At 58.5% G+C, this 56,845-nt stretch carries 54 protein-coding genes and 6 pseudogenes (2 of these 60 only partly in view); 40 read left to right on the top strand and 20 right to left on the bottom strand.

Features of this window, described 5'->3' with window-relative positions; translation table 11 throughout:
- Positions 1-1,367, top strand: partial view of an IS21 family transposase gene (gene istA / locus V6582_RS02380; RefSeq protein ID WP_156634631.1) — the 3' portion only. It extends 163 nt beyond the left edge of the window; 1,367 of the gene's 1,530 nt are visible here — the last part of the coding sequence; the start codon falls outside the window, past its left edge; it ends in the stop codon at positions 1,365-1,367.
- Positions 1,357-1,605, top strand: a pseudogene (locus V6582_RS02375) (ATP-binding protein); the annotation flags it as partial. The gene istA and the pseudogene V6582_RS02375, both read left to right, overlap by 11 nt.
- A 186-nt stretch (positions 1,606-1,791) precedes the next feature.
- On the opposite strand, the gene V6582_RS02370 reads toward V6582_RS02375, so the two are convergent.
- The 5 genes from V6582_RS02370 to V6582_RS02350 all read right to left on the bottom strand — a co-directional run bounded on the left by V6582_RS02370 (position 1,792) and on the right by V6582_RS02350 (position 7,601).
- Positions 1,792-4,068, bottom strand: a complete 2,277-nt coding sequence (locus tag V6582_RS02370) for an FdhF/YdeP family oxidoreductase (RefSeq protein ID WP_156634632.1) — start codon at positions 4,066-4,068, stop codon at positions 1,792-1,794.
- A gap of 86 nt (positions 4,069-4,154) precedes the next feature.
- Positions 4,155-5,231, bottom strand: a complete 1,077-nt coding sequence (locus V6582_RS02365) for a catalase family protein (RefSeq protein WP_156634633.1) — start codon at positions 5,229-5,231, stop codon at positions 4,155-4,157.
- A 689-nt stretch (positions 5,232-5,920) separates the two neighbouring features.
- On the bottom strand, positions 5,921-6,625 hold the full coding sequence (locus V6582_RS02360) for an aspartate/glutamate racemase family protein (protein WP_156634634.1): 705 nt from the start codon (positions 6,623-6,625) through the stop codon (positions 5,921-5,923).
- 98 nt (positions 6,626-6,723) lie between these two features.
- On the bottom strand, positions 6,724-7,278 hold the full coding sequence (locus tag V6582_RS02355) for a LysR substrate-binding domain-containing protein (protein WP_432706304.1): 555 nt from the start codon (positions 7,276-7,278) through the stop codon (positions 6,724-6,726).
- Positions 7,242-7,601 carry a LysR family transcriptional regulator gene (locus V6582_RS02350; protein WP_349508855.1) on the bottom strand — a complete coding sequence of 120 codons (360 nt, stop codon included), beginning with the start codon at positions 7,599-7,601 and terminating at the stop codon, positions 7,242-7,244. The genes V6582_RS02355 and V6582_RS02350 overlap by 37 nt, the downstream gene beginning before the upstream one ends.
- Positions 7,602-7,821: 220 nt before the next feature.
- Here V6582_RS02350 and V6582_RS02345 point away from each other — a divergent pair.
- From V6582_RS02345 to V6582_RS02335, 3 genes and pseudogenes are all read left to right on the top strand, one after another.
- A pseudogene (locus V6582_RS02345) lies at positions 7,822-8,187 on the top strand (lyase family protein); the annotation flags it as partial.
- Between the two features lie 70 nt (positions 8,188-8,257).
- Positions 8,258-9,349 carry an IS5 family transposase gene (locus V6582_RS02340; RefSeq protein ID WP_349508847.1) on the top strand — a complete coding sequence of 364 codons (1,092 nt, stop codon included), beginning with the start codon at positions 8,258-8,260 and terminating at the stop codon, positions 9,347-9,349.
- A gap of 143 nt (positions 9,350-9,492) precedes the next feature.
- Positions 9,493-10,551, top strand: a pseudogene (locus V6582_RS02335) (aspartate ammonia-lyase); the annotation flags it as partial.
- A 79-nt stretch (positions 10,552-10,630) separates the two neighbouring features.
- On the opposite strand, the gene V6582_RS02330 reads toward V6582_RS02335, so the two are convergent.
- The 6 genes and pseudogenes from V6582_RS02330 to argH form a co-directional block, all read right to left on the bottom strand.
- Positions 10,631-12,274, bottom strand: coding sequence for an ABC transporter ATP-binding protein (locus V6582_RS02330; protein WP_156634879.1), 1,644 nt, complete (start codon positions 12,272-12,274; stop codon positions 10,631-10,633).
- Positions 12,275-12,428: 154 nt separating this feature from the next.
- Positions 12,429-13,993 (bottom strand): annotated as a pseudogene (locus V6582_RS02325) (ABC transporter substrate-binding protein).
- A 52-nt stretch (positions 13,994-14,045) separates the two neighbouring features.
- Entirely contained in the window at positions 14,046-14,936 is an 891-nt protein-coding gene (locus V6582_RS02320; RefSeq protein ID WP_197434531.1) for an ABC transporter permease, read from the bottom strand.
- Positions 14,902-15,303 carry an ABC transporter permease gene (locus tag V6582_RS02315; RefSeq protein ID WP_337739418.1) on the bottom strand — a complete coding sequence of 134 codons (402 nt, stop codon included), beginning with the start codon at positions 15,301-15,303 and terminating at the stop codon, positions 14,902-14,904. Before V6582_RS02315 ends, V6582_RS02320 begins: the two co-directional genes overlap by 35 nt.
- A 9-nt stretch (positions 15,304-15,312) precedes the next feature.
- Positions 15,313-15,822 (bottom strand): ABC transporter permease, encoded by a 510-nt coding sequence (locus tag V6582_RS02310; protein WP_197434533.1) that lies wholly within the window; start codon positions 15,820-15,822, stop codon positions 15,313-15,315.
- A gap of 42 nt (positions 15,823-15,864) precedes the next feature.
- Positions 15,865-17,355, bottom strand: coding sequence for an argininosuccinate lyase (gene argH, locus V6582_RS02305; RefSeq protein ID WP_349508854.1), 1,491 nt, complete (start codon positions 17,353-17,355; stop codon positions 15,865-15,867).
- A gap of 321 nt (positions 17,356-17,676) precedes the next feature.
- Here argH and V6582_RS02300 point away from each other — a divergent pair, with 321 nt between their 5' ends.
- A complete protein-coding gene (locus V6582_RS02300; protein WP_197434534.1) occupies positions 17,677-18,303 on the top strand; it encodes a LysR family transcriptional regulator in 627 nt (208 codons plus the stop codon).
- A 176-nt stretch (positions 18,304-18,479) separates the two neighbouring features.
- Here the strand turns inward: V6582_RS02300 and V6582_RS02295 are convergent, their stop codons facing one another.
- Positions 18,480-19,508, bottom strand: coding sequence for an IS110 family transposase (locus tag V6582_RS02295; RefSeq protein ID WP_060718548.1), 1,029 nt, complete (start codon positions 19,506-19,508; stop codon positions 18,480-18,482).
- A gap of 202 nt (positions 19,509-19,710) precedes the next feature.
- On the opposite strand from V6582_RS02295, the gene V6582_RS02290 reads away from it, so the two are divergent.
- The 17 genes from V6582_RS02290 to V6582_RS02210 all read left to right on the top strand — a co-directional run bounded on the left by V6582_RS02290 (position 19,711) and on the right by V6582_RS02210 (position 32,412).
- Complete coding sequence (locus V6582_RS02290; protein ID WP_156634287.1) at positions 19,711-20,022, top strand: DUF736 domain-containing protein; 312 nt, start codon at positions 19,711-19,713, stop codon at positions 20,020-20,022.
- A gap of 372 nt (positions 20,023-20,394) precedes the next feature.
- Positions 20,395-21,237 (top strand): DUF932 domain-containing protein, encoded by an 843-nt coding sequence (locus V6582_RS02285; protein WP_156634193.1) that lies wholly within the window; start codon positions 20,395-20,397, stop codon positions 21,235-21,237.
- A gap of 327 nt (positions 21,238-21,564) precedes the next feature.
- Positions 21,565-21,825: a hypothetical protein gene (locus tag V6582_RS02280; RefSeq protein WP_156634288.1), complete on the top strand. Its 261-nt coding sequence runs from the start codon at positions 21,565-21,567 to the stop codon at positions 21,823-21,825.
- 156 nt (positions 21,826-21,981) lie between these two features.
- Complete coding sequence (locus tag V6582_RS02275; RefSeq protein ID WP_156634195.1) at positions 21,982-22,242, top strand: DNA -binding domain-containing protein; 261 nt, start codon at positions 21,982-21,984, stop codon at positions 22,240-22,242.
- 108 nt (positions 22,243-22,350) lie between these two features.
- Entirely contained in the window at positions 22,351-22,767 is a 417-nt protein-coding gene (locus tag V6582_RS02270) for a transcriptional regulator domain-containing protein (RefSeq protein ID WP_234889834.1), read from the top strand.
- On the top strand, positions 22,658-23,113 hold the full coding sequence (locus V6582_RS02265; RefSeq protein ID WP_234889838.1) for a DUF2285 domain-containing protein: 456 nt from the start codon (positions 22,658-22,660) through the stop codon (positions 23,111-23,113). Before V6582_RS02270 ends, V6582_RS02265 begins: the two co-directional genes overlap by 110 nt.
- Before the next feature lie 132 nt (positions 23,114-23,245).
- A complete protein-coding gene (locus tag V6582_RS02260) occupies positions 23,246-23,533 on the top strand; it encodes a helix-turn-helix transcriptional regulator (protein ID WP_156634197.1) in 288 nt (95 codons plus the stop codon).
- Positions 23,534-23,545: 12 nt separating this feature from the next.
- Positions 23,546-24,730, top strand: coding sequence for a replication initiator protein A (locus V6582_RS02255; RefSeq protein ID WP_156634199.1), 1,185 nt, complete (start codon positions 23,546-23,548; stop codon positions 24,728-24,730).
- The gene (parA, locus tag V6582_RS02250; protein WP_156634201.1) at positions 24,727-25,380 is read left to right on the top strand and encodes a ParA family partition ATPase; all 654 of its coding nucleotides are present in this window, start codon (positions 24,727-24,729) and stop codon (positions 25,378-25,380) included. Before V6582_RS02255 ends, parA begins: the two co-directional genes overlap by 4 nt.
- Positions 25,377-25,634, top strand: a complete 258-nt coding sequence (locus tag V6582_RS02245) for a hypothetical protein (RefSeq protein ID WP_156634203.1) — start codon at positions 25,377-25,379, stop codon at positions 25,632-25,634. The genes parA and V6582_RS02245 overlap by 4 nt, the downstream gene beginning before the upstream one ends.
- Positions 25,631-26,149 (top strand): DUF2840 domain-containing protein, encoded by a 519-nt coding sequence (locus tag V6582_RS02240; RefSeq protein ID WP_156634205.1) that lies wholly within the window; start codon positions 25,631-25,633, stop codon positions 26,147-26,149. The genes V6582_RS02245 and V6582_RS02240 overlap by 4 nt, the downstream gene beginning before the upstream one ends.
- Positions 26,146-26,691, top strand: a complete 546-nt coding sequence (locus V6582_RS02235) for a S26 family signal peptidase (RefSeq protein ID WP_156634207.1) — start codon at positions 26,146-26,148, stop codon at positions 26,689-26,691. The genes V6582_RS02240 and V6582_RS02235 overlap by 4 nt, the downstream gene beginning before the upstream one ends.
- A 47-nt stretch (positions 26,692-26,738) precedes the next feature.
- Positions 26,739-27,074 carry a DUF736 domain-containing protein gene (locus V6582_RS02230; protein ID WP_156634209.1) on the top strand — a complete coding sequence of 112 codons (336 nt, stop codon included), beginning with the start codon at positions 26,739-26,741 and terminating at the stop codon, positions 27,072-27,074.
- A 5-nt stretch (positions 27,075-27,079) separates the two neighbouring features.
- On the top strand, positions 27,080-27,994 hold the full coding sequence (locus tag V6582_RS02225) for a lytic transglycosylase domain-containing protein (protein WP_156634292.1): 915 nt from the start codon (positions 27,080-27,082) through the stop codon (positions 27,992-27,994).
- Between the two features lie 243 nt (positions 27,995-28,237).
- A complete protein-coding gene (locus V6582_RS02220; protein ID WP_156634294.1) occupies positions 28,238-29,977 on the top strand; it encodes a relaxase/mobilization nuclease domain-containing protein in 1,740 nt (579 codons plus the stop codon).
- Between the two features lie 24 nt (positions 29,978-30,001).
- Entirely contained in the window at positions 30,002-31,984 is a 1,983-nt protein-coding gene (locus V6582_RS02215) for a conjugal transfer protein TraG (RefSeq protein WP_156634212.1), read from the top strand.
- A gap of 5 nt (positions 31,985-31,989) precedes the next feature.
- Complete coding sequence (locus tag V6582_RS02210; RefSeq protein WP_156634214.1) at positions 31,990-32,412, top strand: CopG family transcriptional regulator; 423 nt, start codon at positions 31,990-31,992, stop codon at positions 32,410-32,412.
- Positions 32,413-32,466: 54 nt separating this feature from the next.
- Here the strand turns inward: V6582_RS02210 and V6582_RS02205 are convergent, their stop codons facing one another.
- On the bottom strand, positions 32,467-33,753 hold the full coding sequence (locus tag V6582_RS02205; protein ID WP_156634216.1) for a hypothetical protein: 1,287 nt from the start codon (positions 33,751-33,753) through the stop codon (positions 32,467-32,469).
- A 318-nt stretch (positions 33,754-34,071) separates the two neighbouring features.
- On the opposite strand from V6582_RS02205, the gene trbB reads away from it, so the two are divergent.
- The 11 genes from trbB to V6582_RS02150 are packed head-to-tail and all read left to right on the top strand — an operon-like array spanning position 34,072 to position 43,614.
- The gene (trbB, locus tag V6582_RS02200) at positions 34,072-35,052 is read left to right on the top strand and encodes a P-type conjugative transfer ATPase TrbB (RefSeq protein WP_156634218.1); all 981 of its coding nucleotides are present in this window, start codon (positions 34,072-34,074) and stop codon (positions 35,050-35,052) included.
- Complete coding sequence (locus V6582_RS02195; RefSeq protein ID WP_156634220.1) at positions 35,049-35,381, top strand: TrbC/VirB2 family protein; 333 nt, start codon at positions 35,049-35,051, stop codon at positions 35,379-35,381. Before trbB ends, V6582_RS02195 begins: the two co-directional genes overlap by 4 nt.
- Positions 35,381-35,662: a VirB3 family type IV secretion system protein gene (locus V6582_RS02190; RefSeq protein ID WP_156634222.1), complete on the top strand. Its 282-nt coding sequence runs from the start codon at positions 35,381-35,383 to the stop codon at positions 35,660-35,662. The genes V6582_RS02195 and V6582_RS02190 overlap by 1 nt, the downstream gene beginning before the upstream one ends.
- An 11-nt stretch (positions 35,663-35,673) precedes the next feature.
- The gene (gene trbE / locus V6582_RS02185; RefSeq protein ID WP_156634224.1) at positions 35,674-38,130 is read left to right on the top strand and encodes a conjugal transfer protein TrbE; all 2,457 of its coding nucleotides are present in this window, start codon (positions 35,674-35,676) and stop codon (positions 38,128-38,130) included.
- Positions 38,127-38,891 carry a P-type conjugative transfer protein TrbJ gene (gene trbJ / locus V6582_RS02180; RefSeq protein ID WP_156634226.1) on the top strand — a complete coding sequence of 255 codons (765 nt, stop codon included), beginning with the start codon at positions 38,127-38,129 and terminating at the stop codon, positions 38,889-38,891. Before trbE ends, trbJ begins: the two co-directional genes overlap by 4 nt.
- 21 nt (positions 38,892-38,912) lie before the next feature.
- Positions 38,913-39,200 (top strand): putative entry exclusion protein TrbK-alt, encoded by a 288-nt coding sequence (gene trbK-alt, locus V6582_RS02175; RefSeq protein ID WP_112261074.1) that lies wholly within the window; start codon positions 38,913-38,915, stop codon positions 39,198-39,200.
- A gap of 2 nt (positions 39,201-39,202) precedes the next feature.
- Positions 39,203-40,564 carry a P-type conjugative transfer protein TrbL gene (gene trbL / locus V6582_RS02170; RefSeq protein WP_337739378.1) on the top strand — a complete coding sequence of 454 codons (1,362 nt, stop codon included), beginning with the start codon at positions 39,203-39,205 and terminating at the stop codon, positions 40,562-40,564.
- Positions 40,561-41,250 (top strand): conjugal transfer protein TrbF, encoded by a 690-nt coding sequence (gene trbF, locus V6582_RS02165; RefSeq protein ID WP_156634230.1) that lies wholly within the window; start codon positions 40,561-40,563, stop codon positions 41,248-41,250. The genes trbL and trbF overlap by 4 nt, the downstream gene beginning before the upstream one ends.
- On the top strand, positions 41,247-42,230 hold the full coding sequence (gene trbG, locus V6582_RS02160; RefSeq protein WP_156634232.1) for a P-type conjugative transfer protein TrbG: 984 nt from the start codon (positions 41,247-41,249) through the stop codon (positions 42,228-42,230). The genes trbF and trbG overlap by 4 nt, the downstream gene beginning before the upstream one ends.
- Positions 42,227-43,384: a TrbI/VirB10 family protein gene (locus tag V6582_RS02155; protein WP_156634234.1), complete on the top strand. Its 1,158-nt coding sequence runs from the start codon at positions 42,227-42,229 to the stop codon at positions 43,382-43,384. The genes trbG and V6582_RS02155 overlap by 4 nt, the downstream gene beginning before the upstream one ends.
- Positions 43,385-43,386: 2 nt before the next feature.
- Positions 43,387-43,614 carry a DUF2274 domain-containing protein gene (locus tag V6582_RS02150; protein WP_156634236.1) on the top strand — a complete coding sequence of 76 codons (228 nt, stop codon included), beginning with the start codon at positions 43,387-43,389 and terminating at the stop codon, positions 43,612-43,614.
- Here V6582_RS02150 and V6582_RS02145 read toward each other — a convergent pair.
- The 7 genes and pseudogenes from V6582_RS02145 to V6582_RS02120 form a co-directional block, all read right to left on the bottom strand.
- Positions 43,611-44,318, bottom strand: coding sequence for a LysR family substrate-binding domain-containing protein (locus tag V6582_RS02145; protein WP_234889835.1), 708 nt, complete (start codon positions 44,316-44,318; stop codon positions 43,611-43,613). The two genes, V6582_RS02150 and V6582_RS02145, sit on opposite strands and share 4 nt — an antisense overlap.
- A gap of 21 nt (positions 44,319-44,339) precedes the next feature.
- Positions 44,340-44,525 (bottom strand): annotated as a pseudogene (locus V6582_RS27505) (helix-turn-helix domain-containing protein); the annotation flags it as partial.
- 75 nt (positions 44,526-44,600) lie between these two features.
- Positions 44,601-46,000 (bottom strand): annotated as a pseudogene (locus tag V6582_RS02140) (L-serine ammonia-lyase).
- 9 nt (positions 46,001-46,009) lie between these two features.
- Positions 46,010-47,107 carry an NAD/NADP octopine/nopaline dehydrogenase family protein gene (locus V6582_RS02135; RefSeq protein ID WP_156634241.1) on the bottom strand — a complete coding sequence of 366 codons (1,098 nt, stop codon included), beginning with the start codon at positions 47,105-47,107 and terminating at the stop codon, positions 46,010-46,012.
- 48 nt (positions 47,108-47,155) lie between these two features.
- Positions 47,156-48,526, bottom strand: a complete 1,371-nt coding sequence (locus V6582_RS02130; protein ID WP_156634243.1) for an FAD-dependent oxidoreductase — start codon at positions 48,524-48,526, stop codon at positions 47,156-47,158.
- The gene (locus V6582_RS02125) at positions 48,523-48,822 is read right to left on the bottom strand and encodes a (2Fe-2S)-binding protein (protein WP_156634245.1); all 300 of its coding nucleotides are present in this window, start codon (positions 48,820-48,822) and stop codon (positions 48,523-48,525) included. The genes V6582_RS02130 and V6582_RS02125 overlap by 4 nt, the downstream gene beginning before the upstream one ends.
- Entirely contained in the window at positions 48,803-49,912 is a 1,110-nt protein-coding gene (locus V6582_RS02120; protein WP_337739380.1) for an NAD(P)/FAD-dependent oxidoreductase, read from the bottom strand. The genes V6582_RS02125 and V6582_RS02120 overlap by 20 nt, the downstream gene beginning before the upstream one ends.
- Positions 49,913-50,004: 92 nt before the next feature.
- Between V6582_RS02120 and V6582_RS02115 the strand changes: the two genes are divergently transcribed.
- The 6 genes from V6582_RS02115 to V6582_RS02090 all read left to right on the top strand — a co-directional run.
- On the top strand, positions 50,005-50,910 hold the full coding sequence (locus V6582_RS02115; RefSeq protein WP_156634249.1) for a LysR substrate-binding domain-containing protein: 906 nt from the start codon (positions 50,005-50,007) through the stop codon (positions 50,908-50,910).
- Between the two features lie 711 nt (positions 50,911-51,621).
- Entirely contained in the window at positions 51,622-53,304 is a 1,683-nt protein-coding gene (locus tag V6582_RS02110; RefSeq protein ID WP_156634250.1) for a dipeptide ABC transporter ATP-binding protein, read from the top strand.
- Between the two features lie 71 nt (positions 53,305-53,375).
- Entirely contained in the window at positions 53,376-54,908 is a 1,533-nt protein-coding gene (locus tag V6582_RS02105; protein WP_197434483.1) for an ABC transporter substrate-binding protein, read from the top strand.
- 41 nt (positions 54,909-54,949) lie between these two features.
- Positions 54,950-55,873, top strand: coding sequence for an ABC transporter permease (locus tag V6582_RS02100; RefSeq protein ID WP_156634253.1), 924 nt, complete (start codon positions 54,950-54,952; stop codon positions 55,871-55,873).
- Positions 55,873-56,754, top strand: coding sequence for an ABC transporter permease (locus V6582_RS02095; protein ID WP_156634255.1), 882 nt, complete (start codon positions 55,873-55,875; stop codon positions 56,752-56,754). Before V6582_RS02100 ends, V6582_RS02095 begins: the two co-directional genes overlap by 1 nt.
- Positions 56,755-56,777: 23 nt before the next feature.
- A protein-coding gene (locus V6582_RS02090) for an MmgE/PrpD family protein (RefSeq protein WP_156634257.1) crosses the window boundary here: on the top strand, positions 56,778-56,845 show its beginning. 1,258 nt of this gene lie beyond the right edge of the window; the window shows 68 of its 1,326 coding nt (coding positions 1-68); it begins with the start codon at positions 56,778-56,780; its stop codon lies off the right edge, out of view.

The following is a 56,845-nucleotide window of genomic DNA, read 5'->3' as shown; positions in this document are numbered from 1 at the left end:
ATCCTTTTGCCGACGGGCTGTCAGCGTGGCTGCGGACGGAAGCCAAAAAGAACCGGAAGCAGCGGCGCAACCTGAAGCAATTACATGGCGATCTGATGAGCCTTGGCTACGAGGGATCGTATGGTCGGGTTGCTGCGTTTGCTCGGGAATGGAAAGCTAATCTGCAAAGAGAGCTGCAGACCACGGGGCGTGGGACGTTCGTTCCGCTGGCCTTTGATCCGGGTGAGGCCTTCCAGTTTGACTGGTCGGAAGACTGGGCAATCATCGGCAATGAGCGCACCAAACTGCAGGTGGCCCATACAAAGCTTAGCTATTCCAGGGCGTTCATCGTCCGAGCGTATCTTTTGCAGACGCACGAGATGCTGTTCGATGCCCATAACCACGCGTTCCGTGTCTTCGGCGGGGTGCCACGGCGCGGCATCTACGACAACATGCGCACGGCCATCGACAAGATTGGACGCGGCAAGGAGCGCGACGTCAACATCCGCTTCATGGCAATGGCCAGCCACTACCTCTATGAGCCGGAGTTCTGCAATCCGGCGTCTGGTTGGGAGAAAGGCCAGGTCGAGAAGAACGTTCAGGATTCGCGCCATCGGTTCTTTCAACCGACACCACGCTTTCCATCGTTGGAAGCCCTGAACGACTGGCTGGAGCTTCGATGCAAGGAGGTTTGGCAGCAGACCCCGCACGGAAAGATGCGTGGCACGATCGCTGACCTCCTGGCCGAGGAAACACAAGCTCTGATGCCAACGACGCGTGTCTTCGATGGTTTTGTCGAGCATACCAAACGGGTGTCCCCGACTTGCCTGGTTCACTTCGATCGCAATCGCTACAGCGTTCCGGCATCCTTCGCCAATCGACCCGTCAGCATTCGGGTTTATCCAGACCGTATCGTTGTTGCAGCGGAGGGTCTGATCATATGCGAGCACCCTCGCATCATCAGCCGTTCGTATGACGGGCCTGGGCAGACGGTTTACGATTGGCGGCACTATCTTTCGGTCGTGCAGCGCAAACCCGGCGCTCTTCGCAATGGTGCGCCGTTTGTCGAGCTTCCCGAAGCCTTCAGAACGTTGCAGCAACACCTGCTCAAAAAGCCGGGCGGTGATCGTGAGATGGTCGATATCCTGGCGCTTGTTCTCCAGCACGACGAACAGGCAGTGCTATCGGCAGTCGATATGGCTTTGACGTCCGGAGTTCCGACCAAGACCCATGTGCTGAACCTGCTGCATCGCCTGGTCGATGGCAAATCCTCGACGCCACCGACGATCGACGCGCCGCAAGCTCTTACACTTGCCAACGAGCCCAGGGCCAATGTCGAACGCTACGATTCCCTGAGGAAGACTGCGGAGGTCCGCCATGCGTCATAACCCAGCCAGCGGCGCGATCGTTATCATGCTGCGCCAACTCAAGATGCACGGCATGGCTCAGGCAATCGGTGAGCTCACCGAACAGGGATCACCAGCTTTTGAGGCTGCCATTCCTATTCTGTCGCAACTGCTCAAAGCGGAAACGGCAGAGCGGGAGGTCAGATCAACCGCCTATCAGCTCAAGATCGCTCGCTTCGCGGCCTATCGCGATCTCAACGGCTTCGACTTCTCGAGCAGCGCGTCTATACCAAGCTGGCTTTGTCGAGGAGGGGTTGATGCGCAGCGCGTTGCGCTACCCGGATGGCCGTCGCACCGATTTGCTTTTGATGGCGCTTCTGCGCGACGACTGGCTGGGAGGGGCTTCAGTGCTGGTTCGTTAGAGTTTCCAAGGGAAAAGTGGAACCCGGTTTTCCCCTGACAAACTCTAGGTTTCGATCCGGACTGGAATTGCTTTCGATGCTGGTGTCTTTGACATCTCGTCATGATGGTCAATGGCGTTCAGCACGTTTGCTTCAGGATAATAGGCGCCGATCGTTCCTTTTGGCAGATTATGAGCGGTCACAGTCAAGCCACCAAGCGCTCGGCGAATGCCGTCGCCGAAATCGCTGACGAGCGTGACAACCTGCCCGGGTTTCAGTCCCGATGTCGCGATGTCACTTTCGCACATCAACAGGACATCGCGCGTACCCTCTATGCCGCGAAAGCGGTCGGAGTAACCATAGATTGTCGTGTTGAACTGATCGTTTGATCGCATTGTTACAAGTCTGAACCGGCCGTCGGCATCCTCGAAGGACAGCGCATTCATTTGGCTGGGCGTTGTGAAGACAGCCTTCTTTTCCTCGGTTTTCCAGACGCGCTCATGAGCTGCATTGCCGCGATAAAATCCGCCCGGCTGGAACATGCGCGCATTATAGTCCTTGAAGTCCTCGGGATAGGTCGCTTCGATCAGGTCTCGCACCAGGCTATAGTCACCTTGCCATTCATCCCATTTCAGTTTCGGCCTTACGGCAAGCGTCGCCTTTGCAATGCCGGCGACGATCGCCAGTTCGCTCTTCAAATGTTTGGAGGCAGGAGGTCTTTTGCCGATTGATCCAGAAATATGGGAGAAGCTATCCTCGATGGATACGGATTGATTTCCTGTGGTCTGCTCATCTATCTCTGCACGCGACAGGCAGGGCAGGATATAGGCCTGCTTGCCAGGAAAAAGATGGCTCCGGTTTAGTTTGGTGGAGACCATCACAGTCAGCTCTTGGCGAGCCCAGGCGCGTTCCATCTCCTTTTGATCTGGTACGGCGCGGACAAGATTGCCTCCCAGCGAAATGAAGGCTTTGATCTTGCCAGCCATCAACCCTTTCACGGCATCGACAATGGTCGTGCCGTCCTCGGTCGGAGGATCGAAATCGAAGAGTTCCTTCAACGTGTCCATGGGAATAAGCTTGGTCTTTTCAGCGATTCCGACGGTTCGTTGGCCTTGTACATTCGAATGGCCCCGAACCGGACAGCAGCCAGCCCCTTCGCGCCCTATATTGCCGCGCAGAAGCAGCAGATTGACCAGCATGGCCACATTAATCGCGCCTTGTGAATGCTGCGTCAGGCCCATGCCGTAGACACCGATGACCCTCTCCGCGCTGATATAGATTTCGCCGGCACGCCGGATTGCCGCCTCGGTCAGACCGCTTTCACGCTCGATATCGGCCCAGTTCGACGTTCTGACCAGGGCGATGAACCTATCGAATCCTGTCGTGTGCTCATCGATGAACGCCACATCAAGCACGCGCTTGTGTCCATTGGCCACCGCTGCGTCGTCAGCTTCGATGATAACCTTGCAGAGACCGAGTATTGCAGAAATGTCCCCACCGGCCCGGACTTGAAGATACTCGTCTGAAATCTGCGTTTCGCGCCCCGTCAGCATGTCAACAGGGCTTTGTGGATTGACGAATGATACCAGCCCCTGTTCGACAACCGGGTTGAATGTGACGATGCGCGCACCGCGCTGCTTGGCCTCCTGCAATGGGTGAAGAAAGCGCGGACTGTTCGATCCCGGGTTCTGGCCGAAAAAGAAGAATGCGTCGGCCTTCTCCAGGTCTTCCCAGACGATCGTGCCAACAGGCGAGCCGATAACCTTCTGAAGCCCGACCGACGTCGTCTCGTGGCACATGTTGGAACTCTGGGGCAGGTTGTTGTTGCCGTAGACCCGCGCAAGCAGGGCGTAGAGATAGGATGCTTCAAGACCGGCATGGCCGGAAGAGTAGAAGACGACGCTCTCGCGCGGCAAGGATTTCAACGTCGTGCCGATTGCAGAGAAGACTTCGTCCCACGTCACCTCAACATAACGGTCCGTTCCAGCGTCATAGCGAAGAGGATGCGTCAGCCGTCCGGTCTGTTCGAGGTCATAGTCTTTCCAGTTCCTGAGCTCGGCAACGGTGTGACTGTTCCAGAAATCAGGCGTACAGCACGCGCTGGTCAAATCCGAGATCGTTGCCTTGGCACCGTTTTCGCAGAACTCGAAGGGATGGTAGTTTGCAGGTTTTGGCCACGCGCAGGAAACGCACATAAGCCCGGCTGGCTTATTCTGGCGGAAAAGTGTTTCAAGGATCGCGGGGGAGGGTTTGTTGTCGCCCAGCATACGGGCGATCGACTTTACCGATCCCCAGCCACCAGCGGGACCTTCGGCTTCCGGGTTTTTGATAGGGTCGGCCATGACGGGCCTTTCTTTTAATGTGAGGTTAGGAGAAGAGGCGGCTTTAAAACAGACATGCCTCCAAATGGATCGGGATCGACAGCTGGCTACTGGCGCGGCTCATGGAACGGACAACCATTGAACTTTGCCCTGAACTCTGCCGAGTGCTGATAGGTGTCCTTGCGGACGCGGTTGATGCCGCCGAGAGGCTGATGATCCGCAAGGCCAGTCCAGACGCTAAACCGCATCTCTTCATCGACCTTCTGCACCTTCGTATCGCTCCAGCTGTCTTGCGGTTTGGAGGTCACAGTGGCGACGGTCACGAACGGCGCTTCCTCTTCCATCCACTCCACAGTCGGGTCTTCGATCGGCTGCATTTCGACGTCACGACAGAGTTGCACCTGGAATTCCCATTCCCCATGGGTGTCCTGCATCTCCGCCTGCACGGTCTCACGGATCGCATCGTCGCGAACGCTGACATCGATTTCCGTTCCGGTCCGCTTCGTCAAATCGGGTGAGACAGGTTTCAGTCGAAACTTGGCGACATAGTCACCGTAGCGGAATGGGGTGACGCTGAAATATGTCTCTCCAAGCGGATCGACATTCGGCGCGCCGCCGAGAGACTGAATAGCCGGGCTGGAAACGCCGACAGCCTCGAGACCTTTGTTGACGGTTTGAAGCACGCTCGACAACACAGTCTTGGTACCTTCCATTTTGTCCGTCGTCCGGGCAAGTAGCTTGAGGCTGGAGAGAAATTTCTCGGGATTGGGTGCCTGGAAGACCGGACCATTCACCATCACAAAGTCCTGCGTATCGCCGTTTGCGTCCGGCAAACGGAGGCCCTCGACCCCGACGACCTTGATGGCCAAACCACGCGGAAGAGCGACAGCGTCGGGCAGGATATCGCCAGCGTTTGTTGAGAGACGCATATAGACCGGATATTCACCGGCTTTGGCAAACAGGCCCTGGGCGAGTTCGGGCGGCAAGCCATCCTTGACGATCATCGTGCCTTCAAGAATTCCATGTGCCTTGGCATGCACGGAGCGCACGGCATGGCCGTAGTCTTCGGCGGTCTTTTCGAGGATGATGTCGAATTGGTTGATGAGAGCGGAGACGGTCTCCTGTTCTCCCGGTTTGACAATTTCGAGGTCCGGGGAATAACGGACAGGCGTGACTGCTGTCATATGTCGCTCCTTTAAAAACCAAAGAACGTCACGGACGGGGGATGGTTCCAGCAATCCCGAACCTGAAAGCCCCCGTAAAGGCGACCATATGCCGTTGAAATTTATGCGGTGGACCGCACCTTGGAGGGAGCACTTCCTGCGCTAAAGGCCTGGGCTTGAGGGTGTTTGGAGTGATGTCCTGCGACGGTTCATTGAAAATGACTCTGCGGGTTCTCGCCTCAGTTTGCCGTGCACTATGTCGTGATCGTCTGACCATCCCATGAGATCGATTGCCAAGAAAGAAGACATCCTTTCGCACGGCTGGCTTTCTGCCAGGAAACGAGACTTAAAGGGCGCGATCTGCCACGGCCTGATAATCTTTCCCTGAAATGGCGCCGCTTGAAATCGCTCATTAAAAGTGTCGCTGAAAATTGCCCACGCTCCTTGGTGCATCAACGTGGCAAATTATCGCGTGAATTAAGTTCCATAAGATACCTTATGGAACTCCAACTGTAAGCGCGCGGTCGAGATCAAAAAAATAGAACCGCCTAGTGCACCTCTGAACGGGGGACACATCGTATGGCATCAGATGACGTTAAGCAGCGAGAGTTGGGGGAATCAAATCGCTTCGCCCTGGTTTTTTGTGTGGAGGAAGGCATCATTCGGATGCCCCGCGTCAAACATCGCAGCCGGCCACGGACGTCCCTAATTTACACTGGGCCTGACGGTTCGATCCCTGCCGCTTGAACGCATGCCCGTGCTAATGCGTTCGTGGGATCGACAAGAAATGGAGCAAGGTCGCTCGAAATGTCTGCGAGTGCTAATGGTATTTCCGTGCATGCCATGGCAATGACGGTACAGCCTGCATCTATTAGTAAACGGGCCTGCGCATCAAGGATTTTGGATGCGTAAGCCAACTGGCCTGCCTTAACCAAACGTATGGCGTGCATTACATTTGACTGCGATTGCGGGTCTGGCGCTACATAAGCATAGCCACGGCTCGACAGTCTCTTCTGATAGACTCCCGCTTGTATCGTCCCTGTTGTAGCAAGGAGTCCAACAACGCCTTTGCTACGCCCAGAGGATTCAAATTCGTCCACAACAGCGTCGACGATATGCAGGATTGGAAGCTTAGTTTCTTGTTGCAAGGCGGCATGCCAGTAGTGAGCCGTGTTGCACGGGATTGCGATAAAGTCTGCGCCGCCGCGCTCCAAGCCGACCAAAGCTTTTTTCATGTGAGGATACGGATCTTCGCCGATCCCGATGATAGCAGAAGAGCGGTCAGGTGTACGCGTAGCCGAAGACACGATGGTTTCGATATGATCCTGATCGCACGAGGCGGGCGTATTTTCTATAAGTTTCGTCAGAAAATCCACTGTCGCGAGGGGACCCATGCCGCCAAGAACACCAAGCATTTTATACTCTCCGTTAATTGGAGAATGATGCGATTAGGTCCGAGCAAAATCCAATGCTGTGTGTGCAGCACCCATTCGAGATATGCATAGTTCTGAGACTATTTAGAACTAACGGACTGCGCAGATCCCCATACCTTCTCAACAGCTGCTCGGGTCCGTCGGGCACTACGATACAGGCGGATTTCCAGGGGTATCTCGGCCGGCAGCGACAATAGTTTTTTGGTGGCAAGTTCTTCTTCGGCAAGGCTCCTCGGAAGCCATGCGAGTCCATGTCCCTCAATGGCCATACGCTTAAGTGCGTCAGCCATTGAATTTTCATTGGTATGGGCGACTCGGATCGCTGGGGCGCCACCTTGCGCGTGAGCGAACGAAGAGACACGACCAAGAAACGAGTTTGCAGCGTAGCCGAGCAATGGAAATGTATTGGCGTCACCGCGGCCAAGTGAGGGACTATAGACTGCCGTGAAGTTGTCCTTGCCGACGATGATGTAAGGATATTGATCAGGATCGAGGGGCACCGGAACACAGGGATGGTGGTACGTTAGGAGAAAATCATAGCTACCCTCTACCAGTGCTTGAAGGCAATTGTGATAATCATCCGGCAAAAGCCGACTTTCTACCGGCCCGATCTTTTTTCTATTTGCCGAAACCATGCAGGAAAAAATACAAGTGACAATGTATGAAGGGCTGCTATAGAAACCATCTGCTTGTTTGGCCGTGATATTGCTCCAAGATGATATCGACTTCCGTGCAGCATCCTCACGGTTTCTTCAGCAGTCTCTAGGAACTGAAGCCCCTCGTTGGTGAGGGCCGTTGGATAGGTACTGCGATCGACTAACAATACTCCTAGCCATTGCTCCAAACCTTGAATCCGACGGCTGAACGCCGATTGTGTCACGTTCCGTTCCGCAGATGCTTTTGAGAAGCTGTGAGTTCGAGCCAGACACAAGAAATCCTCCAGCCATTTCAGCTCCATTGACTTTCTCCCACTTGATCAACGACCCCACACATTCGGTTTGAGAGATGATTTTCTACGCACTGAAAGCAACGCAAGCATTCGCTATGCTTCATGCGCATAGCGCATAACCTGTTCCAGTTCAGCATTGGACGGCCCAGCAGTTTAAGGAGACAACCGACGCCGGCCAGACATGACAGAGCTGATGCCACTTGGTTGACGTCAATTTAAGGATCTTCGAATGACCCGAAACCTGAGAACTGAATACGATCTGCTTGGAGCGTGTCAAGTCCCGGCGGCTGCGTACTATGGCATTCATACACATAGAGCGATTGAAAACTTTGCAATAACAGGTCGCAAAATTTCCAGCTTTCCGCATTTCATAGCGGCCCTTGCATCGATCAAGGAAGCCGCCGCAGTTAGCAATCTGAAACTGGGGCTTCTCGATGCAAAACGAGCGCGTGCGATTATGTCCGCCTGCCGTGCTGTCCGCGCAGGGATGCTCGACAGCCATTTTCTGGTCGACGTAATTCAGGGAGGTGCTGGAACCTCCAGTAACATAAATGCCAATGAAGTCATCGCCAACAAAGCTTTGGAGATTGGACACCTCTAAAAACCTCCCCATTTTCCGCGTTTCATGATTCAATCCGGCCAGTGTGATTTTCTGGGAGCGGATGATGCGTGGGCAACCGGGCTTTTGGGATTTGGATGATCGTTACGAACGGCTGAGTGCCGTCGGCGATCCGCTGGAGAAGCTCAACAGCATCATTCCATGGGCGATATTTGAAAAACCTTTAGCGAAGGCGCTGAAGCGGTCCGACGGATCGAAGGGTGGACGTCCACCATTTCCGTCGGTTCTGATGTTTAAAATCCTGGTGCTGCAAGCGCTTTATAATCTCTCCGACGACCAAGCAGAGTTTGTTATCCAGGACCGGCTGTCGTTTATGCGTTTCCTTGGCCTTTCCCTTTCGCAGAAGGTGCCGGATGCCAAGACGATCTGGCTGTTCCGAGAGAGTTTGGTGCGTGCAGGTGCCATTGATAATCTGTTTGCCCGTTTCGACAAGCATCTCTCACGTTCCGGATATCTGGCCAAAGGCGGGCAGATCGTTGACGCCACGATCATCCAGGCTCCCAAGCAACATAACAGCCAGGACGAGAAAGACGCGATCAAGGCCGGCGAAATCCCTGAGGACTGGAAGGATAAACCCGCCAGGCTGGCCCAGAAGGACCGCGACGCGCGATGGACAGTGAAGTATTCCAAGGCGAAACGGCCAACGGAGACGCCGACGTCGACGACGACTGGCCAGCACGATATTGCCATTCCAATGTTTGGTTACAAAAACCATGCAGGCATCGACCGAGCCCATGGCTTTATCCGGGGATGGACGGTGACGAGTGCGAGCGCCCATGACGGAGCCCAGCTTCGAAACGTAGTGACCAAAGACAATACCGCGTCGACGGTCTGGGCCGATACGGCCTATCGCTCCAAGACCAACGAGGAATGGTTGCAGGACAATGGCCTAAAGTCCGACATCCATCAGAAGAAGCCAAAGGGCAAACCCATGCCGGAGGCGATGTCGCGCGCCAACGGCCGTCGTTCGAAGGTCCGCTCCGCCATCGAACATGTCTTTGCGCGGCAGAAGGACAAGATGAAGCTCTTCGTGCGCACCATCGGAATCAGCCGAGCGAGGGTGAAGATCGGCATGGCCAATATCACCTACAACATGCTTCGCTATGTCTGGCTGACTGGAAAACCACGGACCGCATAACGCGCAGCTGGCCGGAAGGCCGAAATGCATGCCGCAGATGCGGCAATCATCACAAAAAATGGGCGATCATCCGCGCGAGTTCATCGCGGAAATACATCCACGGCACCATCTTGCCAACTGCGACCGGTAAATCGAGGTGTCCGATTCTGGGCTACGAAAAAGGCTCGTACTCTAACTTGCATCCGAACGAACACGTTAACATGAGCCAGAGCACCAACGACGTATATCCGACCGCCCTTAAGATCGCCGCCTTCAATAATGTCCTCGGCCTCCTGGAAGCGATGGACATACTGCGGCTTTCCTTCGAACGGAAGGCAGAGGAATTTTCCGATGTAATAAAGATGGGCCGAACCCAGCTTCAGGACGCCGTACCTATGACGCTCGGTCAAGAATTTCTCTCCTACGCTATAATGCTTGGCGAAGATCAAGATCGTCTGCGTGAAGCTGCCTTTCTCCTCCACGAGATCAATATGGGCGGTACCGCCATCGGCACAGGTATAAACTCCCATCCAGATTATGCGCGGCTTGTTTGCTTGAATCTGAGCGAGATTACCGGGTTGCCCTTGAAGACCGCGCCAAATCTTATCGAAGCAACACAGGACTGTGGCGTCTTCGTACACCTTTCAGGCGTTTTGAAGCGGATTGCAGTGAAAATCTCCAAAGTTTGCAATGACCTGCGGCTGTTGTCGAGTGGGCCAAGAACCGGTTTTAATGAGATCACACTTCCGGCCGTTCAAGCTGGATCTTCCATCATGCCCGGCAAGATAAACCCCGTCATACCCGAGGTCGTCAACCAAGTGGCTTTTGAGGTGATCGGGAACGATCTCACGATAACCTTCGCAGCGGAAGGTGGGCAGCTCCAGCTCAATGCCTTTGAACCGATCATTGCGTATAGTTTGTTCAAAAGCATTGATCATCTGCGTGCGGCCTTTTTGACACTAGAAAGTCGCTGCATCAGCGGGATCACAGCGAACCGCGAGCATTTAAGATCGAATGTGGAGAATTCCATCGGCCTGGCAACCGCGCTCAATTCCTATATTGGCTACCAGGCCGCGACTGCTTTGGCTGTAGAAGCGCTTTCCTCCGGAAAAGGCATTGCCGAGCTTGTACTTGAGCATCGTCTGTTGCCGGCACAGAAGCTCGCCGAGATTCTAATGCCCGAGGCGCTTACCAAACCCCAGCGGGTAGGCCCTGACACCTAAATGATAGGCGGCGCTGCATGACGTATACGATTGAAAGATTCTGAAAACTCACGAGCGCCGCAAATCGGTTAGAAGAAAATCACGATATTGCTTCAGTAATGGGGTCCGAAATGACATCGAAAGCGGCTTTGAGTAGAGCCTGCGTGTACGGTTCTTGGGGAGCAGCGAAAATATCTTTAGCACTTCCGCGCTCAACAACTCTGCCGGATTTCATGACGATGATTTCCTCGCAAAGGGCCTTCACTACTTTGAGATCATGGCTGATAAACAAATACGCAAGGTTGTGTTTTCTCTGCAGATCCCGCAATAAATCGATGATTTGCGCTTGAATTGACATATCGAGAGCAGATGTCGGCTCATCGAGGACGACGAATTTCGGCTTTAGAACCATAGCGCGCGCAATTGCAATGCGCTGCCTTTGACCTCCAGAAAATTCATGCGGGTAGCGCTCCTGCACGCCTGGATCGAGCCCGACTTCGATGAGGATCGATTCAGTCAATCTCTGCCGCTCTGCTGCCGATGTCCCGATGCCGTGGATGCGCAACCCTTCACCAATAATATTTGAAACCGATTTGCGCGGGCTAAGGGATCCGTAAGGATCCTGGAACACCACCTGGATTTCCCGGCGTAGCGCGCGCAATTCTTCTTTGCCGAGGGCAAGGAGATCCTTGCCCTTATAGCTCATCGAGCCTTGGCAATCGATGAGCCTTAGAATAGCGTTGCCGAGAGTTGACTTTCCAGAGCCACTCTCCCCGACAACGCCCACAGTTTGTCCCTGCCTAACTTTCAGATCAATGCCATCCACCGCTTTGACATGGGCGACCGTGCGGTTGAAGAATCCTGCCCTGATATTGAACCAAACCTTCAGGTCTCGTGCTTCGAGGATGACAGGAGCATCAGCAGCGGCGAAAACGGGTTGACCCTTTGGTTCGGAATCCAGGAGCTGGCGGGTGTAGGCATGTTGTGGGCGCATGAAGATCTCGGCAGTCGTGCCGGCTTCAACGATCTCCCCTTTATTCATTACACAGACGCGGTCCGCCACCTTTCGAACGACACCGAGATCGTGGGTGATTAGAAGCATCGCCATGCCAAATCGTTTCTGTAGACTAGCGAGTAGCTCCAAGATTTGCGCCTGGACCGTCACATCGAGAGTGGTCGTCGGCTCATCAGCGATTAGAAGATCCGGCTCGTTCGCAAGCGCCATTGCGATCATGATACGCTGCCGCTGGCCGCCAGACAGCTCGTGAGGATACGCGTTCATACGTCTTTCCGGCGTAGGCAGGCGCACCAGCTTCAGCAGTTCAATGATGCGTTCGCGGGCCTTTTCCCCGCGAATGTTTTTGTGTAGCGCTAGCACCTCAGCAATTTGCTTCTCCACCGTCTGAAGTGGATTGAGAGAGGTCATGGGTTCCTGGAAGATCATTGCGATTCTGTTGCCACGGATCATCTCCAGATCTTTCTCAGTAGCGTTCATCAACTCCCGACCGGCAAAACAGATGCTTCCGGCCTGCTCATTCGAGACGGCATAAGGGAGCAGCTGCAAGATGGAGAGCGCCGTAATCGATTTACCTGATCCAGATTCACCAACGAGAGCCAGAGTTTCTTCCCTCTCCAGATGAAGGGTAACGCCTCTCACGGCAGCAATAGTGCTGTCAGGCGTACGAAAATTAATGCGAAGATCCTTGATATCCAGCAACGCTGCTTTGGGCTTGGAATATGCCATGTTCATCGTTTTTCCAATTCGCAATATAGGACATCGGAACCAAATCCGCCCCGACGCCAGTTAGAAACACATGCTTGCCACTCTGCTTTGGTGAGGCCTGGAGGAGCTGCACCAATCCACCAGGACCTTGTCATTGCCGGGTCGTTGCCAAGCTCTACGGCTTCGTAACCTGATCGAACCTAACGGCCTCATCACTGTAGACCTGAAGACCCTTGAGGCCCTTAGCGACGCCGATGAGTTGAACTTGGTCAAAAAGCACGAGAGCAGACGGGTTCTCGTTCCAGACAATGTTCTGGATGTCACCGTAGGTTTTCATGCGTGAGGCGTATTCGAGATCGCGGGATGCCTTGTCAAGAAGCGCATCAACTACAGGATTATTATAACCCGACAGATTCGAGTCGCTCTTACTTGAAAGTTTTCGGCGCAAACGCCAGTCTGCGTTAGTGATACTGGTGCCCAGCATCCACAGATTTGCATCGTCACTACCCTTTCCCGTACCCTTGCCAGGTTCCGGGCGATAAAGTGTCTTTTGGTAGCTTGCCCATTCCCAAACCTTGAACTCGGTCTCAAAGCCCAAGTCGTTCAGGCTGCCCTGAACGACTTCGGCAACCGTCTTGTCCTTCATGTACCGGCCAGCAGGAGTCCAGATGACGATTTTGTCCTTGAAGCCGCTGGGATAGACTTCCGCTACCAGCTTGCGAGCTTTCTCAATATCGTAGGAATAGGCGTTCTGTTTGGCGCGTCCCTGGACCCCTTCGGGGAAGATACCTTCCGGTGATTTGCCGTATCCTTGGAGGATTGTCTTGATTAGTGCGTCACGGTTGATGGCGTAGTTTACAGCCTGCCTGACGCGCGGATCATTGAAAGGCGGCTTGGTAGCGTTGAGATCGAACGAGATCTGAAAAGAACTCGGCTCGACCACAAGATCCGTTGCTTTATGCTGCTTGATTTCGTCGGCGGATCGGGAGCGAGACTGAGAGCGATGTCGGCATTTCCCGTTTCAAGCTCAATGACGCGAGCGCTGCCTTCGGGCACAGGGCGGAAGGTTATGGTATCAGCCTTTCCAGCCGCATCGAAATAATTGGGGTTGCGTTTCAGGACGACTTTTTGTCCCGGGATCCACTCCGCGAGGCTATACGGCCCGGTACCTACTGGGTTCCGCGAATAGGCGCGACCATTCTTCTGTACAGCAACCGGACTGCTGATCGATGAATAGGGCTCCGCAAGTACCTCTAGCAACGTCGGCGACGGTTTCTTTGTGGTTATTTCGACAGTGGAGTCATCAATGACAGTAACTTTGGCAATGTCCTCAAATAGGGAGCGGTTGGGTGAACCCAGGGCAGGATCGTTGATGCGGTCGAGATTAAACTTCACCGCTTCCGCATTGAATGAAGTATCATCCTGAAACGTAACACCTTTTCGCAGCTTGAAGGTCCACTTTAGGCCATCAGCGGATTTGCTCCAGGATTCTGCTAGATCTGGCACGATCTCGCTGAGTTTCGTGTCCTTCCACCGCACCAGCTTGTTAAAGATGTGACCGTAAACGACCTGCGAGGGTCTGTTGCGCGCCACGGCAGGGTCGAGCGTATCAACGTCCGATCCCTGGACTACGCGTAGATCAAATTCCGCCCGGGCTGTAGCGGTGATCGTTGTCGTGCTGAATAGCGCAATGCTGACAGTCAGGCAGCAGCGCTGTGTCAAAGTGAAGATACTTGGCATTGGTTCCCCTTATTTGTTTGATGAGTTGTTTGGTGTGTAGGTAAGTGTGAAATTAGAGCGCTTTGCGTGAACGGGGGTCGATGTAGTCCCGTAAGGCATCTCCGATGATATTGAAGCTTAGAATCACTAGAAATAAAGCGAAGCCAGGTGCCAAGATCACGTGCGGATGGCTTGTGAACTGGGCGCGCGACGAAGCGATCATCGCTCCCCATTCTGGCGTCGGCGGCTGAGGGCCAAGTCCGAGAAAACTTAGACCCGAGCCGATGAGGATTGCTTCCGCGAGAGACAGCGTGCTTTGAATTATGATCAGGGACATAGTGTTTGGAAGAATGTGGAAGAAAAGGATACTGGAATCCCTTGCTCCAAGCGATCTTGCCGCCGTCGTAAACTGGCGACGCTTCAGCGCCAGCACTGGTCCTCTGAAGAGCCGGACATTGGCAGGTATCGTTGATATACCTATTGCAAGCGTTAAGCTGAGTATACCGGGTCCGAAAATCGTTACGATGATAATGGCAAGTAGCGTGCGGGGAAATGCGATCATCCCATCGATGAACCGCATGATGAGGCTTGTAAACCGATTCTCGTAGTAGCCGCACAGCAGCCCGATCACAACGCCGATCACCATCGCGATTGCAACGCTGACCAAGGCGACTACGAGTGTGATCCGCGCGCCCCAGACCACGCGTGCCAGCATGTCTCGACCAACCTCGTCTGTCCCGAGCAGATATGTTGAATTCGGTGAAAGAAGCGCGGTACTAAGTGAAACCCGGGTTGTCGTTTCCCAATCGTATAGCCAGGGAGCGCAAAGGGCAGCGAGCACAAACACTGTAGCCACCGCAATCGCTGCGATAGCGATGTAATTTTTCCGTCCGATCAGATATCCGAACAAACCTTGGGGGTTTTTGTGCTTATGCATAGGAGATGCGGGGGTCGAGAATGCCATAGATCACGTCCACAAATAGGTTGATGATGACGACGGCGGCGGCGAAGACGAGAATTGTCCCCTGGATGACATATATGTCCCGAACCATGATCGCTTCGACCATGTAGCGACCCATGCCTGGCCAGGCGAAAACCGTTTCAACGATTGCCGCTCCGCCTAGAAGCCGGCTAAAATCCAAGCCAAGTACGGTGACGATTGGAATGGATGCGTTACGCAGTGCATGGCGATAAGTTACTTTCCACCATGAAAGTCCCTTGGCGCGGGCGGTTCGGATAAAGTCCTCTGTCAGCACCTCGAGCATGCTGGAGCGAGTCAACCGTGCGAAAGTGGCTACATAGGGCAAGCCGAGTGTCAGGCTTGGTAGCACAAGGTGGGCCTAAGTCCCGCGGCCGGTCGGCGGAAGCCAGCCGAGCATGGAAGCAAAGACCAGCATAAGCATAAGGCCGAGGAAAAACCCGGGCATGGATATCCCCAGCACTGCTATCCCCGTAACAAGTCGATCGGCCGGGCCAGAAGGATTGAGGGCGGAATAGATACCGAGTGGCACCCCGACTAGAACTGCAATCAGCATACCGGCAATGGTCAACTCGAGCGTCGCAGGGAACGTTCTAGCAATGCCTTCTGTTACGGGACCAAGAGTTTGAAACGATTCACCTAAGTCCCCCTGAAGCAGTTTGGTCAGATAGATCCCATATTGATGCGTTAGAGATTTATCTAACCCGTAATTGATCCGTATCTGCTGCACATCGGCTTCAGTTGCGTCTGGCCCAGCTGCCATCCGGGCAGGGTCGCCAGGAATTAGGTGAAGTACAAGGAATACGGCCACCGAGACTCCCAGCAACATGGGGGCGAGCATGACAAGGCGCCGAAAAATATAACTTACCATAGTGCTGGACCTCTCTCGGGGATGCATGGACAGTTCTTACTGTCATGCGACATGCTTCATTGGGTTGATCCGGATGGCGTGCTCGAGGTTTTCGTCAGCCTGGTCCAGCTTATTTTGGCGCTCTCCCAAGAGCTTGCGTAAGTCGGAGATGTGGGCCTTCTGGTTCTCTAGCATGGATGCAACGCAATCACGGGCAGGCCCACCCTTGACACGCCGACGTGCCACACTTCTTGCAGGGTCGAGGGCTTCCCTTAGGTCATCTTCGGATATATCGAGGGCGTGGCCTAGCACCTCAGATGCGATGCCGTTGACCAGTTCCGGCGTGATGTCAGCAGTGCCACGTAAGCCGCGTTCATGGCATTCGCGCACGAGTAGGCCAGTGATTTGATGTGCAGCACGGAAGGAAAGCCCATGCTTGGTTACATACGAATCTGCAAGTTCGGTCAAAGTTGAGTAGTTGGCCGAGGTCTTTTCCAGAAGCGTAGCGCGGCGGAACTGTAGTCCGCGCACAACCGCGCTGGTCAGCTCAAAAATCGCTTCTGTTTGCTTTATTGCGTCGCCAAGCCCTGCCGTACTTTCGCTTCCGACCTCTCTTCCATGGCTATAAGCTGCACCACGTTGAGCTGCTAGCGAGCCGGCAAGCGCACCGTAGAGATGGCTGGCCTTCGCTTTCAAATGTTCGATCGGACTAGGGTTCTTTTTCTGCGGCATGATGCTGCTCGTGCCAGCGATCGCATCATCAATTCCGATAAAACCGAACTCAGGCGTATACCATATATGCAGGTCAGCGCTGAATCGGCTGATGGTCGTTGCAGCCATCGAAAAACCGAAAAGCAGTTCCGGCACGTAGTCACGAGACGCGACTGCATCAAGCGAGTTCTCCACCAGTCCATCAAAACCCAGCAAGGCTGCCGTGCGATCGCGGTCGATAGGGTAGGTCGTTGTCGCCAACGCGCAGGCTCCGAGCGGCGACAGGTTAATGCGTGCATAACCATCAATTATCCTCTGCGCATCACGCAGCAGTCCTTGGGAAATGGCCGAGAGATAATGGCCGGCAGTTATCGGCTGGCCAGGCTGGAGATGAGTATAGCCAGTCATCACAGTATCGATCTCGCGTTCAGCCAGCGCGACTACGTCGGTGATCGCGTCGAGCAAGAGGTTTGACATCGCAATGCTGTAACCGCGTACCTTCATACGCTGTATGGTGGCATAGAGATCGTTGCGGCTGCGCGCAGTGTGGAGTCGACCGCCAATTTCTCCGCCAATTTTGCCGATTAGTGCATGTTCTAAGTTAAAGTATAGATCTTCACGCTCCGCATCTAGCTCAATGGCATCGACTCCCTGCCGATCTAGCCAGGCGATGCCCCCTAGTAGCGTTGATCCCTCCGAGGGCGAGAGAACGCCGGTCTCCACCAGCATAACCACATGCGCCTTGTTGATCCTCGACATTTGAACGAAATCAGGCTGTAGGTTGCCGAGCAGGCGAGGATCGATCAAGTGTTTCTTAATCATCTCACTCGGTGCCGAATTCAATCTCTCTCTCACGAATTTGTTTCCTTACGATATTTATTGGCCCTGCAATAACATCCGGGCGGTCGGAAGACTCCGGCGCTGCAACGCAACATTTTTGTGCACTGCCCAGTCATGTCTAAAAAACATTCTCTTCCGAAATGGAAACTTCTCAAGGCTACATGGAACTATGTCGCCATGTTTAAATGTTATGGGCGCAGTTGAGGAGAGAATTTGAATTGACGGTCGGGTGGTTTACGCTAAGTGGCAATCCAAGAATCTCACTTGGGTATCATGTGGCGCCAGCATTATGGACTTTTGGAACGAGATAGGATCTTTAAGGACATGCAGCTTCAACCAAAGCAACTCAATGCGTTCCTTGCAGTTATCGAGGCAGGTGGCATGTCCGCGGCAGCGAAGACCATAGGTATAACACAGCCAGCAGTCAGCCGGCTGATCTTTGATCTCGAAAAAACGCTTGGCTTCCGTCTATTCGAGCGGTTGAATAACAGGATAATTCCGACTGCTGAAGCAAGGCTGTTCCTCGAGCATGTGGAACACTGGCATATCGGACTCGAAAACATCGGCGATGCGGCGTTAGGGATCCGGAACTCGGGAATTGGTCGGATATCGCTGGCTGCGATGTCGGGACTGTCCTTTGGACTATTGAATAATATTGTCAGCGATTTTCTTCGGGACCGCCCGAACGTGTCTTTCGCGCTAGAGGTAGGAAAATCTAGCACGACACTGCGGTTAATCAGCACATTCAAAGTGGACGTGGGACTGGTCCAATGGAGAGCAGAAAGCCAATCGGTGAACCTGATCAAGCTGCCGCCCTTCGCTGCCGTTTGCGTTATGCGCGCCGATCATCCACTGGCCTCGCGAGACCATATGTGGACACCCCCTCGGTCAAGCCTTTCTTCTGATCTTTTTGAACCCGGCTGGCTGCTCGCATATGTCCGGCCTCTCTGATGATCGGCCGAACGGCCGCGGGCCTTGATGAAATCCGCGGATCATGGTCCCAATCAAAAAAGCGCATTCTGCAGATGCAGTCTCGCGAACGGGTTGTCCTGATCCCCGGCGGAACCGGTATTCATCACGATCGTCTGGCAGGCCCTCCGAACTCGGTGACGCTGGTGCGTCGGTTTCTATGCGATGGCGTTTGTGTATACCGTCTGCCGAGTCATCACGGCCCATGCGATCCGCGCCATCTTGTTCGCCAGCGCCACGGTCGTCAGGCGCGGGGGCTTCGTTAACAACAATTTCCTGACCCACTCGATGAGCGGCCCGTGCATCTTATGCCTGACATGCCTGAGGACGGCTGTCGCGCCGACGATCAGCAGCGTTCGCAGATATCGGTTCCCGGCCTTCGTGATCCTGCCGAGGCGCTCTTTTCCTCCAGACGAATTCGATCGTGGCGTCAGCCCGAGCCATGCGGCAAATTCTCGCCCCGACCTGAAGACTGACGCATCAGGCACCGTCGCCGCCAGTGCTGTGGCAGTGATGACGCCGACGCCCGGGATCGTCGCAAGCCTGCGGCCTGCTTCGCTCGTTCGTTGCCATTCGCGTATCTTGGCTTCAAGTGTCCTGACCTCGGCGGTCAGGGAGTCGATTTGCCTGGCCAAGGATACGACAATGTCAGTCACGAGCGGCGGAACGTCCAGCTCTGTCGGCTCGTGTGCGAGCACCCGCTCGACGAGCTCTGCCGTTCTTTCGATCCCGACCGGCGCCACGATGCCGATCTCGGTGAGATGGCCTCGTAAGGCGTTCACCAGCATGGTCCTCTGCCGGATGAGGAGAGCACGCGACTTGTGCACCATCAGGATCGACTGCTGCGACGCGGTTTTGATTGGAACGAACCGCATGGTCGGCCGGGTCACAGCCTCGCAGATCGCCTCGGCATCCACCATGTCGTTCTTCCCCCGCTTCACGTACGGCTTCACATAAGCCGGCGCCATCAGCTTGACCTCATGGCCCATGCCTGTCAGTTCGCGAGCCCAGTGATGCGCGGAGCCGCACGCCTCCATGCCGATCAGACTCGGCTCCAGCTTGGCAAAGAATGCAAGAAGGTGTGTGCGCCGGAGTTTCTGAGCGATCACGACACGACTGCTGTCATCAATGCCGTGAACCTGGAAGACATTCTTTGCAAGGTCGATTCCGATTGTCAGCCTGGACATCCCGTTTCCTTTCCAACGTTTGATTGGTCCCTGCCGATATTCTCGGCGGTAGTGGTGGGGGTGTCCACATCATCAAAAAGCCGTCGCCGGCCGCCCTTCACGTTGTTCCGGCCCCGGAGGGGTGCGGGCCGATCGTCCCCGGTCTTTCGACCGCCATCGAGATCGCGATGGGCGCGATCCGATCAGCAGAAGGAAAATCATGATGGCTACGATCGGCACTTTCACCCGCGCCGAAAACGGCTTTACCGGCGCCGTGAAAACTCTCAACCTCAACGTCAAGTCGGTGAAGTTCTTGCCCGTCGAGGGCGAAACCGAAAACGGCCCCGACTTTCGCGTGCTCGTGGGAACCACGGAATTCGGAGCGGCATGGAAGAGGCAGTCCGACAAGGGCAACTCCTACCTCTCGGTCAAGCTGGACGACCCGAGCTTCGCCGCTCCGATCTATGCGAGCCTGGTCGAAACGGAGACCGAGGAACTGGCGCTCATCTGGTCACGCCGCCGCGCCGCCAACTGAACAGGCCATCGGTCGAGCCCCGCGACAGCGGGGCTTTGCCATGCTCATGCCCGTCGCCATCAGGGAATACGGAGCGCTGCGCGCACCTTGTCGCGGTCAGCTGCGGCCCGTGCCTTGCCGATCAAGGGGGAAGCCAAGGGAAACTTTTCCCCTTTCTCCCCTCAAACGCCGCCTGCGCAGTGGCAGGCCCGCCGGTTCGCAGCACGGCCGACGATCCTCATCCTTCCGGTCGTCTCCATTCCGTCCCGCTCACGCTGGCAGGCCGGCCATGCTCGCCGGCATTTGCCCCCTCCCATCCCCGCGCGCTCGCGCGCCTCCGGAAGGCATGTCGGGGGACATGCCTTCGGCATCAACGGGAAAGGAGCAAGGACCATGAACTATCATCTCGCCACACGCTTCGGCCGCAACAGCCACCAGATCAGCGGTCGCGAAGCGCTCGACAACGAGGCGCTTTATCGGCACGTCCCATCCATCTTCGCCCGCGAGGCGCACGACAGTCGTTCGCAGCGTTATGTTTACGTGCCCACCATCGACATCGTGGAGGGGCTGCGCCGGGAAGGATGGCTTCCGTTCTTTGCCGTGCAGGCGGTTCCGCGCGATGGGGATCGCATGGGACACGCCAAACACATGCTGCGCCTGCGCAGGGATGACGGTATCGGCAAGCCGGAGGCGGCGGAAGTCATCATCGTCAACAGCCATGATGGCACCAGCAGCTACCAGATGTTCGCCGGGATGTTGCGTTTCGTCTGCACCAACAGTCTGGTTGCGGGCGAGCGCTTCGAGGAAGTCCGCGTCCCACACAAGGGGAATATCCAGCATGATATCATCGAGGGCGTTTATACCGTGGCGGAGGATTTCCCGCGCCTCATCGACGCCAGCGAGACCATGAAGGAAACCCGGTTGTCGGAGGAAGAACAGCGCGTTCTTGCCGACGCGAGCCTTTTCGCCCGCTACGGTGAGGAAGAAAGACCTATCCGACCCGACCAGATTTTGATCCCGCGCCGCCGTGAGGATAGCGGGCAAAGCCTCTGGACCACCTACAACGTTATTCAGGAAAACATGATAAAGGGCGGTTTGCACGGGAGCAGGCGCAATGCCGGAGGCCGCATCCGCCGCAGCCAGACCCGCGCCGTCAACGGTATCGATCAGAATGTCACCCTCAACCGCGCGCTCTGGACGTTGGCCGAGGGTATGCAACGCCTTAAGACGCGTTGACCGCAATCCGTAGAGCCGGAAAGCCGGCTCTACGGATTTACGCTGTTCAGGCTTTCCGATTGGACGGATTGCCACCGATCCGTGGTCCTGATCGGCGGTGCGGCCGCGTCTCCTCGGTGCGATCGCCGCTCGCCGGGCCTTGCCCGGCTCGCGATACGAGCACCGTCATTGTCGCGACTGCGGCGCTTCCGGCAGCCGAATCACCTGTGTCAGACACATAGTCGAAGCACCAAGAAAAGACGATTATGGGTGGCATTCGTGCAAAAAGCGATTATTATCATCGTAGTTCTGGCTTCTGCGCCGCGACCTGTGGCGGTGATCGCGTTCATGATCACCGCCCGTCAGTCACGGGCCGCACGAGCGTTGCTTGGCTGGAAACAGGAGACGCTTGCCGACACGGCCCAGGTATCGCTAACCGCACTCAGACGTCTCGAATCCGAGAACGGGTTGCGCGTCTATGAATCGACCCGCGACCAAGTGCGGCGTGCCCTTGAGCGCAACGGCATCGTCTTCCTGACCATCGACAAGGGAGAAGGCGTGATGATCATGGATAAGGGCAATGCACCAGATAGCGGAAAGCGCCTGTGAATATTGGCGTGTTTCGTCGTTATCGGGCTACTCCGCGTCGCCGATACAGATGTCGTTCGACAACGATGTCATCATTCTTGCATCCGTCTGCTCGACAATGATGGACGTTCCCATACTGCCCATTCAAAGATATAGATTTCCCGTTTGGGAGGATGAATGACAGAGCCGGGTTTCCTTGATGAGCCGCCGAACAGCGCCGTACTCACGGACTACGATCGGTCGCACATGAAGGTGTATATGCGCGTGCTCGACGCCGCGACTGATGGCGCTGACTGGCGCGAAGCGGTTGCCGTCATTTTCGGGATCGATCCCGACGCCGAGCCGGAACGTGCCCGGCGCATTCACGACAGCCATCTTGCCCGTGCCCGCTGGATGACCGAGCACGGCTATCGCCAGATCCTTCGCGAAGGCCGCTGATAATGCAGCGTTGCGCCGCTGGCATCGCTTGATGCATTCTTAAACTCTTCCCAAATCATCAAGTTTCGGGAACGTTTGCGCCCCCACGTTGTGGCACGAGGAAAAAGGATGAAGCCTAACATATCGCGCTGGCGGTCCTCGGAGACTTACGACTACCTGGACGCCCTCGACTCTCCCGACCTCGCCTGGGAATGGCTCAGGCGCAATACCGACTATCAGAACGACTATGCCCGGGCTGACAGCCCCTCCCTGAAACAGGAACTGCGTCTGAAGTGGGGCCTGCAGTTTTTTCGTCCCGCCGTCGCTGAGTGCTGGAGAGGGTCCCGTGGTCTGGTCGGCGGAGGCGGACACCAGCGCCGTGCTGCTCGCACAGATGCCCGCCCTTCTGCCGACGGTCGACAATTTCTATTCCGAGCTGCGCGAACCAGCCGCGCGCGCGCACGAGGACGAGGACGGCAGGCATTTCCTGTTCAAAACTGGCGGCCAAGCGATCCGGATCGTCCAACTTGCCGGCGTGCCGCCTGAAACCCCTCTCGCGGCGCTCGTGCCGCTCGATCCAGACGGTTTCGACCGCACAGAGGCGATTGAGCGCCTACTGCGCGCCCTTCTGGGGCGCACAGTCCCTGACGACCGCCGACTGACGCCGCAGCAAAAACGTCGTCACCGGTTCATGCTGCAAGCCACCGACGGACGCATGGACGGCGCCACCTATCGCGACATCGCCGGCGTCATCTTCGGCGTCGACCGCGTCGCCTCCGAACACTGGAAAACCTCCGCGCTCCGCGATGCCACGACAGCCTTGGTGAAGGATGGGATGGCGATGATCGCCGGCGGCTATCGCACGCTGCTGCGCCATCGCCGCCGGTCCTGACATGACCCCGCAGGGGTGAGAATTAGCGCACCCTAAGTTCCCCCTCCCTCTACGCCTGCGATCTTCGCCACCGTGATCGTCATCCGCCGCTGCCCACCAGCGACCGCATGCAACACCACGGAGGCCCGATCCATGCGACCTGTTCATCCCACCGTCCCGCCGCGCTTCCTGCGCACCAAGGAAGCGGCCGAGTTCCTGAGCCTTTCTGCCCGTACCCTCGAAAAGCATCGCACCTACGGGACTGGGCCAGCCTATCGCAAGCTCGGCGGCCGCGTCGTCTACGCCATTGACGATCTTCAGGCCTGGACCGAACGCGGCTCCGTCACCTCGACTTCCGATCCACGCGGCTCTGTGCTGCCCGCCAAGCGTCAGGCATCTGTTCCTTCGCTCGCCTATGGCGGCGCGGCGCGCCATCGCTGAGGCGGACACGGCATGCAGCGCCGCCGCCTCATCACCTCCAGCGAGCGTAACACGCTCGATCCGTTCGTCGTGGCGACCGGCGATGCAAAGCCGCGCGACCAGCGCGATCTGATGGAACGTCCGTTCTTCTCGCTCGCAAAATCCAAGCGCATCGTTCCGATCCTCTACCAAGCGGGAGACGTTCGCGTCGAGGTCCTCGCCGTTCAGGAGCACGGCATGGCGACGATCTGGGACGCCGATGTCCTGATCTGGGCCGCAAGCCAGATCGTGGAGGCCGAGAACCTGGGCCTTCGAACCTCGCGTTTCCTGCGCTTCACGCCCTATCAACTTCTCACCGCGATCGGCCGCGAGACCGGCGCGCGCGACTACAGGCTCCTGAAAGGCGCTCTCACCAGGCTCCAGTCCACCGTCATCCGCACCAATATCCGACACGGCGAGAACTGGCGGCGACACCAGTTCTCGTGGATCAACGAGTGGGAGGAACTCACCCGCGCCGACGGCCGCGTCGAGGGCATGGAGTTCGTCCTGCCAGACTGGTTTTATCGCGGCGTCATCGACCGATCGCTGGTTCTCACAATCGATCCGGCTTACTTCCGGCTGACTGGTGGGATAGAGCGCTGGCTGTACCGCGTCGCCCGCAAGCATGCGGGTCGCCAGCCAGGCGGGTGGCTGTTCGATGTCCCGCATCTTCATGAAAAATCGGGCAGCCTGGTCCGCGTCTCCGATTTCGCGCTCCAGCTCCGCCGCATCGTTCTGCGCCAGCCGCTGCCCGGCTACCGGCTGCGGATCGAGCGCGAGGGCCGCCGCGAGCTGCTCCGAATCCTGCCCGCAGAGTTCCCCACAGGCCCTGTGGATAAACCTGTGGAAACACTCGGGACTTCGCACGCAGGGCTATCGGGATTTTGCACGCAGACGGTATCGGGACTTCGCACGCACGAACCGCAGTTAAGTCTCTGGTCTGAAACGACGAATCCGGGCCTTAACTTAGAGTCTAACAGTGAATCTAACCTTGAAGGGGGCGCGCGCGATGTGGAAAAACTCATCCGCGGCGCTGCCAGAACTCTCGATATCGGCTCCGCAAAGACGAAAACCGGACACGAGCCGGCTACGACTTTCCGTAAATCCTCCTTTACGGCAGACGATGCTTCGCGTCCCGTAAAGCCGCCACGATCCCGCAAGTCGGGAGGCGCCTCATGATCGTCGCCATTCTCAACCAGAAGGGCGGTGCCGGAAAGACGACGCTTGCCCTCCATCTCGCCGGCGAATGGGCACGGCACGGGCTGCGCGTCACGCTGATCGACGCCGACCCGCAGGGCTCTGCGCTCGACTGGTCGCAGGAGCGCGGCCGCGAAGGCCTCCCGCGCGCCTTCGGCGTTGTCGGTTTGGCTCGTGACACGCTGCATCGCGAGGCGCCGGAACTCGCTCGAGATTCCGATCACGTTATCATCGACGGGCCGCCACGGGTCGCCGGCCTCATGCGATCCGCGCTGCTTGCCGCGGACCTCGTGCTCATGCCGGTGCAGCCGTCGCCGTTCGACGGCTGGGCCTCGGCCGAGATGCTGACCCTCTTGGCGGAGGCGCGCATCTACCGGCCGCAGCTTGCCGCCCGCTTCGTTCTCAACCGCTGCGCCGCTCGCACGATCATCGCCCGCGATACGGCCGAGACGCTGGCCGACCATGATCCGCCTGTGCTCGCCACCACGATCGGCCAGCGTGTCGTTTTCGCCGACGCGGCGCAGACCGGCCGGCTCGCCTGCGAGATCGCCGCCGACGGTCCGGCAGCGCGCGAGATTTTGGCGCTGGCGGCCGAGATAGCAAGGCTCGGCGTCGGGAGGACCGCGTCATGACGGCGCGTACGGAAAAGCGCGGGTTCGCCTCCCGGCCGGGCGACGCTGAAGGCTGGATCAAGGCCGGTGAGACATCAGCTGTCCGCAGCAGCGAGACCGCTGCATTCACTGCGCGTCTGACCATCGACATCACGCCCGAGCTGCGCGGCCGCATCAAGATCGCCGCCTTCCGGGGCGGCGTGACCGCTTCCGACATGCTGCGCGAGCTGCTCGAACGCGAATTTCCCGGCACGCAAGGGGGTGACACACCATGACTGGCAGTACAACAACCCGTATATGCGGGAACGCGCTATCGGACGATCTTCCGGCATTCCTCACCCTTGTCGAACTCACCTGGATCGAGAAGCGGATTGAGAACTGGGTCAGGTTCGGTCACGAAAGCTACGAGCAGAAGCTCGACAGTCGCCGCAGGCTTGTCGGTTTCTCGCCCGAAACGATCTTCTGCCTCGTTCGCTGGGCCGCGAACGGATACGGCACGACCATATCACGCATCGATATCGTGCGCGCCGTCGACCGCGGCGAGCCTTTCCAGACGCTGCCATATGTACGCCCCGGCGGCGAAATCCTGTTGAAGATCGCCGGCTGGCCAAAGGTCGAGCGCGTGCTTCAGATCATTGACGCCATCGAGGCGCAAGCCATCGATCCCGCCGACGTCTCGCCGGATCACTGGCGACATGTCCATAACCGGCTGGCGGCCGGCGATGAGCCACGTGTCTACAGCGCCGGCCGGCACGAGGCGTTCCTGATGCGCCGGAGAACGGAGTCATGACCCGCCTCGGCTATGTCATGGCGACGTGCCTCACGGCGATGGGCGCTGTCGCTGCTGCTGCAATCCCTACGCCGATAAAGCTGATCTGGAATTCAACCGCCAGCGCGCCCGTCGGATTCTATACCGTCGAGCCGGTTGACGCGACCGAGGTGCCGGAGCTGGTCGCCGTGCTGCCACCTGAGCCGTTCGCCTCCTTCATGGTTGAACGCGGCTATGTCGGACGCGGCGTGCCGCTGCTGAAGCGTGTACTCGGCGTGCCGGGACAACGAGTCTGCCGCACCGGCCGCACCATCACGGTCGACGCGATCGAGATGGGCGAGGCGCTGGAGCGCGACCGGATGGGCCGTGATCTGCCTGTCTGGCAGGGCTGCCGCGTAATCGCCGAAGGGCAGCTCTTCCTCATGAATGGGCAAGTCCGCGACAGTCTTGACGGCCGCTACTTCGGCACGCTTCCCGCCTCGGCGGTCATCGGCCGCGCCATTCCCCTCTACACCGACGACGACGGCAACGGCCGCTTTGTCTGGCGCGCCCAAACACGTTGAGGCGCGCACCGACACCTTTCATCCACGCGCAACCGAAGGAGATTGCCATGGCCAATATCGGCGCATTCCAGAAAACAAAGACCGGCTGGTCCGGCCGCATCCGCACGCTTGTCATCGATGCCGAAGTGGTGCTCATCCCCGCGAGGAAATCCGACGCGGAGCATGCGCCGGACTTCCGTATCCATATCGCTGACAAAGACGGTCCCGAAGTCGGAGCCGCCTGGAAGGAGAGCGGCGAGAAGGCCGGCGACTACCTCTCCTTGCAGCTTGACGATCCGACGCTCGTGCAGCCAATCCGTGCGAACCTCTTCCGGGCGGACGACGATGAAAGCGCGTGGTCGTTGCACTGGAATCGCCCGAAGCCGCGCGATGGGCGGGACTGATGACCATGCAGTCCAGCATCGCAATCGCATTCAAAATCCTCATCCCGTTGTTCGCGGAAAGGCCGTCTCATCCCGTCGTCCCGCTCGGCCGCAGGACGGCCGGCGCGCGCAGCGCAGGTCAGGGGCGGCCTCCGGCCGGCGCTTTGCGCGTACCCTTGACCGCAGCGAGCACGCTGGCAGGCTTGCGGTGCCGCGGAGACAGGGCGCTATTCCGGTATGCCGTTGTCGTGGTGGTCGTGGCGCTCTCGCTCGGCAGCGGATCGGGCGCGGCGATCGCGCAATCCGCGCCGGGCGTACACTCGGCTGATCCCTATGCAGCGCATATCGCCGAAGCCTCGAAGCGCTTCGGCATTCCGGAGCGCTGGATCCGCGCCGTGTTGCGCGCCGAAAGCGCGGGCGATGTGCGTGCCATCTCGTCCGCCGGCGCTATTGGATTGATGCAGGTCATGCCCGATACCTGGGCCGAGCTTCGTGTCCGCTATGATCTCGGCCGCAACCCTTACGACCCGCGCGACAACATCCTCGCCGGCACCGCGTACCTGCGCGAGATGTGGGATCGCTACGGCGACACGACCGCCATGCTTGCCGCCTACAATGCCGGTCCCGCACGCTATGACGAGCACCGCGCGACCCGCCGTCCGCTCCCCGCTGAAACACGAGCATACGTCGCTTCGCTTGCGCCCGCGCTGCACGGCGAGCGCCCGTCAAAAATCGCATTCGCGGTCGCGCGGCCAACCGACTGGCGCGAGGCGGCGATCTTCGTCCTGCGCGACGACGGCACACCGGCCGTCGATCCTGTGTCTCCCGATCGCGCGCCGGACAGCGCCCGCTCACCCGTCCCAGCGAGACCCGAAAAGCTAACTGCCTCCCAACCGGTGGGGCTTTTCGTCGCCCGCAATGCTGGCGGAGACCGGCCATGAGCGGCGGCGCGGCAATTCGCATCTTCTCGTGCGCTGGTGTGTCATGGAGAGCGCCGGGGGTGGAGGCAGGTGCAGCAACCGGACGATGGCGAGATAAAAAGGCGCACGGTGCACTTCGGTCGGGTGGTTGTTTTTGTTCATGTTTTTGGCGCATTCCGCACCGTGCAGCGCTCACGCGCACCGTGCGCTCCGCACTCATCCTTCTGTTTTTCCGATCTCTTTTGCACGGTGCGGGCGCGCGTCATGGCCGATGACCGCGAGTTCCGCATTCGTCCGGGGCGCATTCGCTCCACCCGTTCGCAGCAATCCCGGCCTTTCATCGCTCAGGCGCTCGCCGCCGCGCAGAAGGCCGGCGGGCGCGTGTCGCGCTCCGGCAAGATCTCGTCTGGCAAACGGTCACGCTTCGGGCGCGGCCAGCGCGCCAGCATCCAGGCCAACCGCCTGCTCACCGGGCGCTCGCGCATCGTCGTCATCAAGACCCGCGTCGTTCGCCACATGGCGCGCTCCGCCCCGCTCGGCGCGCACCTCAACTACCTGCGCCGCGATGGCGTCACCCGCGACGGGGAAAAAGCGCGGATGTTCGGACCGTCAAGCGACGAAATGGACGTTCGCGCCTTCGCCGAGCGCTGCGAGGACGATCGGCATCATTTCCGCTTCATCGTCTCGCCGGAGGATGCCCCCGAGATGGCCGACCTCAAGTCCTATACGCGCGAACTGATGGGCCAGATGCAAAAGGATCTCGGCACCAGGCTCGACTGGGTCGCCGTCGATCACTGGAACACCGACAATCCTCACATCCATGTCATCCTGCGTGGTCGCACCGACGACGGCCAGGACCTCGTCATCTCGCGCGACTACATCAAGGAGGGAATGCGTGCCCGCGCTGCGGACCTCGTCACGCAGGAACTCGGGCAGCGCACCGACCTCGACATCAGCCGGAATCTCGAACGTCAGGTCGAAGCCGAGCGCTGGACGCAGCTCGACCGTCAGCTTGTCCGCGACGCCGGCAAGTCTGGTGTTATCGATCTCGCTCCGCGCGCCGACGGCCAACCGGACGAGTTTCATGCGCTGAAGGTTGGCCGGCTGCGGACTCTCGAAGTTCTTGGCGTCGCCGGTCAGGTCGGTCATTCGCAATGGTTCATCAAGCCCGAGGCGGAGACGGTCCTGCGCGAGCTCGGCGAGCGCAGCGACATTATCAAGCGCATGCATCGCGCGCTCACCGACCGCGGCATCGAGCGCGGCTCGGCCAGCTATGTGCTCGCCGGAGAAAGCCTCGACGTTCCCGTCATCGGCCGCCTGGTCGATCGCGGTCTCGACGACGAATTGAAAGGCACGGCCTATTCCGTGGTCGATGGCGTCGACGGCCGCACCCATCATATCAAGCTGCCGCATCTCGACGCCGCCGGCGACAGCCCGCCCGGTTCGATCGTCGAGCTACGCGCCTGGCACGATGGAGAAGGACAGCGCAGTGTCGCGCTCGCCGTCCGCTCCGATCTCGATCTCCACGCGCAGGTGAACGCCACCGGCGCGACCTGGCTCGACCGGCAGGCAATAGCCCGCGAGCCCATTGCGCTTTCGGAAGGCGGCTTCGGCTCGGAAGTCCGGCAGGCGATGGAGGAGCGGGCCGAACGTCTTATCGGTGAGAGCCTTGCGGAGCGCCAGGGCGGGCGCGTTGTCTTCGCACGACGCCTGCTCAACACGCTGCGCGACCGGGAGGTCAATGCGCTCGGGGAAAAGCTCGCGGCCGAGACTGGCCTGCCATTCGCCCGCGCCGGTTCCGGCGAGTATGTCGCCGGTTCTTATCGCCAGCGCTTTGCGCTCGCCTCCGGCCGCTTTGCCATGATCGACGACGGCCTCGGCTTCCAGCTCGTGCCCTGGTCGCCTTCCCTCGAAAAGCAGATCGGTCGCCATGTCTCGGGTGTCGCTCGTGACGATGGCGGCGTCGATTGGGACTTCGGCCGCAAGCGCGGGCTCGGCCTCTAGCCTCAACCAGAAAGGAGATCGCCCATGTCCGCGACAAAAATCCTATGGGGACAGATCCTCATTGTGTTCGTGATCGTCCTCGCCACCACCTGGGGCGCGACGCAATATGTCGCGTCGAGCCTTGGCTATCAGGCCCAGCTCGGCGAGCCTTGGTTCCGGCTGCTCGGCGTGCCGATCTATTTCCCGGTCGCCATCATGTGGTGGTGGTATTTCTACGATGCCTACGCGCCGGGGATATTCGCCACCGGCGGCATGATCGCCGCGTCGGGTGGCTTTATCGCGATCGCCGTCGCCATCGGCATGTCGGTCTGGCGGGCGCGGGAGGCGAAGAACGTCGCCACCTATGGTTCGGCCCGCTGGGCGCAGGATCAGGAAATCCGTGACGCAGGCCTGCTCGGTCCGGATGGCGTGGTGCTCGGCCGGTACGAACGGGACTACTTACGCCATGATGGAGCGGAGCATGTGTTGTGCTTCGCTCCGACGCGATCCGGCAAGGGCGTTGGCCTTGTCGTGCCTTCACTGCTGACCTGGCCGGGCTCGGCCATTGTCCATGACATCAAGGGCGAGAACTGGACGCTCACCGCCGGCTTCCGGTCACGGCATGGCCGGGTGCTGCTCTTCGATCCGACGAACCCCAAATCCTCGGCCTATAATCCGTTGCTCGAGGTCCGCCGCGGCGAATGGGAAGTCCGCGACGTGCAGAACATCGCCGACATCCTTGTCGACCCAGAAGGCAGCCTGGACAAGCGGAATCACTGGGAGAAGACGAGCCACAGCCTACTCGTCGGCGCGATCCTGCATGTCCTCTATGCCGAACCGGAAAAGACGCTCGCCGGCGTCGCCAGCTTCCTCTCCGATCCCAAGCGGCCGGTGGAGTCGACGCTGCGCGCCATGATGAAGACAGCGCATCTTGGGTCGAGCGGACCGCACCCCGTCGTCGCCAGCGCCGCACGCGAGCTCCTCAACAAATCCGACAACGAACGCTCCGGCGTGCTGTCTACCGCGATGTCGTTTCTCGGCTTGTACCGCGACCCGGTCGTCGCTGAAGTAACGCGCCGTTGCGACTGGCGGATCAGTGATATTGTCGGCAACGAGCGCCCGGCCACGCTCTACCTTGTCGTGCCGCCCTCGGACATCAACCGCACAAAGCCTCTGATCCGGTTGCTGCTCAACCAGATCGGCCGTCGCCTGACCGAGGACCTGCAGGCGAAAGCCGGGCGCCATCGCCTGTTGCTGATGCTTGACGAGTTTCCGGCACTGGGCAGGCTGGACTTCTTCGAGAGCGCGCTGGCCTTCATGGCGGGATACGGCCTCAAAAGCTTCCTGATCGCGCAGAGCCTTAATCAGATCGAGAAGGCTTATGGGCCGAACAATTCGATCCTCGACAATTGCCATGTGCGCGTCAGCTTCGCCACGAATGACGAACGAACGGCGAAGAGGGTGAGCGACGCCCTCGGCACCGCCACCGAAATGAAGGCGATGAAAAACTATGCCGGCCACCGGCTGTCACCTTGGCTGGGGCACCTCATGGTGTCCCGCTCTGAAACCGCCCGCCAGTTGCTCACACCGGGGGAAATCATGCAGCTGCCGCCGACCGACGAGATCGTCATGGTCGCCGGCATCCCGCCGATCCGGGCGAAGAAGGTGCGCTATTACGAGGACGCCCGGTTCAAGGAGCGGGTGCTGTCGCCGCCCGATCTGAAGCGCCCGGCCACTGTCGGCCCGGATGACTGGAGCAGCCTGCCGATACCGGCAATGCCGGACGAGCTGGCAGCGACCACCGCATCCCCGGATGACGATGACCCCACCGAATCCGAGCGTCGGCTGCAACCTGAACTCAGTCGCGTAAAGCCGGTGGAGAAGAAGGCTCCAATCAAAAACGAGTTCGAGATTGAACCTTCGGATGACACCGATGAGGACGCCGTCCGCTATCGGCGCATGGTTCGCCAGATGCAGGGCGTCGCGCGGCAGGTCTCGCTCGACCTCAATGACGGTATGGATCTGTAGGCGTCATGACCAGTCGTATGAAGAAAAGAAAGGTGACGATCTATCTGGACCCCTATGTCGAGAAGACGCTGGTGGATTTTGCCGCTCGCCGCGATCAATCGCAGTCCATGATCGCCGAGGCCGCCATCGCCTCCTTCCTCTCGCCGGATGACGCCGAAAGGCGCGAGGCGATCGTCGCCAAGCGCCTCGACCAGATCGATCGCCGCATGACACGACTTGAGCGTGACGTCGGCATCGCCATCGAAAGCCTCGCCGTGTTCATTCGCTTCTGGCTCACCACCACACCTGCATTGCCTGAGCCAGCCGCACAGGCAGCACGCGCCAAGGCAAGTGAGCGATACGAAGCGTATATCACTGCTCTCGGTCGGCGTCTCGCACAGGGGCCGAAACTGCGTCAGGAGATATCGGAGGACATTCCTGACCGATAGCAGATCCGTGCGCTTTTTTATAAATGACGGCTTAAATTGGTATCTGGGAGCCGGTCAGATGTTGGCGCTAAAGTTTTTATAGGCAGTCACATCAACTGAGAGATCGGCAGCTACGGAGGCAATTTCCCGATGATCGGCCCTCGCTCTTCGTCGTTCGTAAGTCTGGGAATTGTTATCAATGGTGTTCAGCAGATTTGCCATGCGAGTGGCATCTATTCGGCCAAGTAAAGGTGCGATGAGACGGCCGAAGCGCCTGTCCGCATCATCATAACTCGCGGATCGTCCGTAGTTGCGAATACCTATTTCGCATGCGGTGTGAAGGAGCCCTTCACCTTCGGAGTCATCGAGGAGATGTTTCCAATTCACTTCCTCGACTGCATCGAAGGCATCCGGAGTTTCCGCGGACAGTGCATTGAGGTGTGTGGGGAAGTCCGGATGGAGGAAAGACGCTTTCAGTTTAAGGTTGATATCTGCGCTGGTCTGTCCCTGGATCAGTATTTGGGCAGCTGAATTGAGTGAGCCGAAAGGCGCTTGATATTCCGCAAGAAAATGAACCAGGGCGATCAACAGTTCAGCGTCCGGTCCGACGTCACTAAAATATCCCTGATCTCCGTCCATCGCCGAACGGATAGCTGCGGGGTTTCGCTCGTAGATGACCGCGAGCGCAGCGAGGTTGATATCACGATGGGCGTCGGTGTCGGCATTTCTGAGTTTGAAACAGAACTTCCACACAGCCCGGAAAAGTTCCAGTTCAACGGCACTCGACATATTCTGGAAATAGCGGGCTTCGAGATAGGATTTGAGTGTGCTCCTGGATATCAGCAGCGCCTTGTTCACGGCGATGTCTTCAACCAGGGTCATGACGATCCGCTTCGAGAACAACGGCGGCTTGAGAAGCACGGCCTCCAGAGCCGTGCGGATGTGGGCACGGACGGCCTCCTTGGTGGGATGGAACAGAAGATCGGTTCCGGTCAGGACCGGATGTGCCGACAAATGCCGAAGCTTTTGTAGTCCCTGCAGCTGGATGTGCTCACCGGTTTCGAGGAATTTCGTGCGTTTGGCCACTTCGTCGAGGAGGTATATTTCCCAATCAGGGCTGGTGGGATTGGAGGCTTGTTTAGCCTCGACATCCCGCAGAAGATTTTCTGCCTGCTTGTCGCCGTGCATGTCGCGTAATGCTTGCAGCTTGTAGACGAGGTCGCAGACGACCACGGTCCACAGCATGACAAGGCTGCTTCGATAGCAATTGTTGGCAAAGGAGCGCGTGACTTCCTCAAAATACTCACGCGATCTTTTGTCAATGATACGTTCAGCAGCGAGATCAATTGAGAAAGTGGACATTCGAATTCCCGTGTATTTTACCTTGCCGAAAAAGTCCCATACGCAGGGACGCTTGTTCGGAGGCTGTAGTGATTCGTTTTGCGCTAATACTTGGTAAAGTTGAATGTTTCGTTGCGGCAGTCAAAAAAACTGACGAATAGGGGAATCTAAGAGGCATCTGCTGCAGGTATCTCGCGAGGCTTCAATCGCCATTCTCCTGTATTTGCACGCTACGCTACTACGATGCCAGATACTTGTTGTGTAGGCCTAATTCCAGGTCCTTTTAATCATCCCTGATCCGGGGACCATCAGTTGCGTCCCCACAGAAACGGGGACGACATGGCAGTCACTCACCGCAAACAGGAAGCGATCCAGCGCGGCGCGCGCATGTTGCGCACCGCGCTCGGGCCCGCGGTCGCCCGGTTTCTGGAAGACACGGCCGTGGTCGAGGTCATGCTGAATCCTGATGGCCGCATCTGGGTGGATCGTCTCTCTGAAGGGTTGGCCGACACCGGCGAGACGATGACGGCTGCCGATGGCGAACGCATTGTGCGCCTGGTCGCTCATCATGTCGGTGCGGAGGTGCATGTGCGCGCGCCGCGCGTATCAGCGGAACTGCCGGAAACCGGCGAGCGCTTTGAAGGCCTGCTGCCCCCAGTGGTTGCTGCGCCAGCTTTCGCCATACGCAAGCCCGCCATCGCCGTGTTCACACTCGACGACTATGTGGCGGCCGACATCATGACCGCTGACCAGGCAGAAACGCTGCGCGCCGCCGTGGTCTCCCGCGCCAATATTCTCGTCGCGGGCGGCACGTCCACCGGCAAGACCACTTTGACAAACGCGCTGCTCGCCGAGATCGCCAAGGGCGCGGATCGTGTCATCATCATCGAGGACACGCGCGAACTGCAATGTGCTGCGCCCAACCTGGTTTCGATGCGCACGAAGGACGGTGTGGCGACACTCTCCGATCTCGTCCGGTCCTCTCTACGTCTGCGGCCCGACCGTATCCCCATCGGAGAGGTGCGCGGCTCCGAGGCGCTTGATCTTCTGAAGGCGTGGGGCACCGGACACCCCGGCGGCATTGGCACCATTCACGCCGGAAGCGGCATCGGTGCACTGCGCCGTCTCGAGCAGCTCATTCAGGAAGCCGTCGTCACAGTCCCGCGCGCGCTGATAGCTGAGACGATCGACATCGTTGCCGTCCTCGCCGGGCGCGGCTCGTCCCGTCGGCTCACTGAGCTCGCCCGCGTCGAAGGGCTCGGCCCAGGCGGCGACTATCGCATCACCCCAGCCACATCGAACTCAGGAGAACGCCAATGATCCACGTGCTTTCGCGCGGCCGTCGCATCGTAGCGACCGCCGCCGCTACTCTTTCCCTCAGCATGATGATTGTCCCGGCCGCGCATGCGTCCGGCTCGTCCATGCCGTGGGAACAGCCGCTTCAGCAAATCCTCCAGTCGATCGAGGGTCCGGTCGCCAAGATCGTCGCGGTGATCATCATTATCGCCACCGGCCTGGCGCTGGCCTTCGGCGACACCTCGGGCGGGTTCCGTCGCCTGATCCAGATCGTGTTCGGCCTGTCGATCGCGTTCGCCGCGTCGAGCTTCTTCCTGTCGTTCTTCTCGTTCGGCGGCGGGGCGCTAGTCTGATGGCTGCTGCCTTCGAACAACTCGACGTGGTTCCTGGCTTCACCGTACCGGTTCATCGCGCGCTGACCGAGCACATCCTGCTCGGCGGCGCTCCACGCTCCATTGCGATCATGAACGGGACGCTCGCCGGAGCCGTAGGCCTCGGCCTACGGCTCTGGCTGGTCGGCCTCGCCATATGGGCCATCGGTCATTTCGTCGCCGTCTGGGCGGCGAAGCGTGACCCGCTCTTTGTCGAGGTCGGGCGCAGGCACCTGCGCATCCCCGGTCATTTGTCTGTCTGAGGAGCGCGGTCATGATGAACCTTGCCGAATATCGCCGCACTGCCGCGCGCCTTGCCGATTACCTGCCATGGGTCGCACTCGTCGGCCCCGGCATCATGCTGAACAAAGACGGTTCCTTCCAGCGCACGGCCCGCTTTCGCGGGCCCGACTTGGACTCTTCCGTTGCAGCCGAACTGGTCGCGGTCGCAAGCCGCATCAACAACGCCTTCCGCCGGCTCGGTTCCGGCTGGAGTATTTTCGTCGAAGCCCAGCGGCACGAGGCCGCGATTTATCCGAACAGCCTCTTTCCCGATCCAGCTTCCGGCCTGGTCGATGCTGAGCGCAAGGCTGATTTCGAGGAAGCGGGGGCGCATTTCGTGTCGAGCTACTTCCTGACCTTCTTGTTTCTTCCGCCTGCGGAGGAAGCCGCACGCACCGAGTCGTGGCTGTACGAAGGCCGCGAACGATCAGGCATCGATCCGCACGAGATCCTGCGCGCCTTCACCGATAGGACCGATCGCGTGTTGGCGCTGCTCGATGGCTTCATGCCGTCCTGCCGCTGGCTCGATGATAGCGAGACGCTGACCTACCTGCATTCTACGGTTTCCACCAAGCGCCATCGCGTCCGTGTGCCGGAAACGCCGATCTATCTCGACGCGCTGCTCGCCGATCAAACGCTGACAGGCGGTCTGGAGCCGCGGCTGGGCGACCAGCATCTTCGTATTCTCACTATCGTCGGCTTCCCCACCACGACGACGCCCGGCCTGCTGGACGACCTTAACCGGCTGGCCTTCCCATATCGTTGGTCGACCCGGGCGATCCTGATCGACAAGACCGATGCGACCAGGCTGCTGACCAAGATCAGGCGCCAGTGGTTCGCCAAGCGCAAGTCCATCGCCGCGATCCTGAAAGAGGTGATGACGAACGAGCAGTCGGTGCTCGTCGACACCGATGCTGCGAACAAGGCGGCCGACGCCGATCTCGCCTTGCAGGAGCTCGGATCTGATGTGGCGGGAATGGCCTATGTCACCGCCACCATCACCGTCTGGGATGCTGATCCGCAGCTTGCCGACGAGAAACTGCGGCTGGTCGAAAAGGTCATCCAGGGCCGCGACTTCACCGCCATGATCGAGACGGTCAACGCGGTGGATGCATGGATCGGCAGCTTGCCCGGTCATGCCTACGCAAATGTCCGCCAGCCGCCGATCTCGACGCTCAATCTCGCTCACATGATCCCTCTCTCCGCCGTGTGGGCGGGGCCGGAACGAGACGAGCATTTCGATGCGCCCCCGCTGCTCTTTGGAAAGACCGAAGGCTCCACCCCGTTCCGACTTTCCCTTCATGTCGGTGACGTGGGCCACACCCTCGTCGTCGGTCCGACAGGCGCGGGAAAGTCCGTGCTGCTGGCGCTCATGGCGCTCCAGTTCCGTCGTTACGATCACGCTCAGGTCTTCGCCTTCGATTTCGGCGGCAGCATCCGCGTCGCGGCGCTCGCCATGGGCGGAGATTGGCACGATCTCGGCGGCAGCCTCACCGAAGGTTCCGACACTTCGGTTTCGCTTCAGCCGCTCGCCCGTATCCATGACGCTCATGAGCGCGCATGGGCCGCCGACTGGATTGCGGCGATTCTGATGCGCGAAGGTATGGCGACTACGCCCGAGGTGAAGGAGCATATCTGGACCGCTCTGACATCGCTCGCCTCCGCGCCGGTAGAGGAACGCACCATCACCGGCCTCGCTGTCCTACTGCAATCCAACGATCTAAAGCAGGCGCTTCGCCCTTACTGTGTCGGCGGTCCCAATGGCCGGTTGCTCGATGCCGAAACTGAGCACCTGGGCAGTTCGCGAGTGCAGGCATTCGAGATCGAGGGCCTTGTCGGCACGGGTGCCGCTCCCGCGGTGCTGACCTATCTGTTCCATCGCATCGGCGACAGGTTGGACGGTTCCCCGACGCTGCTGATCATCGACGAAGGTTGGCTGGCGCTGGATGACGAGGGTTTCTCCAACCAGCTCCGCGAATGGCTGAAGACGCTCCGTAAGAAGAACGCATCCGTCATCTTCGCCACGCAGTCACTTTCCGACATCGACAGTTCGGGCATCGCCCCTGCGATCATCGAAAGTTGCCCGACGCGGCTGCTACTGCCGAACGAACGCGCCATCGAACCGCAGATTACGGCAATCTATCGCCGGTTCGGCCTCAATGACCGCCAGATAGAAGTCCTCGCGCGGGCGACACCGAAACGGGACTACTACTGCCAGTCGCGGCGCGGCAACCGCCTGTTCGAGCTAGGGCTGTCCGAAGTCGGCCTCGCACTCTGCGCCGCATCCTCCAAATCCGATCAGACCCTGATTGCCAACCTTGTTGCCGGGCACGGCCGCGAGGGTTTCCTCGCCGCCTGGCTGGCAACCCGCGGCGCCGGCTGGGCGGTCGATCTTCTGCCGAATTTCCACACTCCCCGCCCCCAACCCGAAAAGGAGCTTCAGCCATGAGCATCCGTCGCATTCGCAAATTCTCCGCCGTTCTCCCCGCGACCATGCTGGCTATGCCGCTCGCGATCTCGCCGCTTTCGACCCTTCCCGCCTATGCGTGGAGGATTGTCTTCGATCCGAGCAACTATGCGCAGAACGTTCTCACGGCAGCGCGCACGCTGGAGCAGATCAACCAGCAGATCACCTCGCTTCAAAACGAGGCCACCATGTTGATGAACCAGGCACGCAATCTAGCGAGCCTGCCGTTCTCCTCGCTTCAGACGCTTCAGCAGAATGTCCAGCGCACGCAGCAACTCCTGAACCAGGCGCAGAACATCGCTTTCGACGTGCAGGGCATCGACCAAGCATTCCAGAGCCAATACGGCAATGTTCAGATGTCGGCGACGGATCAGCAGCTCGTTACCGATGCCCGCTCCCGCTGGCAGAACACCGTTGGCAGCTTGCAGGACGCCATGCGCGTCCAGGCCGGCGTCGTCGGCAATATCGACACCAACCGCACGCAGATGCGCGAACTGGTGAGTCAAAGCCAGGGCGCGACCGGCGCGCTTCAGGCGACTCAGGCCGGCAACCAGCTTCTCGCGCTGCAATCGCAGCAGCTTTCCGATCTGGTCGCGCTGCTCGCCGCCAACGGCCGGTCGGGCGCGCTGACCGAGGCCGAGCGAACTGCGGCCGCCGAGCAGGGGCGAGAACAGCGTCGCCGCTTCCTGACGCCCGGTTCCGACTATCAGCCCGGCAACGTGCAGATGTTCAGCGGCAACTGAAAGCCTGAAGGGAGCATTGTCATGGACGGCAAAATGCTGGCCCGGCTGGGCGCAGTCGTATTCGTCGCCGTCGCCATCACTGCGGCGGTCGTCGAATTGATCCGCAAGGAAGAGCCGCCGGAGGCCTCGCCGGTGCGGGTTGGCCAGCCCCAAAGCGATCCACTGCGCGAAGGGCAGCGTCGGTGCCAGCAGCTTGGCCAGCAGGCGGGAAGCGACGCCGAATGCCTGCGCGTCTGGGCCGAGACACGCGATCGGTTCCTCGGTCGACCGACCGCCCCAACATCACCATCTTTGAACGAAGGACGGTAATCGTGGGCGGATCGGGGGTAATCGACAGTTTTCTGGGAACATTCACCCGATACATCGACAGCGGCTTTGGTCTGCTCGGTGGCGAGGTGGCATTTATCGCGACGACGTTGATCGTCATCGATATTACGCTAGCGGCGCTATTCTGGAGTTGGGGCGCCGACGACGACATTATCGCCCGGCTCGTGAAGAAGACGCTGTTTGTCGGCGTCTTCGCCTATCTGATTTCCAACTGGAACAACCTTGCGAAGATTGTCTTCGACAGCTTCTCCGGTCTCGGCCTGAAAGCCTCCGGGACCGGGTTCACCGCGCAGGATCTCCTCCGTCCCGGCAAAGTGGCGCAGGCAGGACTGGACGCGGCCCGGCCGCTGCTCGAATCCATCTCCGACCTCATGGGCTGGATCGCCTTCTTCGAGAACTTCATTCAGATCGCCTGCCTGCTCTTCGCCTGGGCGCTCGTCATTCTCGCGTTCTTCATTCTCAGCGTCCAACTGTTCGTGACTTTGATCGAATTCAAACTGTCCACGCTGGCCGGCTTTGTATTGATCCCTTTCGGCCTCTTCGGGAAAACCGCGTTCATGGCCGAGCGCGTGCTCGGCAACGTAATCTCCAGCGGCATCAAGGTCCTGGTTCTCGCCGTCATTGTCGGCATCGGTTCGACGCTCTTCAGCCAGTTTACGCAAGGTTTTGGCGGTCATACCCCGAGTATCGACGACGCCATGGCGGTCGTGCTCGCTGCCCTTTCGCTCGTCGGCCTCGGAATATTCGGACCCGGCATCGCGGCTGGCCTCGTTAGCGGTGGCCCGCAGCTTGGCGCAGGCGCCGCGGTTGGCACCGGTCTGGCGGTCGGCGGCGCAGCGCTGGCCGCAGGTGGCGGTGCGATGCTGGCCGCAAGAGGTGGCGCAGCCCTGCTTTCCGGCGGCGCCGCAGCCATGCGAGGCGGTGCAGCAGCGACCGGAGCTGCATCTTCTGCCTACACGTTGGGTTCGATGGGACAGGCCGGTTCGTCGAGCATCGTCTCCGGCCTCGGCGGCGTGGCGCGCGCCGCCGGATCGTCCGCCATGTCACCGCTGCGCCGTGCTACGTCGCGCTCTTCCGACAGCATGAAATCCAGTTTCTCCGATGGCACCCGCGCCGGCTTTGGTGCGACCGGCGGGACATCGACGATGGGGACAGTCGGCGGCGAAGCCGATCCTTCTTCCGTCGCGCCGGGAGCAACGACTGACCAGCCGCCTGCATGGGCTCAACGCATAAAGCGCGGCAGCCATGTCTCCCACGGCGTCAGCGCTGCCGCGCACGCAGTTCGCTCGGGCGACGGTCATGGGTCCGGTGCCTCCGTCAATCTCTCTGAAAGTGACCGCTCATGAATCTCTTCAAACGGCCCGCCGTGCATTACGGCAAAACACCTCAACCGGAAACGCCGTATCAGAAGGCCGCGCAGGTCTGGGACGAACGGATCGGCTCGGCCCGCGTGCAGGCGAAGAACTGGCGCTATATGGCCATCGGCTCGCTGGTCCTGTCGGCTGGCTTCGCCGCAGCCCTGGTCTACCAATCGGTACGGGGGACCGTCGTGCCGTGGATCGTGCAGGTGGACAATCTCGGTCAGGCGCAGGCTATTGCCCCTGCTACCGCCGATTTCCGCCCGACCGATCCGCAAGTGGCCTGGCACCTCGCACGCTTCATCGAGCAAACGAGAAGCATTCCGGCCGACCCGATCATCGTCCGGCAGAACTGGCTTCGGGCTTACGAATGGACGACGGATCGGGGCGCTGCCGCCCTCAATGACTACGCACGCGCCAACGACCCGTTCACCAAGGTCGGCAAGCAGCAGATCGCGGTTGAAGTCTCCAGCGTCATAAGGGCATCGCCCGACAGTTTTCGTGTTGCATGGACCGAGCGGCATTTCGAGAACGGCCAGCTTTCCACCACCGAACGCTGGACCGCAATCCTGACCATCGTGATCCAGCAGCCGCGCGACGTCGAGGGGATCAAGGTCAATCCTCTCGGCATCTACGTCAACGCCATCAACTGGTCGCGGGAGATGAGCCAATGAAGACAGCTTTCCGTAACCGCGATATTCCGGTTTTCCGTAAATCCGTGCTTCCTGTTCTGCTGCTTTCCGCCACCACATTGGCCGGCTGCGCCACGCTGCAAAAACCGCCGGAGATCAGCTACGACCGGAACGTGCCTCCGTTGCCATCCGTACCCACGTCAGTCACTGACGATCGACCGCGCCCGATCCATATCCCTCCGGCTTGGACACCGGCAAAGGGCGGGACGGCTGGCAGCACGCCGATAGCCCGCGTCGAGAACGCCAATGCCGCGGCTCGCGTCCAGCCGCGCCGGGAGGGATATTTCAACGCAATCCAGATTTACCCCTGGTCCGAAGGCGCGCTGTATCAGGTCTACGCCGCACCGGGGCAGATCACCGACATAGCCCTTGAGCCGGGCGAAAACCTGACCGGTGCTGGGCCGATTGCGGCCGGCGATACCGCGCGTTGGATCATAGGTGACACCGAAAGCGGCGTCGGCACGACAAAGCGGGTCCACATCCTTGTGAAACCAAGCCGCGCCGACATCACGACCAACCTTGTCGTGACGACCGACCGGCGCGTCTACATGATCGAGCTGCGTTCCGGTGCAAAGCCCTACATGCCTTCAGTCGCATGGGCATATCCGCAGCCGCCAGGCAGACAAGGCCAGAGCGTTCCGGCGACGCCGGTCATTCCGGCCGTCGCATCGCGCAATTATCGATACGGCCTGAGTGGCGATAACCCGCCTTGGAAACCGGTCTCAGTCTATGATGACGGCCGGCGCGTCTATGTCGAGTTTCCGCGCGGCATCGTCCAGGGCGAAATGCCGCCGATCTTCTTGATCGGATCCGAGGGCGAGGCGCAGATCGCCAACACGCGTGTCTACCGTCATATCCTGATCGTCGATCGTCTGTTCGGAGCGGCCGAACTGCGCCTCGGCAGCGGCGGCCGGCAGCAAACGGTGAGGATTGTCCGTACCGACGGGAGGCCGGCGTCATGAGCGAGGAGAACAACAACAACAGCGCTCCGATGCGGCTGCGGGCAGAGCCGCCGCGCGTCACCCGGCTGTCGCGCAAGGTCCTTGCCAGCGTCACCGCCGTTGCTCTGGTCGGGATTGGCGGCGCCCTGATCTATGCCCTTCAGACCCGAAATGCCGGCCGTGACGGCGAGGCATTGTACTCGACCGCAAATCGGCAGACGGCAGACGGTCTCGCCGGCCTGCCGCGAGACTATACCGGCCCGGTTCTTGGCGCGCCTTTGCCCGGCGATCTCGGGCGGCCGATTCTTGACGCACAGAACCGCGGCCAGCCCGTCGTCCCTCCGGCGATTTCGACACCAACTGTCGATGAAGCCGAGCAGCGCCGGCTTGCAGAGGAAGAGGCCGCGCGCACGTCGCGCGTCTTCTTCCAGACCCAGCCTGGCACGAAGGAGGCCACATCGGCAGGTTCAATAACCCCAAGCGCTCCCGGTTTCGATCTCGCCGGCCTCGCTGGTCAGCCGGGTCAGCAGACCGTGCAGGATCGACAAAACGCATTCCTCAATGCGCCGGTCGATCGCCGCACCACCGCCACGGATCGCGTCATCGCGCCTGCTTCGCCCTTCGTGCTCCAGGCCGGGGCCGTCATTCCTGCCGCACTTATAACCGGCATTCGTTCCGATCTTCCCGGCCAGATTATCGCGCAAGTGACGGAGAACATCTACGACAGTCCGACTGGTCGCAGTCTCGTGGTTCCGCAAGGAACGAGGATCATCGGTCAATACGATAACAATGTGCAATTCGGCCAGAGACGGGCGTTGCTGGTCTGGGATCGGCTGATTTTTCCGAATGGACGGTCGATCGTGCTCGAACGTCAACCGGGCGCCGATCCGCAGGGCTATGCCGGCCTCGAGGATGGTGTCGATTATCATTGGTGGGATCTTGCCAAGGCGGCGGGCTTGTCCACCTTGCTCGCGGTCGGCACAGAGTTGGCCGTCAGTGATGAAGATCGTCTCGTGGCTGCTATACGGGATGGCGCGCAGGACACGATCAACGACGCTGGTCAGCAGATCATCCGCCGTCAGTTGCAAGTCGCGCCGACCCTGACCATCCGGCCCGGCTTCCCCGTTCGCGTGATCGTTACGCGTGACCTTGTCCTTGAACCTTACAGAGGTTGACCATGACAAAGCTGAAACTTGGCCCGATCGCCGATGATAAGCCAATCAAAGTGTCGCTGGAGCTGCCTGCTTCACTTCATAGCGATCTGATCGCGTATGCTGACGTGCTTGCACGTGAGACGGGGCAGCCCGTAGCCGATCCCGTGAAGCTGATCGTGCCGATGCTTGTCCGGTTTATATCGACAGACCGGGGGTTCGCACGGGCGCGAAAAGGCTCAGCGAGGGCTTAAACTCTTCCGCGCGCCGTCGCTCGCGGCATTGCAGTCCGTTCTTGCGCAATGTCGAGGAGGTCGTGCAGTGCAGGATTCGGGTTGGAATCCATCCAGATCGCCCAAACTGATATGGTGCTCCTGCCCGCAAGGGGAATGAAGACAACACCATCGATGACGGCGCGGGTCCGACCGACGGCAATCGTCACACCAAATCCCGACGCCACCATGTTGATCAGGTCACATTGACTGGCGCGGTGCAGTTGAATTCGCGGTTCTGTACCCGACTTTGTCATTCGGCGAGTAAGATAATCCCTGATATCCGGCCCAAGACCGTTTGCACTTAGGATGAACATTTCCTGTCGAAGGTCATCAATGCTCAATCGGCGCGCACCTGCTTGCGAATGCGATCGTGGGAGAACCGCCAGGATCGGCTCATCGCCAAGACGCTGCGATTGGAATCCTCCGTTCTCATGGCGACTCGCCACAATCGCCACGTCCACGCGCCGCTGATGCACCAGGGCCGAACTCGCGCTGGCGGTGCCCTCCACTATTTCCAACTCAACTCCGGAATGTTTCTCGCGGAAGCGCTCGAACAATTCGCCGAACAAGGTAAATGGTACGCTGGCACCAACCGTAAGTTCGCCATGTTCACCACGTTGCGAGGCCTCTGCCTGCCGCATGGCGCGCTTCAAGTGATCAAAGCCCAGCGTAGCTTCCTGCAAGAACCGATCGCCTGCAGGCGTGGGGCGGATTCCGGCGTGATTTCGTTCAAAGAGTTCCGCTCCAACGCGATGTTCGAGGGTTCGGACACCCCGGCTCACCGTAGACTGCTGGAGATTCAGCGCAGCCGCGGCTCGGCGAAAACTACCATGTTCGGCAGAGACCAAAGCGTATGTAAATAACCGGAAGTCAACGAAGTGGGGTGGCATCAGTATCATCTCTTGAGAGTGGAGTCCGCTACATGGCCCCGATGGCCTTTTACGCCGGCTGAAATCGTTTACCTTTCAGCATTCCACAACGTTGACAGCTAAGCCTCCCGTTGAGGTCTCCTTATATTTTTCACTCATGTCGCGGCCAGTCTGGCGCATGGTTTCGATCGCTGCGTCGAGTGGTACGAAATGTGTCCCGTCACCTTTGAGTGCCAGAGATGCTGCAGTGACTGCCTTAACGGCGCCAAGAGCATTACGCTCGATGCACGGCACCTGCACCAAGCCTGCAATAGGATCGCAAGTCATGCCAAGGTGGTGCTCTAGCGCGATCTCGGCCGCATTCTCTACTTGCTCCGGCAAGCCACCCATAACGGCGGCAAGCCCTGCGGCCGCCATAGCTGAGGCTGACCCACTTCGCCCTGGCAACCAACTTCGGCACCGGAGATCGAGGCATTGTGCTTGATGATTCCACCGACTGCTGCAGCTGTTAGCAGGAAGTCGCGGATGTCATCTTGCGTCGCATCCATATGGAAATGCAGATAATAGCGTAGGGTCGCGGGGACTACTCCTGCCGCGCCATTCGTGGGGGCTGTCACCACGCGCCCGCCCGCTGCATTTTCTTCGTTGACGGCCATAGCGTATACCGACAGCCAGTCATTGGCGAGCAACGGATTCAGGCGGTTGCTGCTCCGTTCTCCTGCGAGCTTGTCGTGAATCGCCCGCGCACGGCGTTTCACCTTGAGACCGCCCGGCATGATGCCGTCGACCGTGAGTCCTCGGTCGATGCAGCTCTTCATCGCCTCCCAGATGCGATCGAGACCAGCATCGAGATCGATACCACTTATTGCAGTTTCCTCGTTCATCCGCTTCATTTGGGCTATCGACAGGCCTGAGGTGCTAGCCATATCCAGCATTTGCCTCGCAGACGCAAAGGGATACGGCACGCCCTCTTCGGACGAGGCTTTCTTTGCACCACGCATAGTTTCAAGCTCGGTATCGGTAACGACAAAGCCACCGCCAATCGAGTAGTAGATGCGCTTTAGAAGCATTCGGTCGTAGCGGTCGAAGGCGCAAAAGGTCATGCCGTTGGCATGCCCTGGCAACGGTTGCTTCTTGTCGAAAACCAGATCTGTCCGGGGCTGGAATTCATAGGTTGGATGACCCGGCGGCGTTACATGCCCGCTCCGTTCCACTTCCGCTACAATGCCAGCCATACGGTCGGGATCGAGCTTTTCCGGGACTTCACCCGTCAGACCAAGGATCACCGCTCTATCGGTGCCGTGCCCGATTCCGGTGAAGGCCAGCGATCCGTGCAGGCTGACCCTGAGAGAGGAAATCTGTGTTCCGACCGGCCGCGGCCAGTTCCCGGACGCAATCAGGTCCAGGAATCGGTTGGCTGCTGACATCGGTCCCATCGTGTGCGAGCTTGATGGACCCACGCCGATCTTGAAAACGTCGAATACGGAAAGAAACATCGGTCCTCCTCATGGAAGCTGCGGGCGGCAGGCCAGCGGCGCCGGGAGATACCCAACGGTGACACTTTTGCGAAGAGCATTGATCTGAGCCAGTTCAAGCTCGGGCAGAAGATCGTTATCAGCACGAAAGCTTCTTCCGTAGCAGGCTCCGATAATATCTACTCCACCTTGATGAAGGGGCATGTCGACGCCAGCCATCTCGGCGAGCAACAGCGTTGGCACAAGGCCAAAAGGCACGTCCTCGAGTATGTAGCGGGTGGCTATAGTCTTCGGTCCCGCTGGGTCGCTGCCTTTTCCCACAAGCCTCGCCGACGCTTCCGCCACCGAGGCTTCCTCGACTCCGTAGGACATTTTGTAATGTTCGGAGATCGTGCGGACATGCTTGCCGAGCGTCTCAGCAAGCTCGACCCGTTCGCGATCCAAGGCCTCGATAAGTTGGCCGACCCCAGGTGTAATGTTGGAGTTTTGGCCCCAGGTTTCGCCATGCTCTATCCGAGTCAGGTTGGATAATGCGATTGCCAGGTGGTTCTGCGGATTGAGATTGCTGAGTGCGATCGTCAGCAGATCATCTTTGACTACGAAGCGGTCGCCGAAGAGCTCAACGCAGATTGTGTGGGCGTGATCCCCGAACCGGGCCGGGACCGTCGCCATGTCGATCTTAGACCGTATCGCCCCGATCCTAGCAGTATTGGGAGCCTGCGTTTTCGAAGTTAAAACGGTGGTGCTCCAGCCAACGACCGGGATCTCAATGCCGCGCGCAGCCAGCTTCTTCGCCAAAAAAAGCGCGGCAAAGGACAGGTGACCGCTGATGATCACGGTATGGCGTGGCTTGATATGCGGCGCGATGCTATCGATGACCATTCGATGGCCATAGGCCGGCAAGGCTAGAATGATCACGTCCGAATCCGTAAGTTCCGCCTTATTCTTGCAAGCGCCGGGAAGGAAGTCGCCATCGATGGCACCTGTGATTGTCACCGGCACGCCGGCGCTCAAGCCGGCAGCGCCCCGACCGGAAGGCGACCAGACTTGGACCGCGTGGCCATTCTTCATCAAAAAGGCGGCATAGCCCATAGCTATTGCGCCAGTTCCGGCAATTCCCACTTTCATCGTGACCATCCTAAAATTGCAGAATGCCTTGGCATCTGGCGATTACGATCATTGTCCTGCCGCCAGCTTTGCCAACTCCCCAAGCGTCACAGGTTTGAGCGGCGGGCGGATATTGAAAAACCTCACTTCTCCCGCGGAAACCCCGTGGGCTTCCGCTATTAGTGCCTGAACCGAGTAACCACACTGGCGTCCCTGGCACGGACCCATTCCGCATCGGGTTGCTGCCTTGATAGCGGCAGGATCAGGCGCGCAGGCGAGCGCAACTGCTCGGATGTTTCCGGCCGTCACTTCTTCGCATCGACACACGATGGTTTCGTCGGGGATTAGCTGACGTGGGGGCCGGTAGAATCGATCCAGAAATGGCCTTAGCGCAATGGCGCGGCGGCGCCGTCCGACTAAATCCCATTCGGCGCGCAGCCTTTCCGTGTTTAAACAAAGATTTAGGCGCTTCACGATGCCGAGCGCGGCGCTTTCACCCGAGACCGTCGCGGCGACCCACCCCCCAATCCCGCCAGCGTCTCCCGCGACGAAGAGGTTCGCACGGCTGGTTTCACCCCATTCATTGAGGGTGGGTGCGAAATAACCTTGTTCCTCGTTCCAGTGGTGGGCGCATCCCATAGCCAGGGTTTCATGGATCCGCGGCACCACCCCTTCGTGCACCAGAAGTACATCCGCCGGCGCACTATGCAGACGACCGCTGGACTCCCAAGTGATGAACTCGAGTCGGTCGTTTCCTCCGGCGCGAAGATCGGACGCGCCGCTCTTGACCACGCCAGTTCGGCGAAGCGCCCGAAGCCAACCTAATCCCTTAAGCAGACTGGGAAAGTCACGCCAAGCTCTGGGAAGCAGAGTTACCGCAGCCAGGCTTGGCCGTTTGGCGGTATCGAGATAGCCTGCGATTTGCCCGCCAAGGTTTAGCAACTGAGTTGCGTAGAGCAGCGGGAGCGGCCCCGCACCGGCAATCCATATCCTCCCCTGAGGTAACATCCCGCCGGATTTCAATAGAACCTGTGCAGCTCCGACCGTCATCACGCCAGGAAGCGTCCAGCCGGGGAACGGAACGGGTCTCTCCTGCGCACCATTGGCGAGAAGAACTGCTCTGGCAGAAATCTGGCTGGTTTCGCCCCTGACGCTGGCGAAGAGCACCCAACCTTCCTCGATCTGCCAGACCTGCGCGCCAGCGAGATAATCTGCACCGCAGGCACGGAACTGTGCCGCAAGGGCCCTGCCTTTTTCGTAATCCGCGCCAAGCGCTGCAAACATCCGGCTGCCGAGATTTCGCTCGATGCCGCGCCAGATCTGACCGCCAGGTTCGGGCTGCTCGTCGATCACCGCTACGGTTGCTCCGAGCGAACGCAGACGGACCGCAGCGCTCATTCCAGCTGGCCCCGATCCGACGATTGCCACGTCATAAGTCATGATACGATTTCCCGTGGACCGTTTTGCCTGTCGATCTGCATTCCGGGTTCGACGGGAACAAGACATCCTTGGATCGAGGCAACACCGTTGACGACCACCAGGCATTCGAAACAGACGCCCATCTGACAATACGGAAGTCGCAGAGAGCCGCTCACAGGAGATCTGCGGCCTGCATCGGGCGCGCGCAGCAACACACTTGCAACCGTTTCTCCGTTCCAAGCCGGAGTTTCAACTCCGTTGACTAGCACCGTCATGTCTGCTTGGCCGGAGGGTCTTTCAAGCACAGTTTTGAACATCGAATCTTCCATTGGAAAAAACGGACAGGTCCTTCGACAACCGTCCCTCAATCATGGCGGGCGCGACGATCTCCGCATGGGCCGCGGCAAGCGTCACCCCGGAATGACAAGCTGCAGCAAACAGACCGGGGTGACTGTTCGACTCAGCGTAAATCGGCGATCCGTCCATCGGCATGACGCGAAAGCCACTCCATTGACGCACGAGGCGAACCTGTGCCAACGCCGGGATTATTCGCGTTGCGCGGGAAGCGAGTGTCGCGGCAGAGGCGACAGTGACACCGCGATCAGTAAGGTTTTCTTTGGTTGCACCGATCATTACTGTTCCATCGGCTGTTTGCCGCAGACCGCTCCCTGGAAATGGGAGTATGGGCGCCAGCCGTTCCGTGACGAGCAACTGCCCGCGGTCAGAATGAAGCGGCATATTAAGTCCCAGTGACTGCGTCAGCTGTGGCGTTGCAAGGCCAGCGGCGACAATCACGCGCGTGGCGCGATATCGCTTCTGTTTGGTTTCCACCTCAAAGCCAAAGGGACAGGGCACGATACGAGACACCGATGACCGGAAGACGAGCTCCCCGCCGTAAGCGACGATCGCCTTGTGCAGCGAGGCCAGCAGCTGAAGAGGATTGACGTGTCCATCTTGCCGGCAGTAGCTGGCCCCCACCACCTCAGTCCCAAGGTTCACTTTGGGAAGCATGCGGTTGAGATCCCTGCGCTCAATCATTTCGGTTTCTACGCCCGTCTGCTGGTTGTGCATGCGTGTATTGATTGCTTTCCGTGCCTCGTATTCCGCTTCCCCAAGACAGTAGATCAGCCCGCCCGGCCGGGCATAGTCGACAGGCATCTCGCTTGCAGCGACGACATCCTTCAAGAATCTCTCCCAGAGATCGGTACTTTTTCGAGAGAGCAGGCTGTAGGCCGGCATATCGACCCCTTTGCCCTGAACCCATACAAGGCCGAAGTTTGCGCGAGCGGCCCGAAGATCCCCATCTTCCCCGTCGAGCATGATGACGGCGCGTTGCCTTCTGGCGACACCAAACGCAAGTGCCGCTCCGACTACACCTCCACCAACAACGATTGTATCTGCATCCACCGGGACGTCCTCCTGATGGTTGTCAGAGTCGTGCAATTCCTATATCAAGTCAAAGTCGAATTTTTCAGAAATATATTCCAGGAGTTTATATATTGGCCGATCCGAGCCTGAGGCAGTTGGAAGCGCTGCTGGCGGTTGTTGAAACCGGAACTGTCAGTAAGGCTGCCGACCTTCTCAGGGTTTCACAGCCAGCAGTAAGCAAGCGCATTCAGGATCTGGAGGCCGAGACAGGACTCCAGCTTTTCGAGAGGCAGGGTAGACGTCTAGTTGCGACGGATCAGGGAATGCGCCTTTACGAGGAAGTTGATCGCGTTCTCGGCGGCGTTCATCAGCTCGCGCGCTCGGTCGAGGCAATTCATCGTGAAGTGCATGGCCGGCTCGTATTGGGTGTCCTCCCCGCCTTGGGTGGACGCTTCATTAGCCGGATCCTGAGGAGTTTCCATGCGCAGCATCCGAAGGTTTTTGTATCGGTGGAAGCACAAAGCTCACAGTTTCTGACCGAAGCCGTTTTGTTGCGGCGCCTGGATGTAGCGATTGTTTCGACCAGTGTGGAGCACCCTTCGATCACGGCGGAGATGCTTAGATCACCGGCTGCGGTCGCAATCCTGCCGCCGGGGCATCGCTTGGAAGAGGCTGCGCAACTTAATCCTGCCGACCTTATACACGAGCCCTTCGTTGCGTTCTCATCCACCGGCATCATGCGCAGAAAGGTGGATAGAGCCTTTGAAGGCCAAGGAGTTACTCCTCAAGTGGCGTTTGAAGCAACTAATGCTGCCAATGTTGGGGAAATGGTGGCCGCCGGTCTGGGGGTTTCGATCGTCGACCCTCTGTCGGTGGAATTTCTTGATGGTCGAATTATTCGCAAGCCGTTTTCTCCCATCGTTGATCAGGATTACACCATCTTAAAACCATTGCGTGCGCGAAAGAGCGCAATCGTGGCAGATTTCGTCGAGCATGTGCGAGGAGCGCTCGCGCGAAACGACGTGGGCCGTCAATAGTTTTATGGGCCTGGCAGAGGTACAGGCGATCTAAGCCTTATAATGCCTGCCGTCCGCATGACCATTTTCACTCGTACAATGCGATTTTAAGCGGAAACCGACCCGCGATTCTTAATTGCGTCCAAGCATTGCTAAAGCGGGTCACGAGGGAGACCGGGGACGCGATAATCCTGTTCGAGTCGGGCGTTGAGTTCGAATATGAAATAATGCGCTCTGTGAAAGCGCGGAAATGCCAACCTGTCTACAAACCCGTTCATGTCATCCGCGGAATAGCGCACGCGTCCTACGTCACTTGGTGAGCATGACGAAGATGTGCGGTCTGAGATGGATCAGGCCATAGCCGCTGCAAAGTGTTCATCCGCTTGCTGAAGATTGCGAGAGGTTAAACGCGTCGCATCCGGCTAACAATAAGCGTTGAGCATTAATTGGAAAATCAAATCAATCGTCCTAAAATCCAATTGGAGGCCAAGGCCGAGCAATAGTTATAGTCTCCGAAAATAAGATGAAAAAGAGGGTGAAAAATGGCTGATCAGGAGATCAATCTGTTTGTCAAAGGACGGCAACCCAGTGGGCAAAGTCGTTTGCAACAGGGCCGCTCGCTTTCTTAATCTTTGATGTTTTACAGGTCCGGTCGCCTTCAGCGCAGCAAGTCTGCATTGTGGAGGGCGAGAGCGGCGCAATCCCTGGCTATTCAGGGAGATTGGCAGAGGCATGCTCAAGAAAACCCAAGTAAATACCGTTGAATCTACACCCCTTTTGTCTGTTCAAGACCTTTCGGTCCGGTTCGGCTGGGGGCAATCTGAGATTAAGGCCGTCTCTAACATCAGCTTCGATGTCCCTTTCTCTGGGACTGTCGGCATTGTCGGCGAAAGCGGATCGGGCAAGTCCGTTACGTCCCTCGCGCTGACAAGGCTCTTCCCCAAATCGGCAAAGGCGACAATCGGCGGACAAATCAAGTTTCAGGATCGAGATCTTGTCAGTATGCCTGATGCCGAACTCCGTTCACTGCGCGGCAAAGGCATTTCATACGTATTTCAAGACCCTTTGTCTGCGCTCAATCCTGTTCGCCGTTGCGGAGAACAGGTTGCCGAGGCAATCCGCATTCACGAACCGTCGCTTGATGCCGAGAGGGTCAATAATCGTGTGACGGAATTGTTCGACGGTCTCGGGCTGCCGCGGCCCAAAGAAACAATGCGCAAGTATCCGCACGAACCGTCAGGTGGCATGCGCCAGCGCGTCATGATTGCGATGGCGCTCGCGTGTAAGCCTTCCCTTCTGATCGCAGACGAACCGACCACAGCCCTTGATGTCATCGTTCAAAGGCAAATCGTCGATCTTCTTCGGGAGACTATCAAGAATCTTGGCACCTCCCTTTTATTCATCAGTCACGATCTCGCGCTCGTCTCCAGCATCACGGAGCAAGTGATCGTCATGCGCGACGGCAAAGTTGTCGAAAGCGGCGCCACTTTGGATGTGTGGAAGACGCCCCGAGACGCCTATACTAAGCAGTTGTGGGACGCAACGCCGACGTTGCGCGCGCCATCACGCCCTCCGCTTGAGGTACGCCAAGCCCCGACGCCCCCATCAACCGATGTTTTCTGCGCGGAAGGCTTGACCCATTCTTTCGTGTGGGGGCCAAAGGGTAAAGGACGCCCGTTCGCTCTCGATGATGTGAGCATAGCTGCTCGACGCGGAGAGACCGTCTGTATTGTCGGAGAATCTGGAAGCGGCAAGTCGACTTTCGCACGCTGCGCTGTTGGCTTGATTGCTCCTGATCAAGGCCGTATTTCGTTCGATGGAAAAGAACTCGTTGGACCTAAGGCAAACGGGTGGAAAACAGTCCGACGCGACATTCAAATGGTGTTTCAAGACCCGTACGCGTCCCTGAATCCGAGGATGAAGGTGGCAGAACTCGTCGCCGAAGGCCTTGTGATAAACAAGCTCGTATCGTCACGGGACGCTGCGCAGAAACGTGCCGTTGAGCTGCTCGAAATGGTCGGCCTGCAGGCGTCACATGGCGACCGCTACCCTCATCAATTCTCTGGCGGTCAACGACAGCGTATAGCAATCGCGCGCGCGCTCGCCGTTCGTCCTAAATTGCTCGTGTGCGACGAACCGGTGACGTCTCTTGATGTTTCGATCAGGGCACAGATCATCAAACTTCTCATCGACATTCAGAACCAGGAAGGTCTCACATACCTTTTCATTACCCATGACATCGCTCTTGCTCGTCAGATTGGAGACAGAGTCGTCGTGATGAGCAAAGGGAGAGTCGTCGAAGCCGGTGCGGCAGTCGATGTGATCGATAGGCCCGTCGATCCCTACACACGCCAACTCAGAGCAGCTGTTCCAAGTCTTCCGGAGACGCCGGAAGAAGCACACGCGGCTGACTGATCGAAAGCGTCAGCTGCAATCCACAGTTCACGTAGCTCAATGCAAAAACAACAAAAATGAAGAGGTGGAATATGTTAAAGAAAACTTGGCTCGCTAGTGTGAGTGTAGCAATCTTCGCTCTCGGAACCGTACCTTGTCTAGCGCAACAAGCCGAGGCTTGTGGTTCGGGGGAACGAGTCACGGTCAATTTGCTTTGGCCGACCCAACCCGCCAGCCTTGACGGAAATTACGATACTCTTGTGCTGTTTTCCCAGATAAACCGCAACTTGTATGATGGTTTGTTCAAGCTCGACGACTCGATGAAAATTGAGCCGAACCTGGCAACAGGGTTCAAACAGCTGGACGAGAAGACATACGAGATTGCACTTCGTTCAGGCGTGGTGTTCCATGATGGATCATCTTTCACCTCAGCAGATGTGGTGTCGACATTCGACCGTATCGCAACCGACCAAAAGCTCGCATCGAAGCAACGCAGTTACGTAAGCAACGTTGAATCGGTGACTGCAGTCGATGACCACACTGTACGCTTCAAGCTGAAACAGCCAGACGCTTCGTTCATTGGAGTCCTTGCTAGCATTATTTACATCACGCCGAAATCGGTCATCGACAAGGTTGGAAATGTTGACTTTGGCAAGCATCCCATCGGCACAGGGCCTTTCAAATTCGAGACCTGGAACCAGGGCGACAGTGTTGTGCTCAAGGCCAATTGTGATTACTGGGGCGGAAAGCCGATCCCTAGCGAAGTTGAATTTCGTTTCATCGCTGAACCCGCGACGCAAATCAGCTCCCTGCTGAGTGGCGAGATCGACATCGCTACTGAAGTGACGCCCGATCTCGCCGCCGGGCTCAAATCATCTAGCGAAGTGGGTGTAAAATCCGTAAACGGCAATAAGGCCGTTTTTCTGTCTCTCAATACTCTCGAGGGACCGCTTACTGACAAGCGTGTGCGCCAGGCATTAAACTACGCCATCGATAAAGCCGCGATTACCAAATCCCTGTTTGATGGGCGTGCAACCCCGGTGGGTCAGATCTATGCCCCAAGTGTGTTCGGCTACACCAAATCGATCGCTCCTTACCCCTACGATCCCGAACGGGCGAAAAAGCTACTCCAAGAAGCTGGTTTCACTGCAGAAAAACCCCTGACACTTGAGCTTGTGAACTATATTGGCGAACTTAACCCTGTTTGGCAGAGCATTGCCGCGTACCTCGGCAAAGCCGGTGTCAACATCAAGACAAAATTCGACCCGAACTTCTTCGGGGATAGCTGGCTCCAGAAGAAGATGGCGCCGCAGCAAATGCTCATCTCGCAGAACAATAACCTGCTTATGGATGCCGATTTTGCTCTTGGGCTGACCTTGGACGGTCCGCGACGTGGCATTTATTTCCACGGGCCAGAGACCGACGCCGAAATCGCATCAGCACGCGGTGAACCCGATGTCGGCAAGCGTCAAGCTGCCTACGACAAGCTTAATGCTGACCTGTACGACCTTGCCCCAGTGGTATTTTTGTACAGCACCGACGCGACGTTCGGAGTGAATGCCGCCATTGATTGGAAGCCTCGCCCTGACGGTGCGATTTATCTGGCTGGCGCGACAAAAAAATAGCGGTCGCGCAACGACCTTTGCAGCACTGAGGAGAGAGCCAAATGCTCAACCCATTCATAAAGCGAATAGTATTTAGTGTTCTCGTTATTCTAGGGATATCTGCGATCACTTTCGGGCTCATGCACATTGCGGGTGATCCTGCGGTTCTGCTGTCGAGCCATGATGCGACCCCAGACGAAATTCAGGCGTTTCGCGTCGCAAATGGCTTCGATCGGCCTATCGTTGTGCAATATTTCGATTGGTTGTGGCACGCCGCGCAGGGCGACTTGGGCGTATCCTTCCGCAGTAAGGGCTCCGCGCTGGCGATTGTGCTTGCGGCCCTCCCTCGGACCCTGCTTCTGATTGGCTGTGCCCTCGCAATCTCCACAATTGTCGGCGTCTTGGTCGGCTCGCTGGCCGCGGTTTTCCGCGGCAGCATATTTGACCGATGTGTCATCGTCGGCTCAGTGCTCATACAATCCTTGCCAACGTTCTGGTTGGGGATCGTGCTGCTTCTTATTTTCAGCGCGACGCTCCGATGGCTGCCTACTTCGGGTTTCCGGAGCCCCATCTATCTGGTCTTGCCAGCGGTTACTTTGGCGGCTTTCCAGGTCGGCACGTTCGCAAGGATCGCGCGTTCCTCAATGTTGGAGGTGCTCGACTCCGATTTTGTTCGCACGGCGCGAGCAAAGGGGGCGTCCTCCTACTCGGTGGTCTTCGGACACGCATTTCCGAATGCTGCGCTGCCGATCATCACAGTCATCGGGCTTCAACTTGGAGGACTTTATGGTGGCGCCATCGTCACTGAGACGGTTTTCGGATGGCCCGGTGTAAACACCGTCGCCCTGTCGGCAATTTCCTCCCGCGATATGCCTGTAATTCAAGCCTATGTCATCGTCGTGGGAGTGCTTGTCGTTCTGACCAATCTGGTCATCGATGCAATTTACGGCATGCTCGATCCGCGTGCAAAACTGGGAGCCCACTGATGGAAGAGCCTCGCGCAATTGAAGTCCCGTCCAACTGGTCGCTCAGCGGTCGTTGGCGATTGATTTTACCTGCGGCGCTGCTGGCGCTGATCGTCGGTGCTGCTTGCTTCGCCTCAGTAGTTGCCCCTTACGATCCGTACGCGCAGGACCTGACCGCGCGCCTCTTACCGCCGGTTTGGCAAAGTGGCGGGACGGTCCAGCACCTTCTCGGTACCGACGACCTCGGACGGGATGTCTTGAGCCGAATCCTCTACGGTGCGCAGGTTTCATTGAGCGTGGGCGTGCTTGCCGTCATTTGTCGGCTCGTATCCGGCGTACTGATCGGATTGGTTGCCGGATACTACGGAGGTCCGGTGCGGACCTTCCTCATGCGTCTCGGCGACATTCAATTGGCATTGCCGGCGCTGGTTCTCGCCATTGGCATTATCGCTGCGCTCGGCCCAAGCGCCCGTAATGTCGTAATCGTTCTGGCCGTCGCCGGCTGGGTCCTGTACGCACGCCTCGTGGTCAGCCAAGTCCTCATTGTACGCCATCAAGACTTCATCGCCAGCGCGAAGCTTTTGGGCGCTTCAGACATCCGCATTCTTTGGAAACATCTTCTGCCCAACGTTGTGCCAACGGTGATCGTGTTTGCCAGCCTTGACCTTGGATTGATGATGCTCACTGAAGGGTCTCTCTCCTTTATTGGTCTGGGTGTGCAGCCACCGCAACCGTCATGGGGAGGAATGGCGGCTGAAGGCCGGGCGCTGATTGGAACGGCGTGGTGGATCGCGACCTTGCCGGGTGCAGCGCTGGTGCTGACGGTTGCGCTCGTCAATATCCTTGGCGAACAGCTTCGAGACCATCTGGATCCTCGCCTCGACGCAACACGCAGTCACTAAATACGCCAAAAGGAATATCGACCATGCCGATTGAGCAAAATGCGTCGCTGAAACTGGTGTCCCACGTGATCCGATACCGGGACCAAGAATT

The sequence above is a fragment of the Agrobacterium vitis genome, from assembly GCF_037039395.1.
In the GTDB taxonomy this organism is placed as follows: domain Bacteria; phylum Pseudomonadota; class Alphaproteobacteria; order Rhizobiales; family Rhizobiaceae; genus Allorhizobium; species Allorhizobium vitis_E.
The sequence above is the reverse complement of the archived record's forward strand: the minus strand, read 5'-3'. Positions and strand labels throughout refer to the sequence as shown.

Excerpts from the sequence above, each read along its gene's own strand:
- V6582_RS02190 (WP_156634222.1), top strand. The coding sequence starts at position 35,381 with ATGGCTGCTGCCTTCGAACAACTCGACGTGGTTCCTGGCTTCACCGTA.
- trbE (WP_156634224.1), top strand. The coding sequence starts at position 35,674 with ATGATGAACCTTGCCGAATATCGCCGCACTGCCGCGCGCCTTGCCGAT.
- V6582_RS02300 (WP_197434534.1), top strand. The coding sequence starts at position 17,677 with ATGCAGCTTCAACCAAAGCAACTCAATGCGTTCCTTGCAGTTATCGAG.
- V6582_RS02100 (WP_156634253.1), top strand. The coding sequence starts at position 54,950 with ATGCTCAACCCATTCATAAAGCGAATAGTATTTAGTGTTCTCGTTATT.
- V6582_RS02350 (WP_349508855.1), bottom strand. The coding sequence starts at position 7,601 with ATGGAGCTGAAATGGCTGGAGGATTTCTTGTGTCTGGCTCGAACTCAC.
- V6582_RS02230 (WP_156634209.1), top strand. The coding sequence starts at position 26,739 with ATGGCCAATATCGGCGCATTCCAGAAAACAAAGACCGGCTGGTCCGGC.
- V6582_RS02150 (WP_156634236.1), top strand. The coding sequence starts at position 43,387 with ATGACAAAGCTGAAACTTGGCCCGATCGCCGATGATAAGCCAATCAAA.
- V6582_RS02330 (WP_156634879.1), bottom strand. The coding sequence starts at position 12,274 with ATGGCATATTCCAAGCCCAAAGCAGCGTTGCTGGATATCAAGGATCTT.
- trbF (WP_156634230.1), top strand. The coding sequence starts at position 40,561 with ATGAATCTCTTCAAACGGCCCGCCGTGCATTACGGCAAAACACCTCAA.
- V6582_RS02270 (WP_234889834.1), top strand. The coding sequence starts at position 22,351 with ATGAAGCCTAACATATCGCGCTGGCGGTCCTCGGAGACTTACGACTAC.
- V6582_RS02095 (WP_156634255.1), top strand. The coding sequence starts at position 55,873 with ATGGAAGAGCCTCGCGCAATTGAAGTCCCGTCCAACTGGTCGCTCAGC.
- parA (WP_156634201.1), top strand. The coding sequence starts at position 24,727 with ATGATCGTCGCCATTCTCAACCAGAAGGGCGGTGCCGGAAAGACGACG.
- trbB (WP_156634218.1), top strand. The coding sequence starts at position 34,072 with ATGGCAGTCACTCACCGCAAACAGGAAGCGATCCAGCGCGGCGCGCGC.
- trbJ (WP_156634226.1), top strand. The coding sequence starts at position 38,127 with ATGAGCATCCGTCGCATTCGCAAATTCTCCGCCGTTCTCCCCGCGACC.
- V6582_RS02210 (WP_156634214.1), top strand. The coding sequence starts at position 31,990 with ATGACCAGTCGTATGAAGAAAAGAAAGGTGACGATCTATCTGGACCCC.
- V6582_RS02245 (WP_156634203.1), top strand. The coding sequence starts at position 25,377 with ATGACGGCGCGTACGGAAAAGCGCGGGTTCGCCTCCCGGCCGGGCGAC.
- V6582_RS02240 (WP_156634205.1), top strand. The coding sequence starts at position 25,631 with ATGACTGGCAGTACAACAACCCGTATATGCGGGAACGCGCTATCGGAC.
- V6582_RS02220 (WP_156634294.1), top strand. The coding sequence starts at position 28,238 with ATGGCCGATGACCGCGAGTTCCGCATTCGTCCGGGGCGCATTCGCTCC.
- V6582_RS02130 (WP_156634243.1), bottom strand. The coding sequence starts at position 48,526 with ATGACTTATGACGTGGCAATCGTCGGATCGGGGCCAGCTGGAATGAGC.
- V6582_RS02355 (WP_432706304.1), bottom strand. The coding sequence starts at position 7,278 with ATGGTTTCGGCAAATAGAAAAAAGATCGGGCCGGTAGAAAGTCGGCTT.
- trbK-alt (WP_112261074.1), top strand. The coding sequence starts at position 38,913 with ATGGACGGCAAAATGCTGGCCCGGCTGGGCGCAGTCGTATTCGTCGCC.
- V6582_RS02215 (WP_156634212.1), top strand. The coding sequence starts at position 30,002 with ATGTCCGCGACAAAAATCCTATGGGGACAGATCCTCATTGTGTTCGTG.
- V6582_RS02260 (WP_156634197.1), top strand. The coding sequence starts at position 23,246 with ATGCGACCTGTTCATCCCACCGTCCCGCCGCGCTTCCTGCGCACCAAG.
- V6582_RS02360 (WP_156634634.1), bottom strand. The coding sequence starts at position 6,625 with ATGCTTGGTGTTCTTGGCGGCATGGGTCCCCTCGCGACAGTGGATTTT.
- V6582_RS02340 (WP_349508847.1), top strand. The coding sequence starts at position 8,258 with ATGCGTGGGCAACCGGGCTTTTGGGATTTGGATGATCGTTACGAACGG.
- V6582_RS02155 (WP_156634234.1), top strand. The coding sequence starts at position 42,227 with ATGAGCGAGGAGAACAACAACAACAGCGCTCCGATGCGGCTGCGGGCA.
- trbG (WP_156634232.1), top strand. The coding sequence starts at position 41,247 with ATGAAGACAGCTTTCCGTAACCGCGATATTCCGGTTTTCCGTAAATCC.
- V6582_RS02135 (WP_156634241.1), bottom strand. The coding sequence starts at position 47,107 with ATGAAAGTGGGAATTGCCGGAACTGGCGCAATAGCTATGGGCTATGCC.
- V6582_RS02235 (WP_156634207.1), top strand. The coding sequence starts at position 26,146 with ATGACCCGCCTCGGCTATGTCATGGCGACGTGCCTCACGGCGATGGGC.
- V6582_RS02310 (WP_197434533.1), bottom strand. The coding sequence starts at position 15,822 with ATGGTAAGTTATATTTTTCGGCGCCTTGTCATGCTCGCCCCCATGTTG.
- V6582_RS02105 (WP_197434483.1), top strand. The coding sequence starts at position 53,376 with ATGTTAAAGAAAACTTGGCTCGCTAGTGTGAGTGTAGCAATCTTCGCT.
- V6582_RS02295 (WP_060718548.1), bottom strand. The coding sequence starts at position 19,508 with ATGTCCAGGCTGACAATCGGAATCGACCTTGCAAAGAATGTCTTCCAG.
- V6582_RS02365 (WP_156634633.1), bottom strand. The coding sequence starts at position 5,231 with ATGACAGCAGTCACGCCTGTCCGTTATTCCCCGGACCTCGAAATTGTC.
- V6582_RS02275 (WP_156634195.1), top strand. The coding sequence starts at position 21,982 with ATGACAGAGCCGGGTTTCCTTGATGAGCCGCCGAACAGCGCCGTACTC.
- V6582_RS02370 (WP_156634632.1), bottom strand. The coding sequence starts at position 4,068 with ATGGCCGACCCTATCAAAAACCCGGAAGCCGAAGGTCCCGCTGGTGGC.
- V6582_RS02125 (WP_156634245.1), bottom strand. The coding sequence starts at position 48,822 with ATGTTCAAAACTGTGCTTGAAAGACCCTCCGGCCAAGCAGACATGACG.
- V6582_RS02320 (WP_197434531.1), bottom strand. The coding sequence starts at position 14,936 with ATGGCATTCTCGACCCCCGCATCTCCTATGCATAAGCACAAAAACCCC.
- V6582_RS02255 (WP_156634199.1), top strand. The coding sequence starts at position 23,546 with ATGCAGCGCCGCCGCCTCATCACCTCCAGCGAGCGTAACACGCTCGAT.
- V6582_RS02195 (WP_156634220.1), top strand. The coding sequence starts at position 35,049 with ATGATCCACGTGCTTTCGCGCGGCCGTCGCATCGTAGCGACCGCCGCC.
- V6582_RS02225 (WP_156634292.1), top strand. The coding sequence starts at position 27,080 with ATGCAGTCCAGCATCGCAATCGCATTCAAAATCCTCATCCCGTTGTTC.
- V6582_RS02205 (WP_156634216.1), bottom strand. The coding sequence starts at position 33,753 with ATGTCCACTTTCTCAATTGATCTCGCTGCTGAACGTATCATTGACAAA.
- V6582_RS02285 (WP_156634193.1), top strand. The coding sequence starts at position 20,395 with ATGAACTATCATCTCGCCACACGCTTCGGCCGCAACAGCCACCAGATC.
- V6582_RS02280 (WP_156634288.1), top strand. The coding sequence starts at position 21,565 with ATGATCACCGCCCGTCAGTCACGGGCCGCACGAGCGTTGCTTGGCTGG.
- V6582_RS02290 (WP_156634287.1), top strand. The coding sequence starts at position 19,711 with ATGGCTACGATCGGCACTTTCACCCGCGCCGAAAACGGCTTTACCGGC.
- V6582_RS02110 (WP_156634250.1), top strand. The coding sequence starts at position 51,622 with ATGCTCAAGAAAACCCAAGTAAATACCGTTGAATCTACACCCCTTTTG.